The 57671-nt window shown below is 70.6% G+C and carries 54 protein-coding genes (2 of these 54 running past the window's edge); 40 read left to right on the forward strand and 14 right to left on the reverse strand.

Annotation, left to right across the window (positions count from 1 at the left end; translation table 11 throughout):
• Together EF387_RS36685 and EF387_RS36690 are read left to right on the forward strand one after the other, a co-directional pair.
• Window positions 1–3051, forward strand: partial view of an AAA family ATPase gene (locus EF387_RS36685; RefSeq protein ID WP_128380934.1) — the 3' portion only. It extends 723 nt beyond the left edge of the window; 3051 of the gene's 3774 nt are visible here — the last part of the coding sequence; its start codon lies beyond the left edge, outside the window; its stop codon occupies window positions 3049–3051.
• A 232-nt stretch (window positions 3052–3283) separates the two neighbouring features.
• Window positions 3284–4699, forward strand: a complete 1416-nt coding sequence (locus EF387_RS36690; protein ID WP_128380935.1) for a sugar porter family MFS transporter — start codon at window positions 3284–3286, stop codon at window positions 4697–4699.
• Window positions 4700–4992: 293 nt separating this feature from the next.
• Here the strand turns inward: EF387_RS36690 and EF387_RS36695 are convergent, their stop codons facing one another.
• Complete coding sequence (locus EF387_RS36695; RefSeq protein ID WP_128380936.1) at window positions 4993–5970, reverse strand: LLM class flavin-dependent oxidoreductase; 978 nt, start codon at window positions 5968–5970, stop codon at window positions 4993–4995.
• 252 nt (window positions 5971–6222) lie between these two features.
• Between EF387_RS36695 and ftsY the strand changes: the two genes are divergently transcribed.
• Complete coding sequence (gene ftsY / locus EF387_RS36700; RefSeq protein ID WP_128380937.1) at window positions 6223–7416, forward strand: signal recognition particle-docking protein FtsY; 1194 nt, start codon at window positions 6223–6225, stop codon at window positions 7414–7416.
• 93 nt (window positions 7417–7509) lie between these two features.
• Here the strand turns inward: ftsY and EF387_RS36705 are convergent, their stop codons facing one another.
• A complete protein-coding gene (locus EF387_RS36705; protein ID WP_128380938.1) occupies window positions 7510–8163 on the reverse strand; it encodes a bifunctional DNA primase/polymerase in 654 nt (217 codons plus the stop codon).
• Window positions 8164–8663: 500 nt separating this feature from the next.
• On the opposite strand from EF387_RS36705, the gene nsdA reads away from it, so the two are divergent.
• From nsdA to ffh, 5 genes are all read left to right on the forward strand, one after another.
• Entirely contained in the window at window positions 8664–10139 is a 1476-nt protein-coding gene (nsdA, locus tag EF387_RS36710) for a transcriptional repressor NsdA (RefSeq protein ID WP_128380939.1), read from the forward strand.
• A 314-nt stretch (window positions 10140–10453) separates the two neighbouring features.
• Window positions 10454–11794 (forward strand): ammonium transporter, encoded by a 1341-nt coding sequence (locus EF387_RS36715; RefSeq protein WP_128380940.1) that lies wholly within the window; start codon window positions 10454–10456, stop codon window positions 11792–11794.
• A complete protein-coding gene (locus EF387_RS36720; RefSeq protein ID WP_128380941.1) occupies window positions 11791–12129 on the forward strand; it encodes a P-II family nitrogen regulator in 339 nt (112 codons plus the stop codon). Before EF387_RS36715 ends, EF387_RS36720 begins: the two co-directional genes overlap by 4 nt.
• Before the next feature lie 27 nt (window positions 12130–12156).
• Window positions 12157–14628, forward strand: a complete 2472-nt coding sequence (locus EF387_RS36725) for a [protein-PII] uridylyltransferase (protein WP_128380942.1) — start codon at window positions 12157–12159, stop codon at window positions 14626–14628.
• Window positions 14629–14977: 349 nt separating this feature from the next.
• Window positions 14978–16549, forward strand: a complete 1572-nt coding sequence (ffh, locus tag EF387_RS36730) for a signal recognition particle protein (RefSeq protein ID WP_128380943.1) — start codon at window positions 14978–14980, stop codon at window positions 16547–16549.
• A gap of 142 nt (window positions 16550–16691) precedes the next feature.
• Here the strand turns inward: ffh and EF387_RS36735 are convergent, their stop codons facing one another.
• Window positions 16692–17696, reverse strand: a complete 1005-nt coding sequence (locus tag EF387_RS36735) for an SAM-dependent methyltransferase (protein WP_128380944.1) — start codon at window positions 17694–17696, stop codon at window positions 16692–16694.
• 576 nt (window positions 17697–18272) lie between these two features.
• Here EF387_RS36735 and EF387_RS36740 point away from each other — a divergent pair.
• From EF387_RS36740 to EF387_RS36820, 17 genes are all read left to right on the forward strand, one after another.
• A complete protein-coding gene (locus tag EF387_RS36740; RefSeq protein ID WP_128380945.1) occupies window positions 18273–18869 on the forward strand; it encodes a hypothetical protein in 597 nt (198 codons plus the stop codon).
• A gap of 509 nt (window positions 18870–19378) precedes the next feature.
• Complete coding sequence (gene rpsP, locus EF387_RS36745) at window positions 19379–19807, forward strand: 30S ribosomal protein S16 (RefSeq protein WP_128380946.1); 429 nt, start codon at window positions 19379–19381, stop codon at window positions 19805–19807.
• A 2-nt stretch (window positions 19808–19809) separates the two neighbouring features.
• Window positions 19810–20049: an RNA-binding protein gene (locus EF387_RS36750; protein WP_014176063.1), complete on the forward strand. Its 240-nt coding sequence runs from the start codon at window positions 19810–19812 to the stop codon at window positions 20047–20049.
• A 96-nt stretch (window positions 20050–20145) separates the two neighbouring features.
• A complete protein-coding gene (rimM, locus tag EF387_RS36755; protein ID WP_128380947.1) occupies window positions 20146–20730 on the forward strand; it encodes a ribosome maturation factor RimM in 585 nt (194 codons plus the stop codon).
• Window positions 20731–21564: a tRNA (guanosine(37)-N1)-methyltransferase TrmD gene (trmD, locus tag EF387_RS36760; protein ID WP_128380948.1), complete on the forward strand. Its 834-nt coding sequence runs from the start codon at window positions 20731–20733 to the stop codon at window positions 21562–21564.
• A gap of 137 nt (window positions 21565–21701) precedes the next feature.
• Entirely contained in the window at window positions 21702–22052 is a 351-nt protein-coding gene (gene rplS / locus EF387_RS36765) for a 50S ribosomal protein L19 (RefSeq protein WP_128380949.1), read from the forward strand.
• Window positions 22053–22157: 105 nt separating this feature from the next.
• Window positions 22158–22874: a signal peptidase I gene (gene lepB, locus EF387_RS36770; RefSeq protein WP_128380950.1), complete on the forward strand. Its 717-nt coding sequence runs from the start codon at window positions 22158–22160 to the stop codon at window positions 22872–22874.
• Window positions 22867–23961, forward strand: coding sequence for a signal peptidase I (gene lepB, locus EF387_RS36775; protein WP_162467266.1), 1095 nt, complete (start codon window positions 22867–22869; stop codon window positions 23959–23961). Before lepB (EF387_RS36770) ends, lepB (EF387_RS36775) begins: the two co-directional genes overlap by 8 nt.
• The gene (gene lepB, locus EF387_RS36780) at window positions 23843–24814 is read left to right on the forward strand and encodes a signal peptidase I (RefSeq protein ID WP_238431910.1); all 972 of its coding nucleotides are present in this window, start codon (window positions 23843–23845) and stop codon (window positions 24812–24814) included. The genes lepB (EF387_RS36775) and lepB (EF387_RS36780) overlap by 119 nt, the downstream gene beginning before the upstream one ends.
• An 82-nt stretch (window positions 24815–24896) precedes the next feature.
• On the forward strand, window positions 24897–25637 hold the full coding sequence (lepB, locus tag EF387_RS36785; RefSeq protein WP_128380952.1) for a signal peptidase I: 741 nt from the start codon (window positions 24897–24899) through the stop codon (window positions 25635–25637).
• Window positions 25627–26160: an NUDIX hydrolase gene (locus EF387_RS36790; protein ID WP_128380953.1), complete on the forward strand. Its 534-nt coding sequence runs from the start codon at window positions 25627–25629 to the stop codon at window positions 26158–26160. The genes lepB (EF387_RS36785) and EF387_RS36790 overlap by 11 nt, the downstream gene beginning before the upstream one ends.
• 55 nt (window positions 26161–26215) lie before the next feature.
• The gene (locus EF387_RS36795; protein ID WP_003965949.1) at window positions 26216–26524 is read left to right on the forward strand and encodes a DUF2469 domain-containing protein; all 309 of its coding nucleotides are present in this window, start codon (window positions 26216–26218) and stop codon (window positions 26522–26524) included.
• Window positions 26525–26637: 113 nt separating this feature from the next.
• Window positions 26638–27012: a YraN family protein gene (locus tag EF387_RS36800; protein ID WP_128380954.1), complete on the forward strand. Its 375-nt coding sequence runs from the start codon at window positions 26638–26640 to the stop codon at window positions 27010–27012.
• The gene (locus tag EF387_RS36805; RefSeq protein ID WP_128380955.1) at window positions 27012–28637 is read left to right on the forward strand and encodes a YifB family Mg chelatase-like AAA ATPase; all 1626 of its coding nucleotides are present in this window, start codon (window positions 27012–27014) and stop codon (window positions 28635–28637) included. Before EF387_RS36800 ends, EF387_RS36805 begins: the two co-directional genes overlap by 1 nt.
• Before the next feature lie 59 nt (window positions 28638–28696).
• Window positions 28697–29851, forward strand: a complete 1155-nt coding sequence (gene dprA, locus EF387_RS36810; RefSeq protein WP_202918483.1) for a DNA-processing protein DprA — start codon at window positions 28697–28699, stop codon at window positions 29849–29851.
• A 272-nt stretch (window positions 29852–30123) separates the two neighbouring features.
• Entirely contained in the window at window positions 30124–30960 is an 837-nt protein-coding gene (gene whiG, locus EF387_RS36815) for an RNA polymerase sigma factor WhiG (RefSeq protein WP_128380957.1), read from the forward strand.
• 360 nt (window positions 30961–31320) lie between these two features.
• The gene (locus EF387_RS36820) at window positions 31321–31878 is read left to right on the forward strand and encodes a TetR/AcrR family transcriptional regulator (RefSeq protein ID WP_128380984.1); all 558 of its coding nucleotides are present in this window, start codon (window positions 31321–31323) and stop codon (window positions 31876–31878) included.
• A gap of 82 nt (window positions 31879–31960) precedes the next feature.
• Here the strand turns inward: EF387_RS36820 and EF387_RS36825 are convergent, their stop codons facing one another.
• The gene (locus EF387_RS36825; protein WP_238431906.1) at window positions 31961–32656 is read right to left on the reverse strand and encodes a M23 family metallopeptidase; all 696 of its coding nucleotides are present in this window, start codon (window positions 32654–32656) and stop codon (window positions 31961–31963) included.
• 273 nt (window positions 32657–32929) lie between these two features.
• Here EF387_RS36825 and rpsB point away from each other — a divergent pair, with 273 nt between their 5' ends.
• The 11 genes from rpsB to EF387_RS36875 all read left to right on the forward strand — a co-directional run bounded on the left by rpsB (window position 32930) and on the right by EF387_RS36875 (window position 44281).
• Window positions 32930–33856: a 30S ribosomal protein S2 gene (rpsB, locus tag EF387_RS36830; protein ID WP_128380958.1), complete on the forward strand. Its 927-nt coding sequence runs from the start codon at window positions 32930–32932 to the stop codon at window positions 33854–33856.
• Window positions 33857–34050: 194 nt separating this feature from the next.
• Window positions 34051–34887 (forward strand): translation elongation factor Ts, encoded by an 837-nt coding sequence (tsf, locus tag EF387_RS36835; RefSeq protein ID WP_128380959.1) that lies wholly within the window; start codon window positions 34051–34053, stop codon window positions 34885–34887.
• A gap of 199 nt (window positions 34888–35086) precedes the next feature.
• Window positions 35087–35845 carry a UMP kinase gene (gene pyrH / locus EF387_RS36840; RefSeq protein ID WP_128380960.1) on the forward strand — a complete coding sequence of 253 codons (759 nt, stop codon included), beginning with the start codon at window positions 35087–35089 and terminating at the stop codon, window positions 35843–35845.
• A 249-nt stretch (window positions 35846–36094) separates the two neighbouring features.
• Window positions 36095–36652: a ribosome recycling factor gene (frr, locus tag EF387_RS36845; protein WP_128380961.1), complete on the forward strand. Its 558-nt coding sequence runs from the start codon at window positions 36095–36097 to the stop codon at window positions 36650–36652.
• Window positions 36652–37857: a phosphatidate cytidylyltransferase gene (locus EF387_RS36850; protein ID WP_128380962.1), complete on the forward strand. Its 1206-nt coding sequence runs from the start codon at window positions 36652–36654 to the stop codon at window positions 37855–37857. The genes frr and EF387_RS36850 overlap by 1 nt, the downstream gene beginning before the upstream one ends.
• Window positions 37858–37963: 106 nt before the next feature.
• Window positions 37964–38140 (forward strand): hypothetical protein, encoded by a 177-nt coding sequence (locus tag EF387_RS46835; RefSeq protein ID WP_155589803.1) that lies wholly within the window; start codon window positions 37964–37966, stop codon window positions 38138–38140.
• A gap of 76 nt (window positions 38141–38216) precedes the next feature.
• Window positions 38217–39323: a dual-specificity RNA methyltransferase RlmN gene (gene rlmN, locus EF387_RS36855; RefSeq protein WP_128380963.1), complete on the forward strand. Its 1107-nt coding sequence runs from the start codon at window positions 38217–38219 to the stop codon at window positions 39321–39323.
• Between the two features lie 288 nt (window positions 39324–39611).
• Complete coding sequence (locus EF387_RS36860) at window positions 39612–40697, forward strand: thiamine ABC transporter substrate-binding protein (protein WP_128380964.1); 1086 nt, start codon at window positions 39612–39614, stop codon at window positions 40695–40697.
• 62 nt (window positions 40698–40759) lie between these two features.
• On the forward strand, window positions 40760–42361 hold the full coding sequence (locus EF387_RS36865) for an ABC transporter permease (RefSeq protein WP_128380965.1): 1602 nt from the start codon (window positions 40760–40762) through the stop codon (window positions 42359–42361).
• An 80-nt stretch (window positions 42362–42441) separates the two neighbouring features.
• Window positions 42442–43473 carry an ABC transporter ATP-binding protein gene (locus EF387_RS36870; protein ID WP_420802660.1) on the forward strand — a complete coding sequence of 344 codons (1032 nt, stop codon included), beginning with the start codon at window positions 42442–42444 and terminating at the stop codon, window positions 43471–43473.
• A 10-nt stretch (window positions 43474–43483) separates the two neighbouring features.
• Entirely contained in the window at window positions 43484–44281 is a 798-nt protein-coding gene (locus EF387_RS36875) for a maleylpyruvate isomerase family mycothiol-dependent enzyme (protein ID WP_128380967.1), read from the forward strand.
• Window positions 44282–44299: 18 nt separating this feature from the next.
• Here the strand turns inward: EF387_RS36875 and EF387_RS36880 are convergent, their stop codons facing one another.
• The 7 genes from EF387_RS36880 to EF387_RS36910 all read right to left on the reverse strand — a co-directional run bounded on the left by EF387_RS36880 (window position 44300) and on the right by EF387_RS36910 (window position 51361).
• Complete coding sequence (locus EF387_RS36880; protein ID WP_128380968.1) at window positions 44300–44989, reverse strand: LAETG motif-containing sortase-dependent surface protein; 690 nt, start codon at window positions 44987–44989, stop codon at window positions 44300–44302.
• A gap of 191 nt (window positions 44990–45180) precedes the next feature.
• Window positions 45181–46320, reverse strand: a complete 1140-nt coding sequence (locus tag EF387_RS36885) for an LOG family protein (protein WP_128380969.1) — start codon at window positions 46318–46320, stop codon at window positions 45181–45183.
• 59 nt (window positions 46321–46379) lie between these two features.
• Window positions 46380–46787 (reverse strand): VOC family protein, encoded by a 408-nt coding sequence (locus tag EF387_RS36890; RefSeq protein ID WP_128380970.1) that lies wholly within the window; start codon window positions 46785–46787, stop codon window positions 46380–46382.
• 191 nt (window positions 46788–46978) lie between these two features.
• Entirely contained in the window at window positions 46979–48460 is a 1482-nt protein-coding gene (locus tag EF387_RS36895; RefSeq protein WP_128380971.1) for a hypothetical protein, read from the reverse strand.
• Entirely contained in the window at window positions 48442–49179 is a 738-nt protein-coding gene (locus EF387_RS36900; RefSeq protein WP_128380972.1) for an ABC transporter ATP-binding protein, read from the reverse strand. Before EF387_RS36900 ends, EF387_RS36895 begins: the two co-directional genes overlap by 19 nt.
• A gap of 248 nt (window positions 49180–49427) precedes the next feature.
• Window positions 49428–50858 carry an aspartate aminotransferase family protein gene (locus EF387_RS36905; protein WP_420802661.1) on the reverse strand — a complete coding sequence of 477 codons (1431 nt, stop codon included), beginning with the start codon at window positions 50856–50858 and terminating at the stop codon, window positions 49428–49430.
• Entirely contained in the window at window positions 50843–51361 is a 519-nt protein-coding gene (locus EF387_RS36910; RefSeq protein ID WP_128380973.1) for an Lrp/AsnC family transcriptional regulator, read from the reverse strand. The genes EF387_RS36905 and EF387_RS36910 overlap by 16 nt, the downstream gene beginning before the upstream one ends.
• Before the next feature lie 207 nt (window positions 51362–51568).
• Here EF387_RS36910 and EF387_RS36915 point away from each other — a divergent pair, with 207 nt between their 5' ends.
• Window positions 51569–53005, forward strand: a complete 1437-nt coding sequence (locus EF387_RS36915; protein WP_128380974.1) for a gamma-aminobutyraldehyde dehydrogenase — start codon at window positions 51569–51571, stop codon at window positions 53003–53005.
• A 205-nt stretch (window positions 53006–53210) separates the two neighbouring features.
• Here EF387_RS36915 and EF387_RS36920 read toward each other — a convergent pair whose 3' ends face one another.
• From EF387_RS36920 to EF387_RS36930, 3 genes are read right to left on the reverse strand one after another with little or no spacing between them, the layout of a single operon-like run.
• The gene (locus EF387_RS36920; protein WP_128380975.1) at window positions 53211–53537 is read right to left on the reverse strand and encodes a branched-chain amino acid transporter permease; all 327 of its coding nucleotides are present in this window, start codon (window positions 53535–53537) and stop codon (window positions 53211–53213) included.
• A complete protein-coding gene (locus tag EF387_RS36925; RefSeq protein WP_238431907.1) occupies window positions 53530–53916 on the reverse strand; it encodes a hypothetical protein in 387 nt (128 codons plus the stop codon). The genes EF387_RS36920 and EF387_RS36925 overlap by 8 nt, the downstream gene beginning before the upstream one ends.
• Before the next feature lie 57 nt (window positions 53917–53973).
• On the reverse strand, window positions 53974–54429 hold the full coding sequence (locus EF387_RS36930) for a MarR family winged helix-turn-helix transcriptional regulator (protein ID WP_128380976.1): 456 nt from the start codon (window positions 54427–54429) through the stop codon (window positions 53974–53976).
• Between the two features lie 190 nt (window positions 54430–54619).
• On the opposite strand from EF387_RS36930, the gene EF387_RS36935 reads away from it, so the two are divergent.
• From EF387_RS36935 to EF387_RS36945, 3 genes are all read left to right on the forward strand, one after another.
• Entirely contained in the window at window positions 54620–56083 is a 1464-nt protein-coding gene (locus EF387_RS36935; protein ID WP_128380977.1) for an MFS transporter, read from the forward strand.
• A gap of 107 nt (window positions 56084–56190) precedes the next feature.
• The gene (locus EF387_RS36940) at window positions 56191–56733 is read left to right on the forward strand and encodes an HXXEE domain-containing protein (protein ID WP_128380978.1); all 543 of its coding nucleotides are present in this window, start codon (window positions 56191–56193) and stop codon (window positions 56731–56733) included.
• Between the two features lie 278 nt (window positions 56734–57011).
• Window positions 57012–57671, forward strand: partial view of an RNA polymerase sigma factor gene (locus EF387_RS36945; protein ID WP_128380979.1) — the beginning only. Its footprint extends 1041 nt past the window's final position; the window shows 660 of its 1701 coding nt (coding positions 1–660); the start codon lies at window positions 57012–57014; its stop codon lies beyond the right edge, outside the window.

The raw sequence follows: 57671 nt of genomic DNA on the forward strand, positions 1-57671 counted from the left end.
AAGGCCGAGATCGCGGACGAGGCCGCCCTGAAGGAGCGCAAGGAGGCCGCCGAGACCGAACTGCGCCGGGCCCTTCAGCGCGAGGGTCTCCTGGAGGACGAGGTGCGGCGGCTCGCCCCCCGGCTGCAGCGCGCCCAGCAGACCTGGTACGAACTGTCGCAGCTGGCGGAACGGGTGCGCGGCACCATCTCCCTCGCGGACGCCCGGGTCAAGTCCGCCACCTCCCAGCCCGCCGAGGAGCGGCGCGGGCGCGACCCCGAGGACATGGAGCGCGAGGCCGCCCGGATCCGGGAGCAGGAGGCCGAACTGGAGGCGGCCCTGGAGGCGGCGGAACGTGCGCTGGAGGACACCGTCGCCCATCGAGCCGAACTGGAGCGCGAACTCGCTGTCGAGGAACGCCGGCTGAAGGACGTGGCCCGCGCGATCGCCGACCGTCGTGAAGGACTGGCCCGTCTGAGCGGCCAGGTGGGCGCGGCCCGCTCGCGGGCCGCCTCGGCGCAGTCGGAGATCGACCGCCTGGCAGCCTCCCGCGACGAGGCCCAGGAACGGGCGGTCGCCGCGCAGGAGGAGTACGAGCAGCTCAAGGCCGAGGTCGACGGGCTCGACGCGGGCGACGCCGAACTGGCCGAGCAGCACGAGGCGGCCAGACAAGCCCTCGGCGAGGCGGAGACCGCACTGGCGGAGGCCCGCGAGGCGGCCACGGCCGCCGAACGCAAGCGGGCGGCCGTGGCGGCCCGTCATGAGGCGCTGGCGCTGGGCCTCCGTAGGAAGGACGGCACCGGCGCCCTGCTGGAGGCGAAGGACCGGCTCACCGGTGTCCTCGGCCCGGCCGCCGAACTGCTCACGGTGACCCCCGGTCACGAGGTCGCGCTGGCCGCGGCGTTCGGCGCTGCCGCGGACGCCATCGCGGTCCGCACACCGTCGGCGGCGGCGAACGCGATCCGCCTGCTCCGCAAGCAGGACGCGGGACGCGCCACCCTGCTGCTGGCGGCACCGGGCCCCAGGGTCGACTCCGGGAAGGACTCCGGGAACGACGCGGCGGGTGGGGTACCGGCGGACGGAGCCGGGGCGGTGGGTTCTGCCTCCGGCATGGCGGGTCCCGTCACCGGGGCGGCTGTTCCGGCCTCCGGGGCGGCCGTTCCCGCCACTGGTACGGCGGCCGTTCCGGCCACCGGCACGGCTGTTTCGCCAACGGGGGCGGCGGTTCCCGCCGCCGGTACGGCGGCTGCCGCGCGGGCACCGTACGACGGGCCGACGTACGCCGCCGACCTCGTACGCGGTCCCCGTGAGCTCATGCCCGCCGTACGCCGGCTCCTCGAGGGGATCGTCGTCGTGGGCACCCTCGAGGACGCCGAGGACCTGGTGGCCGCCGAGCCCCACCTCACCGCCGTGACCGCCGAAGGCGACCTGCTCGGGGCGCACTTCGCGCAGGGCGGATCCGCCGGGGCGCCCAGTCTGCTCGAGGTGCAGGCCTCCGTCGACGAGGCCGCGGCCGAGCTGGAGCAGCTGGCTGTGCTCTGCGAGGAGTTGAGCGAGGCCCAGCGGGCCGCCACCGAGCAGCGGAAGGAACGTGCCGCCCTCGTGGACGAGTTGGGTGAGCGGCGACGCGCGGCCGACCGGGAGAAGTCCGCCGTCGCGCAGCAGCTCGGGCGGCTCGCCGGGCAGGCGCGTGGTGCCGCCGGGGAGGCCGAGCGCAGCCGGGCCGCCGCGGAACGGGCGCAGGACGCGCTCGACCGGGCGCTCGAAGAGGTCGAGGAACTGGCGGAACGTCTCGCCGTCGCCGAGGAGATGCCGGTCGAGGACGAGCCCGACACCTCGGTACGGGACCGGCTCGCCGCCGACGGTGCCAACGCCCGGCAGACCGAGATGGAGGCCCGGCTCCAGGTGCGTACGCACGAGGAACGGGTCAAGGGGCTCGCCGGGCGTGCGGACTCGCTGGACCGGGCCGCCCGCGCGGAACGCGAGGCACGCGCGCGTGCCGAGCAGCGCCGTGCCCGGCTGCGTCACGAGGCCGCCGTCGCCCAGGCGGTCGCGGACGGTGCCCGGCAACTCCTCGCCCACGTCGAGGTGTCCCTCGTCCGCGCGGCGGAGGAACGCTCCGCCGCCGAACGCGCGAAGGCGCACCAGGAGCAGGAACTCGCCCGGGCCCGCACGGAGGGACGCGACCTCAAGGCAGAACTGGACAAGTTGACGGATTCAGTTCACCGGGGCGAGGTACTCGGCGCCGAGAAGCGGCTGCGGATAGAGCAGTTGGAGACCAAGGCGCTGGAGGAACTCGGTGTGGAACCGGCGGGGCTCGTCGCCGAGTACGGGCCCGATCAGCTCGTACCGCCCTCGCCCCCCGCCGAGGGCGAGGAACTGCCCGAGGACCCGGAGCATCCGCGCAACCGGCCCCGGCCGTATCAGCGGGCCGAGCAGGAGAAACGTCTCAAGGCGGCCGAGCGGGCCTATCAGCAGCTCGGCAAGGTCAATCCGCTCGCACTGGAGGAGTTCGCCGCCCTGGAGGAGCGCCACAAGTTCCTCAGCGAGCAGCTGGAGGACCTCAAGAAGACGCGCGCCGATCTGCTGCAGGTCGTGAAGGAGGTCGACGAACGCGTCGAACAGGTCTTCACCGAGGCCTACCGGGACACCGCCCGGGAGTTCGAGGGCGTGTTCAGCCGGCTGTTCCCGGGCGGTGAGGGGCGGCTCGTGCTGACGGACCCCGACAACATGCTCACCACCGGTGTGGACGTCGAAGCCCGGCCGCCGGGCAAGAAGGTCAAGCGGCTGAGCCTGCTCTCCGGCGGTGAGCGCTCGCTGACGGCCGTGGCGATGCTGGTGTCGATCTTCAAGGCGCGCCCCAGCCCGTTCTACGTCATGGACGAGGTCGAGGCCGCGCTCGACGACACCAATCTGCAGCGGCTGATCCGGATCATGCAGGAGCTGCAGGAGGCCTCGCAGCTGATCGTGATCACGCATCAGAAGCGCACCATGGAGGTCGCCGACGCGCTCTACGGCGTCTCCATGCAGGGCGACGGAGTCTCGAAAGTCATCAGCCAGCGGCTTCGCTAGGTGCGCTTCGAAGCGTTTCCAAGTCTTCAAATCTTGAACACAACTCTCGCACCCCGGTGGGGCGATGCTGAGCAGTGGCGGCAATAGGCCGCTTGTTGACTTCGAAAGTTGAAGGCATAGTCTCTGCAACATTGCTTCAACCTTCAGGCGGTGAGCGGCACTTCGCCATTGCACCCCTGGAGGGCTCGTCCCCCACCCCCGGCAGCGAGGCCGGTGGCCTGAGGAGTTACACGTGACCACAGCGCAGGCATCCCAGTCCGGAGCCAGGACGGCTCATCCCGAGCATCTAGGCCATGTCATCTTCATCGCGGCGGCCGCCGCGATGGGCGGTTTCCTCTTCGGCTACGACAGTGCGGTGATCAACGGCGCCGTCGAGGCCATCCGCGGCCGGTATGACATCGGCTCCGCGGCCCTCGCGCAGGTCATCGCCATCGCACTGATCGGCTGTGCGGTCGGCGCCGCGACCGCGGGCCGGATAGCCGACCGCATCGGACGCATCCGGTGCATGCAGATCGCCGCGGTCCTCTTCACCGTCAGTGCCGTCGGCTCGGCGCTGCCCTTCTCCCTCTGGGACCTCGCCTTCTGGCGCGTCGTCGGCGGCTTCGCCATCGGCATGGCCTCCGTCATCGGCCCGGCTTACATCGCCGAGGTCGCCCCGGCCGCGTACCGCGGCCGGCTCGGTTCCTTCCAGCAGGCCGCGATCGTCGTCGGTATCGCCGTGTCGCAGCTGGTCAACTGGGGCGTACTGAACGCCGCCGACGGTGACCAGCGCGGCGAACTGATGGGCCTGGAGGCCTGGCAGGTCATGCTCGGCGTGATGGTGATCCCGGCCGTGCTGTACGGCCTGCTCTCGTTCGCCATCCCCGAGTCGCCGCGCTTCCTCATCGCGGCCGGCAAGGACGACCGGGCACGTGAGGTACTCGCCGAGGTGGAGGGTGGGGACGTCGACCTGGACGCCCGGGTCCGCGAGATCGAACAGGCCATGCGGCGCGAGCACAAGCCGACCTTCAAGGACCTGCTCGGCGGCAGCTTCCTCTTCAAGCCGATCGTCTGGGCCGGCATCGGACTGTCCGTCTTCCAGCAGTTCGTCGGCATCAACGTCGCCTTCTACTACTCCTCGACGCTGTGGCAGTCGGTCGGCGTCAACCCGACGGAGTCCTTCTTCTACTCGTTCACCACGTCGATCATCAACATCGTCGGCACAGTGATCGCGATGATCTTCGTCGACCGCATCGGCCGCCGGCCGCTGGCCCTGATCGGCTCCGTCGGCATGGTGATCGGCCTCGCGCTGGAGGCCTGGGCGTTCTCGTACGACCTGGTGGACGGCAAGCTGCCGAGCACGCAGGGCTGGATCGCCCTGGTCGCGGCCCATGTGTTCGTCCTCTTCTTCGCCCTCTCCTGGGGTGTGGTCGTCTGGGTCATGCTCGGCGAGATGTTCCCGAACCGGATGCGCGCCGCCGCCCTGGGCGTGGCCGCCTCCGCACAGTGGATCGCCAACTGGGCCATCACCGCGAGCTTCCCGTCCCTGGCCGACTGGAACCTCTCGGTGACCTACGTGCTCTACACGATCTTCGCCGCGCTCTCCATCCCGTTCGTGCTCAAGTTCGTTCCGGAGACGAAGGGCAAGTCGCTGGAGGAGATGGGGTAGCTGTCCGGTCCGCCGGACGGGCTGGACCGTCCGGCGATTCCCGGGCAGGCCCGAAGCGGATACGGAACCCGTGGGGATTAGGAACCCGTGGGGATTCGGCTCTGCCCCTGTGAACCACCGCTGCTCCGGCCCGGCCACTGCCCGGGCCGGAGCAGCGGTTCGGTGTTCCTGGGCAGCTCTGCCGGCTGCGCCGGGAGCGGCATGAGCGACGGACGACTCGTCGGGGACAAATGATGCTCGGCGGGTCGGCGGGTCGGCGGGTCGGCGGGTCGGCGGGTCAGCCGGTCAGCAGGTCAGGTGAGTCGGGGGACAACCTGCTCGGCGAAGAGGTGCAGGCTGCGCCAGCCTTCGTCGATGGGCATTCCACCGCACAGGGGGTGCAGGACGAGGTTCTCGGCGCCCTCCGCCGCGAACTTGACGCAGTCGTCGGGGGTGAGCACCCGGTAGACCCCCTCCGCCCGCAGTTCCGCCACGTTCGTCGCCGCCGACTTCACCGCGGAGCGGATCGTGTCGGACTGCCAGGACGCGTACATCCGGGCCTCGTGCAGGAAGCGCTCCCCGTGCTCCGCCCACACCCGGTCCGGGTCCTCGGCGATGTGCAGCAGCGGGGTCTCCGCGGCGGGCATCAGACAGAACCCCTCGGTGCCGTACTCGGCACAGCGCTCCCGGTAGTACGTCTCCAGTTCGGGCAGATGCGCGCTCGGGAAGAACGGCAGCCCGAGCCGGGCCGCACGCCGTGCCGCCGCCTTGGAGGAGCCGCCCACCAGCAGCAAGGGATGCGGTTCCGAGAACGGCCGCGGGGTGACCCGTACGGTACGGCCTCGGAAGGTGAAGGGCTCGCCGGTCCACGCCGCCAGCAGCGTCTCGAGCAGTTCGTCCTGGAGCCGGCCCCGGCGCTTCCACTCCACGTCGAACATCGCGTACTCGTCCGGCCGGTAGCCGATCCCCGCGACCGTCACCAGCCGGCCACCGCTGAGCAGATCCAGTACGGCGATCTCCTCCGCGAGCCGCAGCGGGTCGTGGAGCGGGCCGATCACGGCCGAGACCGTCACGGCTATGTGCCGGGTCGCCCCGAAGACCGCAGCTGCGAGGGCGAACGGCGAGGGGAGCCAGTTGTTGGCGACGCCGTGGTGTTCCTCGGTCTGCACGGTGGTGATACCGCGGTCGTCGGCGTACGCGGCCATCTCTACGGCGGCCCGGTAGCGGGCGCTGAGGGAGGCGCCGGTCGCGTCGGGCTCGATCAGGTTGAAACGTACGACGGTGACGGGCATGGAGCCGTCCCCCTTCGCGGGCGGAGATTGGCGGTGGTGCCGGTGGAGGGGGGACCCTAGCTGACGGAGCGTCAGATGACCATAGGTGCGGCACCGGTCTCCTGGCGCCTGCGACGGTGGCACACGGCCCACCTCCTGGTGGGCTTCCCGGCGGCGCGAGGCCGGCGGGCGGGCCGGCCGGGCCGGTGCGGCCTGCGGTGCTCCGCGTCCAACGAACGGTCGAGGGCGAGGCCACGCCATACTGGCTGTGTTATGGAATTCGTCATCCTTGCTGTAGTCATCGCCGTGGTCGTGATCGTCGCGCTCGGCGGGCTCGTCGTCGGCAGCCGCAGAAGGAAGCAGCTGCCGCCCGCGCCCCCCACAACGCCCGACATCACCGCCCCTCCGGCCGAGCCGCACGTCGGCGACGAGGCCGAGACCCCGCGTGAAGAACCACGCAGAACGATCGAGGAGGTGGACCTCCCGGGCCCGGCCGCACCGGTCGTCGTCGAGGAACCGCCCGCCCCCGCGATCGAAGTCCCCGAGCCGACCGCCGGCCGTCTGGTACGGCTGCGCTCCCGGCTCTCCCGCTCCCAGAACGCGCTCGGCAAGGGGCTGCTCACGCTGCTGTCCCGCGAGCACCTCGACGACGACACCTGGGAGGAGGTCGAGGACACGCTCCTCACCGCGGACGTCGGCGTCGCTCCCACCCAGGAACTGGTCGAGCGGCTGCGCGAGCGGGTCAAGGTGCTCGGCACGCGCACCCCCGACGAACTGCGCGGGTTGCTGCGTGACGAGCTGATCAAGCTGGTCGGGCCCGACATGGACCGCACCGTGCACACCGAGTCACCGCGCGATACCCCGGGGATCGTGATGGTCGTCGGCGTCAACGGGACCGGCAAGACCACCACCACCGGCAAGCTCGCGCGTGTGCTCGTCGCGGACGGCAAGTCCGTGGTCCTGGGTGCTGCCGACACCTTCCGCGCCGCCGCCGCCGACCAGCTGCAGACCTGGGGCGAGCGCGTCGGGGCACGCACCGTGCGCGGACCCGAGGGCGGCGACCCCGCCTCGATCGCCTTCGACGCCGTCAAGGAGGGCATCGCCGAGGGAGCCGACGCCGTGCTCATCGACACCGCCGGCCGACTGCACACCAAGACCGGTCTGATGGACGAGCTGGGCAAGGTCAAGCGGGTGGTGGAGAAGCACGCGCCGCTGGACGAGATCCTGCTCGTGCTCGATGCCACCACCGGTCAGAACGGTCTGGTGCAGGCCCGGGTCTTCGCCGAGGTCGTCGACATCACCGGCATCGTGCTGACCAAGCTGGACGGCACGGCGAAGGGCGGCATCGTGGTCGCCGTCCAGCGTGAGCTGGGGGTCCCGGTGAAGCTGATCGGGCTGGGCGAGGGGCCCGACCACCTCGCGCCGTTCGAGCCGGAAGCGTTCGTGGATGCCCTTATCGGAGAGTGAGCGCACGAGGCCGAGGCGCCCGCTCCGTGAGAAGAGCCCTACCCCATGGTGCAGATGGGGTGGGGCTCTTCGCTTGTGCCCGACCGGCACTAGCTAGGCGCGGGAACGATGCGCCACGTACGCCAGCGTGCCGAGCAGCAGCCTCGCCTGCGGTGGCCTGGTCGCGGAGTCGAGGTCGGGGGAGCGCAGCCAGTCGACCGGTCCGAGACCGCCGCGGTCCGAGGGCGGAGCCGTGACATACGCGCCCGGGCCGAGGCCGTGCAGGTCGAGCGAGGCGTCGTCCCAGCCCATGCGGTAGAGCAGCTCGGGCAGCTGGGCCGTACTGCCGGGGGCGACGAAGAAGTGCGCGCGGCCGTCCGGCGTAGCCGTCACCGGGCCCAGGGGGAGCCCCATCCGCTCCAGCCGGATCAACGCGCGGCGGCCGGCGGACTCGGCGACCTCGATCACGTCGAAGGCGCGTCCCACCGGCAGCATCACCGCCGCCCCGGGGAATTCGGCCCAGGCGGCGGATACCTCGTCGAGGGTGGCTCCGGCGGGTACCACCGGGGCGAAGCCGAGTGGATGGGCGCCCGGAGCGGCGCAGTCGGCCCGGCCGCACGAACACGCGCCCGCCTCGGCCCTGGCCCCGGGTACCACGTCCCAGCCCCAGAGTCCGGTGAACTCGGCCACGGCGGTGCACTCTGAGGTGCGGCCGCGGCGACGTGAGCCGGACCGCAGGTCGCGGATGCCGCCGATCGTGAAGCCCATGCCCCCTCCAACGGGTTCAGCTCGCCGGTGGTTACGAAACGGATAGGGAATGTAACTCTCTGTTCCCTGACGTCGTTCCGATCCCCTCAGCGCTCGGAAGCGGCGAAGGTGGTGCAGTCGGTGATACGCGCCCCCGCTGGGTGGCGCACGCTCCAGAGTGCACCGTTCCGCCTGCCCCGAGCGTCCTGTGTCAAGTGAATCGCGTCGAGTGGCGCGCGAGTTCATTCGAAGGGGTGGCGAATGGTGGCGTTTCCGGACCCTCCCTCGCCGGATGAGTGATCACAGGACTACGCTGAGTGCGCGAGTCCTGAGCGTGTGCGCTCGTGGGTATGCCGGAGGCAAGTCGGCTTTCCGTTCGGTGGGTGAGAAGTGGCGTACGACGGTTGCGGCGAACGGCATCCTGGTAGGGCTTGGCGCACACGGTGCGACGGCACGGAAGCAGAAGCACACGGTGCGGGCGCGCACAGGGCATGAGGGTTTCAGGGAATGGGGGCGTTCCAGTGGGCGGCAACGGCGGAAGCGGTACGAACGCTGACAAGCGCCCGAACGAACTGCTGACGTCGTGGTTCGTCCGCAGTGGCTGGTCCAAGGGCGAGCTCGCCCGACAAGTGAACCGCCGTGCCCGCCAGTTGGGTGCCAACCACATCTCCACGGACACCTCCCGGGTGCGCCGCTGGCTGGACGGCGAGAACCCCCGCGAACCGATCCCGCGGATCCTGTCCGAGCTGTTCTCCGAGCGTTTCGGCTGTGTCGTCGCCGTCGAGGATCTGGGACTGCGCGCCGCCCACCAGTCACCCTCCGTGTCCGGGGTCGACCTGCCGTGGACCGCTCCGCAGACGGTCGCCCTGATCGGTGAGTTCTCCCGCAGCGATCTGATGCTCGCCCGGCGCGGGTTCCTCGGCACCTCGCTGGGCCTCTCCGCGGGCCCCTCGCTGATCGAGCCGATGCAACGCTGGCTCGTGCCCACCCCGGCCACTCCGCTGGAGCGCCCCGAACCCACCGCGGCGTCCCGCCGGCCCGGGCGCCTGTCCCAGCCGGAGCTGGACCTGCTGGAGTCCACCACCGTGATGTTCCGCCAGTGGGACGCCCAGTGCGGTGGCGGCCTGCGCCGCAAGGCCGTCGTCGGGCAACTGCACGAGGTGACGGACTTACTCCAGGAGCCGCAGTCCGGCCCCACCACCAGGCGGCTGTTCAAGGTCGCCGCCGAGCTCGCCGAACTCGCGGGCTGGATGAGCTACGACGTGGGGCTCCAGCCCACCGCGCAGAAGTACTTCGTCCTCGCTCTGCACGCAGCGAAGGAAGCGGGCGACAAGCCGCTGGGCTCGTACATCCTCTCCAGCATGAGCCGCCAGATGATCCACCTCGGCCGCCCCGACGACGCGCTGGAACTGATCCACCTCGCACAGTACGGAAGCCGCGACTGCGCGGGCCCGCGCACCCAGGCAATGCTGTATGCGATGGAGGCCCGCGCCTACGCCAACATGGGACAGCCCGGAAAGTGCAAGAGGGCCGTCCGGATGGCCGAGGACACCTTCGCCGACGCCCTCGAATTCGACGAGCCCGAGCCCGACTGGATCCGCTTCTTTTCCGAGGCCGAACTCAACGGCGAGAACGCCCACTCCTTCCGGGATCTCGCCTATGTCGCGGGCCGCAGTCCCACGTACGCCTCGCTCGCCGAGCCCGTGATGCGGCGCGCCGTCGAACTCTTCGAAAAGGACGCCGAGCACCAGCGTTCGTACGCACTGAACCTCATCGGCATGGCCACCGTGCACCTCCTGCAACGCGAGCCCGAGCAGAGCGCGCAGCTGGCCGGGCAGGCGCTGGCCGTCGCCAAGAAGGTGCGCTCCGAGCGGGTCAACACCAGGATCCGCAAGACCGTCGACACCGCCGCACGGGACTTCGGAGACCTCCGTGAAGTCGTCGACTTGACCGACCAATTGGCTCTGGAGCTGCCCGAGACCGCCGAAGCGGTCTGACCCCCGGACCCCGGCCGCGGCCGGCCATCCCGAACTGCCCGACTCGGCTCCCCCATGCCAGGTCAACGGATGGCCCGCCGCGGTCGGCCTGCTTTCACATTCGGAAGGTTGCGCCACGATAACGATCGTGCCGCGGGACATCCGGCAGTTCATCGACGCGTAACACGCAGGACCTCTTCGTCACGGCGGCGAAACATCGAGGGGCGCCCACCGAAACGGCGCTGCGCCAATCTCGGTCGGCATAACCGGCCCACCCCTCATAACCGCTCAGGCTTCGCCCGCACGGGGCCGTACCAAACGACGAGGAGACGCCGATGGCACCAGCCATCACTCTTGCCGCAGAGGCGCCCACGCTGTCTGCCGCAAACACCGGATTCATGCTCATCTGTTCCGCCCTGGTGCTGATCATGACTCCCGGTCTCGCCTTCTTCTACGGAGGCATGGTCCGGGTCAAGAGCACCCTGAACATGCTGATGATGAGCTTCATCAGCATGGGGATCGTCACCATCCTCTGGGTGATCTACGGCTTCTCGCTCGCCTTCGGCACCGACTCGGGAAGCATCATCGGCTGGTCCTCGGACTATGTCGGCCTCAGCGGCATCGGCCTGACGGAGCTGTGGGACGGTTACACCATCCCGATCTATGTCTTCGCCGTCTTCCAGCTGATGTTCGCGATCATCACGCCCGCCCTGATCAGCGGTGCCGTCGCGGACCGCGTGAAGTTCTCGGCGTGGGCACTGTTCGTAGCCCTGTGGGCCACGGTCGTGTACTTCCCGGTCGCCCACTGGGTCTGGGGCGCGGGCGGCTGGGCCTTCGAGCTGGGCGTGATCGACTTCGCCGGTGGTACGGCGGTCCACATCAACGCCGGTGCCGCGGCACTCGGCGTGATCCTGGTCATCGGCAAGCGCGTCGGCTTCAAGAAGGACCCGATGCGCCCGCACAGCCTGCCGCTGGTCATGCTCGGCGCCGGTCTGCTGTGGTTCGGCTGGTTCGGCTTCAACGCCGGCTCCTGGCTGGGCAACGACGACGGTGTCGGCGCGCTGATGTTCTTCAACACGCAGATCGCCACCGCGGCCGCGATGCTCGCCTGGCTGATCTACGAGAAGATCCGCCACGGTGCGTTCACCACCCTGGGTGCCGCTTCCGGTGCGGTCGCCGGTCTGGTCGCCATCACCCCGTCGGGTGGTGCGGTCTCACCGCTCGGCGCGATCGCCGTCGGCGCCATCGCCGGTGTGCTCTGCGCCATGGCGGTCGGCCTGAAGTACAAGTTCGGCTACGACGACTCGCTCGACGTCGTCGGCGTCCACCTGGTCGGCGGTGTCGTCGGCTCGCTGCTCATCGGCTTCTTCGCCACCGGTGGCGGCCAGTCCGACGTGGCCGGCCTCTTCTACGGCGGCGGCCTGGACCAGTTCTGGAAGCAGTGCGCCGGTGTCTTCGCGGTCCTCGCCTACTCCCTGGTGGCCTCCGCGGTCCTTGCCTTCCTCATCGACAAGACCCTCGGCATGCGGGTCAGCGAGGACGATGAGGTCGCCGGCATCGACCAGGCCGAGCACGCCGAGACCGCATACGACTTCAGTGGTGCCGGTGGTGGCGCCCGCAGTGCCGTAACCGCCCCGGTCGCCGAGGCCGCGCAGAGCAAGAAGGTGGACGCATGAAGCTCATCACCGCCGTCGTCAAGCCGCACCGGCTCGACGAGATCAAGGAAGCCCTCCAGGCCTTCGGCGTCCACGGGCTGACGGTCACCGAAGCGAGCGGCTACGGTCGGCAGCGGGGGCACACCGAGGTCTACCGCGGCGCCGAGTACACGGTCGACCTGGTCCCGAAGATCCGTATCGAGGTCCTCGCCGAGGACGACGACGCCGAACAGCTGATCGACGTCATCGTCAAGGCGGCCCGCACCGGCAAGATCGGTGACGGCAAGGTCTGGGCCGTACCGGTCGAGACGGCGGTCCGGGTCCGGACCGGCGAGCGCGGACCCGACGCGCTGTAAGGGACGAAACAGAACAGGAGTCGCTGGGTGACGAGTACCGACGTGCGAACCGATGCAGAAGACTCGGGACCCAGCGGCTATGCGGCGGCCCGGCTGCGCCTCCTCCAGGGGGAGGCGCAGTCCGGGCCGCCGCGCCGTGCGGCTCTCGCGGAACTGACCGACGACTGGCTGAGCGGACTCTTCGACGCCGGAGCCGACGGGCTCAAGGGCGTCTCGCTGATCGCCGTCGGCGGCTACGGCCGCGGGGAACTCTCCCCGCGCAGCGACCTCGACCTGCTGTTGCTCCACGACGGCAGTGACGCGGATGCGGTCGCCGCCCTCGCCGACCGCATCTGGTATCCCGTCTGGGACCTGGGCCTCGCCCTCGACCACTCCGTCCGTACGCCCGCCGAGGCCCGCAAGACGGCCGGCGAGGATCTCAAGGTGCAGCTCGGCCTGCTGGACGCCCGGCACCTCGCGGGCGACCTCGGCCTCACCGCCGGACTGCGCTCGGCCGTACTGGCCGACTGGCGCAACCAGGCGCCCAAGCGTCTGCCCGAACTCCAGGAGCTGTGCGCCGAACGCGCCGAGCGGCAGGGCGAGTTGCAGTACCTGCTGGAACCTGATCTGAAGGAGGCCCGCGGGGGCCTCAGGGACGCCACCGCCCTGCGCGCGGTGGCCGCGTCCTGGCTCGCGGACGCCCCACGCGAGGGTCTCGCCGACGCCCGCCGGGGACTCCTCGACGTACGCGACGCCCTGCACCTGACCACCGGACGCGCCACCGACCGGCTCGCCCTGCAGGAGCAGGACCAGGTCGCCGCCGAACTGGACCTGCTGGACGCGGACACGCTGCTGCGACAGGTCTACGAAGCCGCCCGCGTCATTTCCTACGCGAGCGATGTGACCTGGCGCGAGGTCGGGCGCGTGCTGCGTTCGCGCGCCGTACGGCCACGGCTGCGTGCCATGCTCGGCGGCGGGAAACCCGTCCCCGAACGGTCCCCTCTCGCCGAAGGCGTGGTCGAGCAGGACGGCGAGGTGGTGCTCGCCCGCGCCGCGCGCCCCGAACGCGACCCCGCACTGCCGCTGCGCGCCGCCGCTGCGGCGGCCCAGGCCGGACTCCCGCTCTCTCTGCACGCCGTACGGCGCCTGGCCGCCACCACCCGCCCGCTGCCCACGCCCTGGCCCGCCGAGGCCCGCGAACAACTCGTCACACTGCTCGGCTCCGGACGCCCGACGGTGGAGGTCTGGGAGGCCCTGGAGGCGGAAGGCCTGATCACCCGCCTCCTGCCCGACTGGGAGCGGGTGCGCTGCCGTCCCCAGCGCAACGCCGTGCACATCTGGACCGTCGACCGCCATCTGATCGAGACCGCGGTTCAGGCCTCCGAGTTCACCCGCCGCGTCGGCCGCCCCGACCTGCTGCTCGTCGCCGCCCTGCTGCACGACATCGGCAAGGGCTGGCCCGGTGACCACTCCGTGGCGGGCGAGATCATCGCGCGCGACGTGGCCGCCCGGATCGGCTTCGACCGCGACGACGTCGCCGTCCTCGCCTCCCTGGTACGCCATCACCTGCTGCTCGTCGAGACCGCCACCCGGCGCGATCTGGAGGACCCTGCGACCGTGCGCGCGGTCGCCGACGCGGTCGGCTCACAGAGCACACTCGAACTGCTGCACGCCCTCACTGAGGCGGACGCGCTCGCCACCGGCCCCGCCGCCTGGTCGTCCTGGCGCGGCTCGCTCGTGACCGACTTGGTCAAGCGGGTCGCGGCGGCACTCGCCGGGGACGCCCCCGAGGAACCCGAGGAGGCGGCGCCCACCGCCGAGCAGGAGCGCCTCGCGATAGAGGCGTTCCGTACCGGGGGACCGGTGCTCGCCCTGCGCGCACAGACCGAACCGCCCGGCGAGGACGCGGCGGCGGGCTCCGGCCCCGAGGATCCGGAGCCGCTCGGCGTGGAACTCCTCATCGCGGTGCCCGACCAGCCGGGGGTGCTGCCCGCGGTGGCCGGCGTACTCGCCATGCACCGGCTGACCGTCCGCACCGCCGAGCTGCGCGCCGTTGAGCTGCCCTTCCAGGACACCGACCAGACCGGTGAAACGGTCCTGCTGCTCGACTGGCGAGTCGCCGCCGAGTACGGCTCCCTGCCCCAGGCCGCCCGGCTCCGCGCCGACCTCGTGCGCGCCCTGGACGGCTCCCTCGACATCGCCCGACGACTGGCCGAGCGGGACGCGGCGTATCCGCGCCGCAGGGGCATCGTGGCCCCGCCGCCACGCGTCACGGTCGCCGCGGCGGCCTCCCGCCTCGCCACGGTCATCGAGGTCCGCGCCCAGGACGCCCCCGGCCTGCTGCACCGCATCGGGCGCGCCTTGGAGGAGGCGGACGTCCGGGTGCGCAGCGCCCACGTCTCCACCCTGGGCGCCAACGCGGTGGACGCCTTCTACGTGACCGGTCCCGAGGGGGCGCCCCTGCCGGGCGAGGAGGCTGCGGCAGTGGCACGGAAGCTGGAAGAGGCGTTGCGGGGCTGAGCGGCTGCCGCGCGGTGGGCGGCTGCTGCGCTGCTGTGGGGCGGGCGGCTGCTGCGGGGCGGGCGGCTCGTTTCCGCCGAGTGGGAAGAACCCCGTGACGGGCTGAGACCACTCGGTTCCGGTGCGAGGTGGTCGGCCACTCCGGGCCGGGAAACCGGGACCGGCCACCCGCCCCGCGCCGCCCGGGACCCCGCTTCTCGCCCGGAAACCTGCCCGGTAGCGCGGGAATCCTGCCCGCCGGCGCGGGAATCCAGCGCTCAGCGGACCGTGGGCGGGGACGATTGTTCGCAGGGCCCGATACTCTGGAGGGCAACCCAGACTGTCGCCTACTCCGAGGACCGACGCCGCCGTGTTCGATACTCTCTCCGACCGCCTCTCAGCCACTTTCAAGTCCCTCCGGGGCAAGGGGCGCCTCAGCGAGGCGGACATCGACGCCACGGCACGGGAAATCCGGATCGCGCTCCTCGAAGCGGACGTGGCCCTGCCGGTGGTGCGGGCGTTCATCAAGAACGTCAAGGAGCGCGCCCTCGGGGCCGAGGTCTCCAAGGCGCTCAACCCCGCCCAGCAGGTCCTCAAGATCGTCAACGACGAACTGGTCACGATCCTCGGCGGCGAGACCCGGCGGCTGCGCTTCGCCAAGCAGCCGCCGACCGTGATCATGCTCGCGGGTCTGCAGGGTGCCGGTAAGACCACCCTCGCGGGCAAGCTCGGCAGGTGGCTGAAGGAGCAGGGCCACTCGCCGCTGCTCGTGGCGGCCGACCTCCAGCGGCCCAACGCGGTCAACCAGCTCAGCGTCGTCGCCGAGCGCGCGGGTGTCGCGGTCTACGCGCCGGAGCCGGGCAACGGCGTCGGTGACCCGGTCAAGGTGGCCAAGGACTCCATCGAGTTCGCGAAGTCGAAGGTTCACGACATCGTGGTCGTGGACACCGCCGGCCGCCTGGGCATCGACCAGGAGATGATGCAGCAGGCCGCGGACATCAGGGACGCGGTCTCGCCGGACGAGATCCTGTTCGTCGTCGACGCGATGATCGGACAGGACGCGGTCAACACCGCGGAGGCCTTCCGCGACGGCGTCGGCTTCGACGGCGTCGTGCTGTCGAAGCTCGACGGCGACGCCCGTGGTGGTGCGGCGCTCTCCATCGCCTCGGTCACCGGCAAGCCGATCATGTTCGCGTCGAACGGCGAGAAGCTCGACGACTTCGACGCCTTCCACCCCGACCGGATGGCCTCCCGCATCCTCGACATGGGTGACCTGCTCACCCTGATCGAGCAGGCGGAGCGGACGTTCAGCCAGGAAGAGGCCGAGAAGATGGCCTCCAAGCTGGCGTCCAAGAAGGGGCAGGACTTCACGCTCGACGACTTCCTGGCCCAGATGGAACAGGTCAGGAAGATGGGGTCGATCTCGAAGCTGCTCGGCATGCTGCCGGGCATGGGCCAGATCAAGGACCAGATCAACAACCTGGACGAGCGCGACGTCGACCGGACGGCCGCGATCATCAAGTCGATGACCCCCGGCGAGCGCCAGGACCCGACGATCATCAACGGCTCGCGCCGCGCCCGTATCGCCCGCGGTTCGGGCGTCGAGGTGAGCGCGGTGAAGAACCTGGTCGAGCGGTTCTTCGAGGCGCGCAAGATGATGTCCCGCATGGCCCAGGGCGGCGGCATGCCGGGGATGCCCGGGATGCCGGGCATGGGCGGCGGACCCGGCCGGCAGCGCAAGCAGCAGAAGAAGGCCAAGGGCAAGCAGCGCTCCGGCAACCCGATGAAGCGCAAGCAGCAGGAGCAGGAAGCCGCGGCGCGGCGTGCGGCGGCGGCGCAGGGTGGAGCGCCGGGTGCGCCGGGCGGCGCGTTCGGGCTGCCGGGGCAGCAGGGTGCGCAGGACTTCGAACTGCCCGACGAGTTCAAGAAGTTCATGGGCTGATCGCCTGGACGGACCGGGCCGGGGGACATCGTCCGAACGGACCGGGGCGAGGGGCCGCCGAGTACGCGCTGAGGGGCTGAGTCAGCTCAGCCCCTCCGGCACATCAGCCCTCCGGCCCATGAGTACCGGCCCGCCCCGTACCTCAGACCGTGCGGGCGATCAGGTAACGGAAGACGTTGGGCATCCACACGGCCCCATCGGGCCGCCGATACGGATGCACCGCCTCCCGCACCTCCTTGTCGACCTGCATCCGGTCCGTGGCCTCCACGGCGGCATCGAAGAACCCGGTGGACAACAGCCCACGCACCGCGCTGTCCACATCTGCGTACCCGAAGGGGCACGCGACCCGTCCCGAGCCGTCGGGACGGAGCCCGGCGCGCTGGGCCACCTCCTCGAGGTCGTCCCGTCGAGCCGGCCGCCAGCTCGCGGTGCAGGTCCCGGGGCGGGCTCCGGCGCCGGTGCCTGCTCCACGTCCCGTTCTGCCGGTCCCGCTGCCGCTGCCGCTGCTGCTGCTACTGCCGCTGCCGCTGCCGCTCCCGGGACCGCTCCCGGGCAGGGGATCCGCCAGCCGTGAGGCCACCCGCAGCACCTTCGAGGTGACACACCGCTCCGGCGGTCCCCACCCCACGAGCACGACCGGCGCACCGCGCCGAGCGAGCGGAGTCGCCTCCGACAGCAGTTCGCCGAGCCCTTCCGTGTCCCCCGCCGCACCGCCGATCGGCTCGAAGGCGGTGATCAGTGTGTACGAGGGGGTCCGGGTGTCGACCACCGCGTCGCCGGGGGCGCCGGCCACGAGCCGGGTGTCCGTGTGCGCGGGCGTTCCCCGGCCCGCGCCACCGGTACCGTTTCCGCCGCCTTCACCCAGCAACCGCTCCCGCGCCAACGCCAGCCGTTCCGGCGCGCCGGATTCCACGCCGGTGACCGCGGCTCCGCGCGAGGCGGCCATCAGCAGGGCGAGCCCCGTACCGCAGCCGAGCCCGAGCAGCCGGGTGCCGGGTCCCACGTCAAGTCGCTCGTAGACGGCCTCGTAGAGCGGGACCAGCATCCTTTCCTGGATCTCCGCCCAGTCGCGTGCGCGTGCAGACGGGTCCACCCGGGGCACCGGCCCCGTAGAAGACAGCTGCTGCCGCACGAGCGTAGGTGTCATATGTAAGCGCCCCATTCCGCCGAGAGTTGCCCTGATACCCCGTTTCGACCGGCCCCCGTGCAGTGCGCGCGCACTCCCCCGTATGCCAGGAAACTGCGCACGGCTCGCCGCGTCCAGGGGTGGTGACGCCCGGTTTGTGAACCCCCTGCGCAGGGCGCCGGACAGGCGCAGAATTCACATTCCCGCAACGTGGACCCGTAGCATTCCTCGCGGTCGGGCCGGCCGAGCACGCCGTGACCGTACGGTGTCTGGTCGCGGAGGACGTGTCCGTACCGGGCGTGGACGACGCTCCGGGTAACGTCGCGGTCGGCGCGCACGCTGACGGAAGTACGGAAGCACGGCCGAAAACGCCCCTTGCGCATCCCGCGACCACAGAGGTCCCGGCGCTCGGGCCTCGCCTACGCGCCGGGGCGTACGTGTGGCTACGTACCGCCTTGGTATGAGCTGTGACACTTCTCCGCACATCTGCGCACCCGCCCTCGTCAGGACGCATCAGCGGCAACTGACGGGTACGTGCAAATTATTTGGGATGCCCCGGAATAGGAACACAGGGGCACTCCGGCTCGTTGTCACGACGTGAGCACGACACCACCTGTTCTCGCCGCAGAGCTGGCAGGGGCGTGGGCCGATATTCAGCGGCACCACCCCGAGCTGCCAGATCTTGCCGCGCCCGAATCCCTGATCGGGGAGTCGTCGTCCGCTTGCGGGCACGAACTCTCCTTCGAGCGACTGCTCCATGAGGCAGTCCACGGCATCGCCGCCGCGCGTGGAGTCCGCGACACCTCGCGCGCCGGCCGGTACCACAACCGCAGATTCCTGGCGATCGCCGAGGAGTTGGGCCTGGACCACCCCGATGAGCCGCACCCCAGCAGCGGCTTCTCGCTGGTCACGCTCAACCCCGAGGCGAAGCGCCGTTACCGCCCGACGATCGAGCGCCTGCAGCGCGCCCTCAAGGCGCACTCCGCCGCGACGTCCGCCGACACCGCGCGCACCTTCCGGGGCCCGGCCGCCCGGCACGGCTCCTCCGGGGGCGGCGTCCGGGTGAAGGCGGTCTGCGACTGTGGCCGCAACGTACGGGTCGTCCCGTCGGTGCTGGCCCAGGCGCCGATCGTGTGCGGGGGGTGCGGCAAACCCTTCCGGATCCCGGAGCCGGTGGGCGCCGCGGCGAGCTGACGGACACGGCCGGCCGTGGCCAAGCGGACCGACGGGCTGGATGCGGGGAGCGCACCCACCCGGGGCCGCCCGGCGCATGTGCATGGCTTCGTGTGGCGTCAAGTCGCATGACGGTGTCCCTGGGCGAGCCGCCCGGCCCCGCGCCGGGCGGCGCGTCGTCGCGTTCCGCGCCGTTACTCAATGCGTCCATTCTGCCGCTCAACGTGACAATTGGTCCGTGTGTCGCGGCTCGCGGTTTCCGCGGCCGTGGGTCGGCCGCGGGACGTGAGTGTCCGGCGGTGGCGGCCGGTTCCACGATCCCGGCACCGGGTGCGCAGTGGCCCCTGCCCGGGGGCGCCCCGCCCGGCATGAGGCATGCCCGCGATGTGGCACAATGGCTAGCTGTACTCGACAGCCGTACAGGACCCCTCTCTCCTCCGGCTGACGCGTCCATCGGGCACTCGGGTACCGCAACCCCACGCGGCCATCTCGCCGTGCCCAACCACGTCAATCCAGGAGAACCCACTCCCGTGGCAGTCAAGATCAAGCTGAAGCGTCTGGGCAAGATCCGTTCGCCTCACTACCGCATCGTCATCGCCGACTCCCGCACCCGCCGCGACGGCCGGGCCATCGAGGAGATCGGCCTGTACCACCCGGTGCAGAACCCCTCGCGCATCGAGGTCGACGCCGAGCGTGTCGCGTACTGGCTGGGTGTCGGCGCCCAGCCGACCGAGCCCGTGCTCGCCATCCTCAAGAAGACCGGCGACTGGCAGAAGTTCAAGGGCGAGCCCGCCCCGGCTCCGCTGCTGCAGCCGGCCGAGAAGGCGACGCGTCCGTCCTTCGACGCCCTGAGCGGTGAGGACGAGGGCAAGGGTGAGGCCATCACCCAGAAGAAGAAGGCCGAGAAGAAGGACGACGCCACCGCCGAGTCCTCCTCGTCTGAGTCGACCGAGGCCTGAGCATGCTCGAGGAGGCGCTCGAGCACCTCGTGAAGGGCATCGTCGACAACCCCGACGATGTGCAGGTCGCCTCGCGCAACCTGCGCCGCGGGCGCGTCCTCGAGGTCCGGGTGCACCCCGACGACCTCGGCAAGGTGATCGGCCGCAACGGCCGCACCGCACGCGCGCTGCGCACCGTCGTGGGCGCCATCGGCGGCCGCGGTGTCCGCGTCGACCTAGTCGACGTCGACCAGGTTCGCTGAACAACGCAGCACCGGCTCGGGCCGGGGAGGGCCTACGGGCCGTCCCCGGCCCGCAGTCGTTCGACAGGCCCGTCGTATGACAGGAGAGCAAGCACAGTGCAGCTGGTAGTCGCACGGATCGGCCGCGCCCATGGCATCAAGGGCGAGGTCACCGTCGAGGTACGCACCGACGAGCCGGAGCTGAGGCTCGCCCCCGGCGCCGTCCTGGCCACCGACCCGGCCTCCACCGGACCGCTGACCATCGAGACCGGCCGGGTGCACAGCGGCCGGCTCCTGCTGCGCTTCGAGGGCGTGCGCGACCGGAACGCCGCCGAGGCGCTGCGCAACACCCTCCTGATCGCCGAGGTCGACCCGGACGAGCGCCCCGAGGAACCCGACGAGTACTACGACCACCAGCTGATGGACCTCGACGTCGTCACGGTGGACGGGGTCGCCGTCGGCCGCATCACCGAGATCTCGCACCTGCCCTCGCAGGACCTGTTCGTGGTCGAACGCCCGGACGGGACCGAAGTGCTCGTCCCGTTCGTCGAGGAGATCGTCACCGAGGTCGACCTCGAGGCACAGCGGGCCGTCATCGACCCCCCGCCGGGCCTCATCGACGACCACGCCGAGATCGCCTCTTCGCGGGACGAGGGCGCCGAGCGCGGGGAAGACGCCACCGCGTCCGGGGAAGAGGCGTAGATGCGGCTCGACGTCGTCACCATCTTCCCCGAGTACCTGGAGCCCCTGAACGTCTCCCTGGTCGGCAAGGCACGCGCGCGTGGACAGCTCGACGTCCAGGTGCACGACCTGCGCCGGTGGACGTACGACCGGCACAACACGGTCGACGACACCCCCTACGGCGGCGGCCCCGGCATGGTCATGAAGACCGACCCCTGGGGGGACGCCCTGGACGCCGTGCTCGCGGACGGCTATGAGACCGGCGCCCACGGGCCCGCCCTCATCGTGCCCACACCCAGCGGGCGCCCGTTCACCCAGGAACTCGCCGTCGAGCTCTGCGAGCGTCCCTGGCTGATCTTCACGCCGGCCCGCTACGAGGGCATCGACCGCCGCGTCGTCGACGAGTACGCAACCCGCATGCCCGTCCACGAGGTGTCCATCGGCGACTACGTCCTCGCCGGCGGCGAAGCGGCCGTCCTGGTCATCACGGAGGCCGTGGCCCGGCTCCTGCCCGGTGTGCTGGGCAACGCCGAGTCCCACCAGGACGACTCCTTCGCGCCCGGAGCCATGGCCAACCTCCTGGAAGGGCCCGTCTACACCAAGCCGCCCCAGTGGCGCGGCCGCGGTATCCCGGACGTCCTGCTCAGCGGCCACCACGGCAAGATCGCGCGCTGGCGGCGGGACGAGGCCCTGCGCCGCACCACCCTCAACCGGCCGGACCTGATAGAGCGGTGCGATCCCGCGGCCTTCGACAAGAAGGACCGCGAAATGCTCTCCATCCTGGGCTGGGCGCCGGACCCGGAGGGCGAACAGCACGGCCGATTTTGGCGCAGGCTGGGGCCCGTGGAAGAATAGGCCGCTGTTGTCCGCCGTCCGGCGTGCGCCCCTGCCACAGGGGGAGACGACGCCCGCCCCGACGAGTACGGCAGCTGATGGAATCCACCACACGTTCCGTCGATGACCTGTGGCATCGGCGAAGAAAGCAGACGATCATGTCTCACCTGCTCGACTCCGTCGACAGCGCGTCGCTGCGCAGCGACGTTCCGGCCTTCCGCCCGGGCGACACCGTCAACGTCCACGTGCGCGTCATCGAGGGCAACCGCTCCCGTGTGCAGCAGTTCAAGGGCGTCGTGATCCGCCGCCAGGGTTCGGGCGTCCGTGAGACCTTCACGGTCCGCAAGGTCTCCTTCTCCGTGGGCGTCGAGCGCACCTTCCCGGTGCACACCCCGATCGTCGAGAAGATCGAGCTCGTCACCCGCGGTGACGTGCGTCGCGCCAAGCTCTACTACCTGCGCGACCTGCGCGGCAAGGCCGCGAAGATCAAGGAGAAGCGCGAGAACTGAGCTCTCACCGCCGCGAACGGGGTCTGGGGAGGGCGTTGCCGCGCCCCCGGAGACCTCACTCGATGGCAGCGGCGAGACAGGAGCGCCGGTTACCATCGGTTTCCGATGGACACCGAAGCACAGCACGAGGAGCGCGACCGCGCCTCCCAATCCGTACCTTCCGGACAGCTTCCGGATCCCGCGGAGCCGGAGGGTCGGTCGCGTTTCTCGTTGGTCGGGTACCTCGCCGAATGGGTGCCCGGCGGCCGGATCACCCTCAGTGCACTGCTGTGCCTGGTGCTTTTGCTGGTTATCAGCACCTTTGTGCTGCAGCCCTTCCAGATCCCGAGCAGCTCCATGGAGCCCGGATTGAGGATCGGGGACCGCGTTCTCGTAAATAAGTTGGCGTACCGTTTCGGTTCGGAGCCACAGCGCGGAGATGTTGTGGTCTTCGACGGATCCGGGTACTTCGGTGATGCTGACTACATCAAGCGTGTCGTGGGCGTGGGGGGAGACCGGGTGGTCTGCTGCGACAAGCAGGGGAGGATCGAGGTGAACGGCCGGTCTGTGGACGAGAGCTCCTTCCTGTACGCGGGCGACAGACCGTCACAGGTGCCTTTCGACGTCGTCGTACCCGGCGGCAGGCTGTTCCTCCTCGGAGACAACCGCGTCGAATCCCGCGACTCCCGCGACCGTCTCGGCTCGCCGGGCGGCGGCATGGTCCCGGTGGGGTCCGTGATCGGCAGGGCAGAGTGGATCGCCTGGCCTACGGACCACTGGATCCATCTGAACCGGTCGGACGCCTACGCGCGCGTGCCCGCCGCGGACGGTGCCCATGGGTAACCGCGGAAAACCTCGGGGCTCGGGAAGCGTCGCCGACAACCTGCTCCCCACCGGATCCCGCCGCACGTCGAGCGCCATGCAGTACCACGGCCGGGCAGAGCGCCGGAAACTGCAGCGCAAGGTCAAACGCAAACGCCGCCGTTCGGCGCTGCGGGAGATACCCATCCTCGTCGGGGTCGCGGTGGTCATCGCCCTGGTCCTGAAAACGTTCCTCGTCCAGGCCTTCGTGATCCCCTCGGGGTCCATGGAGGCGACGATCCAGATCGGCGACCGCGTACTCGTCGACAAGCTCACGCCCTGGTTCGGCTCGAAGCCGCAGCGGGGCGACGTCGTCGTCTTCCAAGACCCCGGCAACTGGCTGGAACAGGAACAGGGCGCGCCCAAGGACGATCCCATCGTCGTCAAGCAGATCAAGCAGGGCCTCATCGCCATCGGTCTGCTGCCCTCCGACAACGACCGCGACCTCATCAAGCGTGTGGTGGCGGTCGGCGGCGACACCGTCAAGTGCTGTGACACCCAGGGCCGCGTCACGGTCAACGGCATGCCGCTGAACGAGCCGTACGTCAAGTCCGGCAACAAGCCCTCCGACATCGCCTTCGAGATCAAGGTCCCCGCCGGCCGACTCTGGGTGATGGGCGACCACCGTGCCAATTCCGCCGATTCGCGCTACCACCGCACCGAGGCGTACAACGGAACTGTCTCCGAGGAGTCCGTGGTCGGCCGCGCCATGGTGATCGCCTGGCCCATCGGCCACATGACCCGCCTGGAGGAACCGGACACGTACGCGTCCGTGCCCGCCGGGTCGACCACCGCACTCGGCCCGTCGCATAGGGTGGCAGCCGCGGATCTCAACGGAATGATCCCGCTCCCGACCCCTGCGGAACTCCCGCTCGTTATGGGAGTGGTGGGCCTGCGCCTCCTCCGGCGTAGGCAGCGGCATGGAGTGAGGAGTGGATGTGGGGGATTTGGTGGTCGGCGCACGGTCCGGACACGACGGCCCGGAGGAGCACCGAGAGGGACCCGATGCGCGACCCGATACGGATTCGTCTCCCGCAGAGGACGCCGTGCCCACCCCCGCAGAGAGTGACGGTGGCGGGGGCGGAGGAGGCGACGACCATGACCGAGGTACGGACGCCGACCAGCAACCGCCCGCGCCGAAGAAGAAGCAGCGCTCCTTCTGGAAGGAACTGCCGATCCTCATCGGCATCGCCCTCGTACTGGCGCTGCTGATCAAGACCTTCCTGGTGCAGGCGTTCTCCATCCCCTCGGACTCGATGCAGAACACCCTCCAGCAGGGTGACCGGGTGCTGGTCGACAAGCTGACCCCGTGGTTCGGCTCGGATCCCGAGCGCGGCGAGGTGGTCGTCTTCCACGACCCGGACGAATGGCTGGCGGGCGAGCCCACGCCCAACCCGAACGCGGTGCAGGAGATCCTCAGCAAGATCGGCCTGATGCCGTCCGCCGACGAGAAAGACCTCATCAAGCGGGTCATCGGCGTCGCGGGCGACACGGTCGAGTGCAAGGGCACCGGTCCGCTGAAGGTCAACGGCAAGGCCCTGAACGAGCCCTACGTCTACCCGGACAACACCCCGTGCAGCATGGACGACCAGGGTGGCCAGTTCAAGGTGAAGGTCCCCGAAGGCAAAATCTGGGTCATGGGTGACCACCGGCAGAACTCGCTGGACTCCCGCTACCACCAGGACGACGAGAACAAGGGCTTCGTGCCGGTGGGCAACGTCGTCGGCCGCGCCATCGTGGTCGCCTGGCCGCCCACTCGCTGGGACACGCTGCCGGTTCCCGACACCTTCGACCAGAACCTGAGCGCCGCTGCGGCGCCCGGCGCGCTGAGCCTGCTGGGCGCGGTGCCGCTCGTGCTGTGGCGGCGCCGCCGGATTACCGGCGGAAACTCCGGGCTTTCTGGGCGCGGTACCGCCGGGTAGGGTGCCGTCCCAGACCGCCGATCTTCCGCGGGCCCGGCATCGGGCGGCGAAAGGCGATTCTTCGGAGTGGGGGCGCACTGGGATGAGCGGAACCGTTCGTACGGACGAGGGCTCACGACTGGGCAACGCGTTGTCGGGGCTCGCCGTGGCCCTCGGCTGTGTGCTCTTCCTCGGCGGGTTCGCCTGGGGCGCCGTCGTCTACAAGCCCTACACCGTGCCCACCGACTCCATGTCACCCACGATCGTGGCCGGTGACCGGGTCCTCGCGGAGCGTATCGACGGCTCCGAGGTCGAGCGGGGCGACGTCGTCGTCTTCCGGCAGGAGAGCTGGGGCGACATGCCGCTGGTCAAGCGGGTCGTGGCGATCGGCGGGGACAAGGTGGGCTGCTGCACCGACGGCAAGCTGACCGTCAACGGCAAGCAGGTCGACGAATCCTACATCCCCGAGGGCCAGGCGGCCGAGTCCAAGGCGATCCCGACCATCACGGTCCCCGAGGGCCGGCTGTTCCTGCTCGGCGACGAGCGCAGCGGCTCACTCGACTCCACGGCCCACCTCACGGAGGCCTTCAGCGGCACGGTGGCGCGCAGCGCGGTGGACTCCCGGGTCGACGCGGTGGCCTGGCCCATGGACGGCATGCTGGCCCGCCCGACGGGCTTCGAGGAACTGGGCCCCATCTCGTCGCCCGGCCCGCTGCGGCTGATCATGCTGGCGGTCGTGGCGGGCGCGGTGCTGGTCCTCGGCGGCGGGGCGTACGGGCCGGTCGCCAAGCGGCTGGCCGAACGGCGCAGCCGGCAGCGGGCGGAGCCGGTCGGTGTCGGCTGAGCCGGCCGGCCCTCCCGGGCCGGATCCCCTCGGCGGCGAGCTGCGCAAGGTCGCACGGGTGGTGCTGCTCGACGCTCAGGACCGGATCCTGCTGCTGCACGGGCACGAGCCGGACGACACCGCCGACGACTGGTGGTTCACACCGGGCGGTGGAGTGGAAGGCGACGAGACCCGTGAGGAAGCCGCTCTGCGGGAACTCGCCGAGGAGACCGGCATCACCGACGTCGAGCTCGGACCGGTGCTGTGGCAGCGGAAGTGCTCCTTCCCGTTCGCGGGTCGACGCTGGGACCAGGACGAGTGGTACTACCTGGCCCGCACGACCGGTACGCGGACGGTGCTCGCCGCGGCAGGGCTGACCGAGCTGGAACGGCGCAGTGTCGCCGGAGCGCGTTGGTGGACGTGCCGGGAACTGACCGAGGCACATGAGACGGTGTATCCGACCAGACTCGCCGAGCTGCTGCGCACGCTGCTCGACGAGGGTCCCCCGGCCAGGCCGAAAGTCCTTGACACGGAAATTGTCTAGGGGCTCGCGGGGCTGGCGCACAATAGGGGGACGCACGGCTGAAGGGGAACATGCCATGAGCGCCGAGGACCTCGAGAAGTACGAGACCGAGATGGAGCTCAAGCTCTACCGGGAGTACCGCGATGTCGTCGGTCTGTTCAAATACGTGATCGAGACCGAACGGCGTTTCTACCTCACCAACGACTACGAGATGCAGGTGCACTCCGTCCAGGGTGAGGTGTTCTTCGAGGTGTCCATGGCGGACGCCTGGGTCTGGGACATGTACCGGCCGGCCCGGTTCGTGAAGCAGGTGCGCGTCCTGACGTTCAAGGACGTGAACATCGAGGAGTTGAACAAGAGCGACCTCGAACTGCCGGGTGGCTGATTCGCTACTTCGCTCGTGTGGGTGACGGAGTTATCCACATTCGTCGGCCTGTCCACCAAGATCCACAAGGGATGGGCTGAGGCCGCAGTGTTGGCGCCGGAGGTGGTGCCGACATGACCACGGGCAACGCACGCAGTGCACTCGGCAGGTACGGCGAGGATCTGGCCGCGCGGCGGCTGACCGAGGCCGGGATGACGGTCCTGGAGCGCAACTGGCGCGGAGGCAGGACCGGAGAGATCGACATCGTGGCGCGGGACGGGGACGCGCTGGTCTTCTGCGAGGTCAAGACCCGCAGGGGCGGCGGTGGCTTCCAGCATCCGATGGCGGCGGTCACGCAGGTCAAGGCGGACCGCTTGCGGGGCCTCGCGGAACGCTGGCTGCACCAGCACGGAGGAGCACCGCCCGGCGGGGTGCGCATCGACGTCATCGGGGTCCTCCTGCCCGACCGCGGAGCACCCGTGGTGCAGCACGTGCGGGGTGTGGCCTGATGGGATTCGCCCGTACGTGTTCGGTGGCGCTGGTCGGTGTCGAGGGTGTGGTGGTGGAGGTCCAGGCGGACCTCGAACCGGGCCTCGCCGCCTTCAGTCTGGTGGGCCTTCCGGACAAGAGCCTGAGTGAGAGCCGGGACCGGGTCCGGGCCGCGGTGGTCAACTCCGGCGGCGAATGGCCGCAGAAGAAGCTCACCGTCGGGCTGAGCCCGGCCTCGGTGCCCAAGGCGGGATCCGGTTTCGACCTCGCCGTCGCCTGTGCGGTGCTCGGGGCCGCCGAGCGGATCGACCCCCGTGTGCTCGCGGACATCGTCATGATCGGCGAGCTCGGGCTGGACGGCCGGGTCCGCCCCGTGCGGGGCGTGCTGCCCGCGGTGCTGGCGGCGGCGGACGCCGGGTACGAGCAGGTGGTCGTCCCGGAGTGCGCGGCCACCGAGGCCTCGTTGGTTCCGGGGGTCTCGGTGCTCGGAGTGCGCAGTCTGCGCCAGCTGATCGCCGTGCTCACGGACGAACCCGTGCCCGAGGAGGAGCCGGAGGAACACGGCCGCCCGGACCCGCTCATGGCGGGCCTGCGCCTGCCCGGGACGGGCGAGGCCACGGGCCTCGCCGGCTTCTCCGCCACGGAACCGGACCACGGGCACGACTTCGCCGATGTCGTGGGGCAGCACGCGGCACGCACCGCGATGGAGGTGGCCGCCGCCGGGGGCCACCACGTCTTCCTGGAAGGACCCCCCGGCGCCGGCAAGACGATGCTCGCCGAACGCCTTCCGTCGATCATGCCACCGCTCACCCGGGAGTCGTCCCTGGAGGTCACGGCGGTCCATTCGGTCGCCGGACTGCTGCCGCCGGGCAAGCCGCTGGTGGACACCCCGCCGTTCTGCGCGCCCCATCACTCGGCTACGATGCAGGCGCTGGTGGGCGGCGGCCACGGCATCGCACGGCCCGGGGCCGCCTCGATCGCCCACCGCGGGGTGCTCTTCCTCGACGAGGCGCCCGAGTTCCGCAGCCAGGCCCTGGACGCGCTTCGACAGCCCCTGGAGGCGGGCTATGTCGTGATCGCGCGCAGTGCCGGTGTCGTCCGGTTCCCCGCGAAGTTCCTGATGGTGCTCGCGGCCAACCCCTGCCCCTGCGGGCGCTTCAGTCTGCAGGCGGAGACCTGCGACTGCCCTCCCTCCATCGTGCGCCGTTACCAGGCCCGGCTCTCCGGACCGTTGCTCGACCGGGTCGACCTGCGCGTCGAGGTGGACCGGGTCACCAGAACCGAGCTGACCGCGCAGGGCGCCCGTGGTGAGTCCACACAGGCGGTCGCCGCGCGGGTCCGTGCCGCCAGGGAACGGTCGGCCGCGCGTCTCGCCGGAACCTCCTGGCGGACCAACAGCGAGGTGCCGGGGCGTGAGCTGCGCAGCCGTTGGCGACCGGTGCCCGGGGCGATGGACGGGGCCGAGCGGGCGCTCGAAGGCGGATTCCTGACGGCCCGCGGCCTGGAGCGGGTGCTCCGCGTCGCCTGGACCGTGGCCGACCTGATGGGCCACGACCGTCCGGACGCCGGGGATGTCGACCTGGCCCTCCAACTGCGCACCGGGGTTCCCCGCGGTGTGCCCATGATGATCGGCGCCATGCCGTGAACGGGGGCCGTGGGGGAAACGGGGGCTGCGGTGGCCATCCGCCCGATGGGGAAGCGGGCGTGGCGGGCGACGAACGGCTCGCCCGGGTCGCGCTCACGCGGGTCCTCGAGCCCGGTGACGAGGCCGGAGGGCGGTGGCTGCGGGAATACGGGGCCGTGGAGGTGCTGCGGCGGGTGGTCGCGGGCGGTGCGGTGCTGCCGGGGGCGAGCGAGAAACGGTGGGAAGGGCTGCGGGCCCGGGGAGCGAAGGTGTGTCCCGAGCGGGATCTCGCCGAGGCCGCACAGGCGGGGGCGCGCTTCATCTGCCCCGGGGAACCGGAATGGCCGGCCCAGCTCGACGACCTCGGCGACGTGCGACCCATTGGGCTGTGGGTCCGCGGGCGCCCCAGTCTGCGCACCTGGGCACTGCGCTCCGTCGCCGTGGTGGGCGCCCGCGCCTGCACCGAGTACGGCGCCCATATGGCGGCCACGCTCGGCGCCGGGCTCGCCGAACTGGGCTGGGTCGTCGTCTCCGGCGGAGCGTACGGCGTCGACGGCGCCGTCCACCGCGGAGCGCTCGGCGCCGGTGGTGCGACCGTCGCTGTCCTCGCCTGCGGCGTCGACCGCCCCTATCCGCGCGGCCACACCGAGCTGATCAGCAGGATCGCCGCACAGGGGCTGGTCGTGGGGGAGCTCCCGCCCGGCGACCACCCCACACCCAGCAGATTCATCCTCCGCAACCGGGTCATCGCGGCGCTCACCCGCGGCACGGTCGTCGTCGAGGCCGCCTACCGCAGCGGCGCCCTCGTCACCGCACGCTCCGCGCAGCGGCTCGGCCGCTTCACCATGGGCGTGCCGGGCCCGGCGACCAGCGGGCTCTCCGCGGGGGTGCACGAACTCCTGCGGGGGGAGGCGGTCCTGGTCACCGACGCCGCGGAGGTCGCCGAACTGGTCGGAGACATCGGCGACCTGGCCCCCGACCGCCGTGGCCCGGTCCTCCCGCGTGACCTCCTCGAACCGGGCGCCGCACGGGTACTGGCCGCCCTGCCCGGTCGCGGAACGGCCCGGGTCGCGGAGATCGCCCGTGACGCGAGCACATCCCAGGACGACGCGATCGGGAGACTCTACGAACTCCAGTCCCTCGGCTTCGTCGAACGACACGACGACGGCTGGAAGTTGACACGCCAGGCGACGCGCCCCGGTCGGCCCGTGTTCGGGGAGGGGGATGAGCGCTGACAGAGCGTGTTCGGCCGTCCGGACGACCCGTCGTGACCTCGGTCATTCCCGCGGTTGACACCACCGGGTGATCACGGAACGCAACCCTGGTGGCCCGGAGGAGAGCTGTACGGAACGTATCTGCGCAAGGGCCATCGGCCGTCCTTCGCACACCGCAACACTCCAGTCACGCTACGCTCACGAGGATTACGGCTCAGACCGGCAATCTCGGAACGAGAGCGACAGCTCACCCAGGCACAGTCAGTCCACGGCAGAACGGCACAAGGCGACGAATGCCCCAGCACACCTCCGGGCCTGACCGGACGGCGGTTCCCCCCGCCGCCCGCGACAGCGCCCGGCCGCCCACTCCCTCGTCGCTCGAGGAGCTGTGGCGGTCGTACAAGTCGACGGGCGACGAACGGCTGCGCGAGCAGCTGATCCTGCACTACTCACCGCTGGTGAAGTACGTGGCGGGGCGCGTGAGCGTGGGGCTGCCGCCCAATGTGGAGCAGGCCGACTTCGTCTCCTCCGGGGTGTTCGGACTCATCGACGCGATCGAGAAGTTCGACATCGAGAGGGAGATCAAGTTCGAGACGTACGCGATCACCCGGATTCGGGGCGCGATGATCGACGAACTGCGCGCCCTCGACTGGATCCCGCGCTCCGTGCGCCAGAAGGCGCGCAGTGTGGAACGGGCCTACGCCACCCTGGAGGCGAAGCTGCGGCGCACCCCCTCGGAGAGTGAGGTCGCCGCCGAGATGGGGATCGGCCTGGAGGAACTGCACGCAGTCTTCGGCCAGCTGTCCCTGGCGAACGTGGTGGCGCTGGAGGAACTGCTGCACGTCGGCGGCGAGGGCGGCGAGCGGCTCAGCCTCATGGACACCCTGGAGGACACCGCGGCCGACGACCCCGTGGAGGTGGCCGAGGACCGGGAGCTGCGCCGGTTCCTGGCGCGGGCGATCAACACGCTGCCCGAACGGGAGAAGACGGTGGTGACCCTGTACTACTACGAGGGCCTCACGCTCGCCGAGATCGGCAATGTGCTCGGGGTGACCGAGAGCCGGGTAAGCCAGATCCACACCAAGTCGGTACTCCAACTACGCGCCAAGCTTGCCGGGTTCGGACGCTGAGGTGAGGGCTTCGGCGGGTCGCGGGTGGTCTGGCCGGGGTGGGTGGTCTGGTTGGGCTCCGGCTGAGGGTTGGCCGGGTTGGTGGTCTGCTCCGGTTCCGGCAGGGGTCTGGTCGGGTGGGCGGTGGTCTGGTCGGGTTTCCGATGGAGCTTGGCCGGGGGTGCAGGGTTCTGCAGGCGGGACGGGATGGTGCCTTGGCCGGGCCGGGCCTTGGCCGGGCCGGGCCGGATCAGGTATGGCTGGGGTTTTGTGGTTGTGTGGCCGGATCCTTTTGTTGTCCGTGTGCGGCGGACACGGTGCCTCCCGCGGTGGGAGGTTCGTCCGTAAAGTAGACGCGTGCCAAGGATTCGAGCGGCCTCCGTGGCCGAGCACCGGTCGATGCAGCGCAGCGCCCTGCTGGACGCCGCGCGCTCCCTCCTCTCCGAAGGCGGCACGGAAGCGCTGACATTCCCCGCGCTCGCCGAGCGCACAGGGCTCGCGCGGTCCTCCGTCTACGAGTACTTCCGCTCCCGGGCCGCCGTGGTCGAGGAGCTGTGCGAGGTCGACTTCCCCGTCTGGGCGGCCGAGGTCTCGGCGGCGATGGAACAGGCGGACACCCCCGAGGGCAAGGTCGAGGCCTATGTGCGCCGGCAGCTGACCCTCGTGGGCGACCGGCGGCACCGGGCCGTCGTGGCCATCTCCGCCAGCGAGCTCGACGCCGGGGCCCGTGAGAAGATCCGGGCCGCGCACGGCGGGCTCGTCGCGATGGTGGTCGAGGCGCTGAGCGCCATGGGGCACGCCGAGCCGCGCCTCGCCGCGATGCTGCTGCAGGGGGTAGTGGACGCCGCGGTGCGGCGGATCGAGCTCGGCGCCGCGGAGGAACCCACGGCGATCGCCGAGGCCGCCGTGGCCATGGCACTGCGGGGCGTTCAGGGCTGAGCCGCGCACAGCGACCCTCGCCACCGTGCCCCGCCGTCCCCGGGCGTCTGGGGCAGCTGAGCCGCCCACGGCGCCCCGCGGCTCACCACCGTGCCCTGCCGTCTCCGGGCGCCTGGGGCAATGGCAGCAGGCGCGACGGGCCCCTGGTCAGCAGCCACGGCGGGAGCAACGAGAGCGGGTTCAGATAGGCCCTCGTCCTGCGCAGGCCCCAGTGCAGACAGGTGGTTTCGCAGTGGGCCGTGAGGGGCTCCAGCGTGCCCAGGACGGTGCCGGCCATGACCTCCTCGCCCTTACGCACGGAGGCTCGCACCGGCTCGTACGTCGTGCGAAGGGGAGGCTCTCCGGTGCTCGCCAGTTCCACCGACACCACGCCCCGGCCCGCCACCCGTCCCGCGAACAGGACCCGGCCGGGGGCCACGGCGCGAACCGGAGCACCGGCCGGCGCCGCCAGGTCCACACCCCGGTGACCGGGTCCGTAGACGGTCGCCGGGGGATTCCAGCCCCGTAGGACCGAGGGCCGTGGCACGAGCGGCCAGGAGCGGCCCACCACCGGGACCCCCGCCCCCGCTTCGGACGGCTGCCCCGCTTCGGACGGCTGCCCCGCCTCGGACGGCGGCCCCGTTGCGGACGGCGCGTCAGTTTCCGGTGGCGTGTCCGCCGACGGAGCCGGGGCCGGCGGATCAGCGCCCACCTCCGCGAGGGCGGTCGGAGTCAGCACCCCCGGCACGGCCGCGGTCAGCAACAGCAGCCGGATCCCCACGCATCGAATCGTTCGCACGGGAGAAGCGTCCCGTATCTGCGCTGCAAGGGGGCGGGGCCTGTGGACGACCGCCCGGTTGTGGATATCGGCGTCACCCACCCCCTCGCGGGTCCCGTACACTTCTCGTGGCGATCCGGGTCACCGGGTCGACTTCGCACGCCCCGACACCGGACCCTCACCAGGCCGGAGTCAGCGCCCCTCGGTCCTTCGCGGCACGGCGCATCAGCGGGCGTCAGGCGCAGGTGCCGTCCGGTACCCGCGGCACAACCGAGAAACTCAAGGAGAACGGCCATGGCCGTCGTCACGATGCGGGAGCTGCTGGAGAGCGGCGTCCACTTCGGTCACCAGACCCGTCGTTGGAACCCGAAGATGAAGCGCTTCATCTTCACCGAGCGCAACGGCATCTACATCATCGACCTGCTCCAGTCGCTGTCGTACATCGACCGCGCCTACGAGTTCGTCAAGGAGACCGTCGCCCACGGCGGCACGGTCATGTTCGTCGGTACGAAGAAGCAGGCGCAGGAGGCCATCGCCGAGCAGGCCACCCGCGTCGGCATGCCCTACGTCAACCAGCGCTGGCTGGGCGGCATGCTCACCAACTTCTCCACCGTCTACAAGCGTCTGCAGCGCCTCAAGGAGCTCGAGCAGATCGACTTCGAGGACGTGGCCGCCTCCGGCCTCACCAAGAAGGAACTGCTGGTCCTCTCCCGCGAGAAGGCCAAGCTGGAGAAGACCCTCGGTGGTATCCGCGAGATGCAGAAGGTGCCCAGCGCCGTCTGGATCGTGGACACCAAGAAGGAGCACATCGCCGTTGGTGAGGCCCGGAAGCTGAACATCCCGGTCGTCGCCATCCTCGACACCAACTGCGACCCCGACGAGGTCGACTACAAGATCCCGGGCAACGACGACGCGATCCGCTCCGTCACCCTGCTCACCCGCGTGATCGCCGACGCCGTCGCCGAGGGCCTCATCGCCCGCTCCGGCGCCGCCGCCGAGGCCAAGGGCGAGAAGGCCGCGGGCGAGCCCCTCGCCGAGTGGGAGCGCGACCTGCTCGAGGGCGAGAAGAAGGCCGACTCCGAGGACGCAGCCCCCGCCGCTCCGGCTGCCGAGGCCCCCGCTGCCGAGGCTCCGGCCGCCGAGGCTCCGGCCGCCGAGGCTCCGGCCGCCGAGGCTCCGGCCGCCGAGGCCGAGAAGCCGGCCGACGCCGAGCAGGCCTGAGACCGGCACCCCGGTTCGTAGCTCCACGGCCTGAGTCAGGCCTTGGGGCCGTACGGTCGAAGTGACGGCGGGCGGTGCCGAAAGCGCCGCCCGCCGTTCACCCGCAGCCCGTAGATCTTCGGTGGCCGCCCGCCAGGTCAACGGCGGACGCCGACTTCGAGACTTCGAACTTTCGAGAAGAGATTTCACAGATCATGGCGAACTACACCGCCGCCGACGTCAAGAAGCTCCGTGAGCTCACCGGCGCCGGCATGATGGACTGCAAGAAGGCCCTGGACGAGGCCGACGGCAACGTCGAGAAGGCCGTCGAGGAACTGCGCATCAAGGGCCAGAAGGGCGTCGCCAAGCGTGAGGGCCGCTCCGCCGAGAACGGCGCCGTGGTCTCCATCATCGCCGACGACAACTCCTCCGGCGTCCTCGTCGAGCTGAAGTGCGAGACGGACTTCGTCGCCAAGGGCGAGAAGTTCCAGGGCGTCGCCACCGCCATCGCCGAGCACGTCGTCAAGACCTCCCCGGCCGACATCGAGGCGCTGCTCGCCTCCGAGATCGAGCCCGGCAAGACCGTCCAGGCGTACGTGGACGAGGCCAACGCCAACCTGGGCGAGAAGATCGTCCTGGACCGCTTCGCGCAGTTCGCCGACGGCTACGTGACGGCGTACATGCACCGCACGATGCCCGACCTGCCGCCGCAGATCGGTGTCCTCGTGGAGCTCGACAAGCCGAACGCCGAGGTGGCCAAGGGCGTGGCCCAGCACATCGCCGCCTTCGCGCCGAAGTACCTCTCCAAGGACGACGTCCCGGCCGAGGTCGTCGAGTCCGAGCGCCGCATCGCCGAGGAGACCACGCGCGCCGAGGGCAAGCCCGAGGCCGCCATCGCGAAGATCGTCGAGGGTCGCCTCAACGGCTTCTTCAAGGACGCCACGCTGCTCGGCCAGCCGTACGCGCTCGACAACAAGAAGTCGGTCCAGAAGGTCCTGGACGAGGCCGGTGTCACCCTGAAGCGCTTCACGCGGATCAAGGTCGGCATCTGAGTCCGTACGGCGATCGACGCGCGACCCGGATAGGGTCGACAACAAGTCGTCTGCGTCGTTCGCGTATGCCGTCACGCAGACGCGCGTGACGGACGACAGCAGATCTGACGAGGAGGCCATTGCCGCGCATGGGATGCCAACAACACCCACCGGCAATGGCCTTCTTCGTATGTGCGACACGTAAAGAGGCGAGATCTCCATGACCACCAAGGCCGACAAGAGCGACGCCGGCAAAGTACGCGGCCGATTTCTGCTGAAGCTCTCCGGAGAGGCGTTCTCCGGGGGCGGGGGACTGGGCGTCGACCCCGATGTGGTGCACAAGATCGCCCGTGAGGTGGCCGCCGTGGTACGCGACGGCGCCCAGATCGCGGTCGTCATCGGCGGCGGCAACTTCTTCCGCGGCGCTGAACTGCAGGTACGCGGCATGGACCGGGCCCGCTCCGACTACATGGGCATGCTCGGCACGGTGATGAACTGCCTCGCCCTCCAGGACTTCCTGGAGAAGGAGGGCATCCAATCGCGTGTGCAGACCGCCATCACGATGGGGCAGGTCGCCGAGCCCTACATCCCGCTGCGCGCCGTACGGCACCTGGAGAAGGGCCGCGTGGTCATCTTCGGCGCCGGTATGGGCATGCCGTACTTCTCCACCGACACCACCGCGGCCCAGCGCGCCCTGGAGATCGACGCCGAAGCCCTGCTGATGGGGAAGAACGGCGTGGACGGGGTCTACGACTCCGACCCCAAGACCAACCCCGAGGCCGTCAAGTTCGACTCGCTGAGCTACGGCGAGGTCATCACCCGCGACCTCAAGGTCGCCGACATGACCGCCATCACGCTGTGCCGCGACAACAAGCTTCCGATCCTCGTCTTCGAGCTCCTGTCGGAGGGCAATATCGCTCGGGCCGTCAAGGGTGAGAAGATCGGCACACTCGTGGGTGACCAAGGCAGCCGGTCCTGACGGGAAGCGAGCCCGTGCGGGCCGACCTAGGACGGGAACGACCGTGAACGGGAAGGACCGTGGACGGGATCACCCGGTCCCGGACGACCGTGACCGGGGACCGCCCCCTGTCGGGGGACGGACCTGACCGGGGGATGGACAATGTCCTGCCGGTCGGGAACCGTGCAGAAAGAAGACGCGACGCAGCCGGCCGCCGACCCCGACCAGGAACAGCTGCCGGGCCTTACTCAAGACACGCAGGAGCAAGTGGTGATCGAAGAGACCCTCCTCGAGGCCGAGGAGAAGATGGAGAAGGCCGTCGTGGTCGCCAAGGAGGACTTCGCCGCGATCCGCACCGGTCGTGCGCACCCGGCGATGTTCAACAAGATCGTGGCCGACTACTACGGTGCACTGACGCCGATCAACCAGCTGGCCTCGTTCTCCGTGCCGGAGCCGCGCATGGCCGTGGTGACCCCGTTCGACAAGAGCGCCCTGCGCAACATCGAGCAGGCCATCCGCGACAGCGACCTGGGCGTCAACCCCAGCAACGACGGCAACATCATCCGAGTGGTGTTCCCGGAGCTCACCGAGGAACGCCGCCGCGAGTACATCAAGGTCGCCAAGACCAAGGGCGAGGACGCCAAGGTCTCGATCCGCTCCGTCCGCCGCAAGGCCAAGGACGCCATCGACAAGCTGGTCAAGGACGGCGAGGTCGGCGAGGACGAGGGACGCCGCGCCGAGAAGGAGCTCGACGACACCACCGCGAAGTACGTCGCCCAGGTGGACGAGCTGCTCAAGCACAAGGAAGCCGAGCTGCTCGAGGTCTGATGAACGACTCTTCCTGGGGGGCGCCGCAAGCCGGGTACTGGGTGCCGTCCGACCAGGGACCTGTCCGGGGGGCTGCCCCGGCGGGTCCCGCGTACGATGCGCAGGAGGTGCTGCGTCCTTCGGAGACCCAGCCCATGCCCGCCGTACCCGACGTACCCGCCGGTGGAGACCAGGATGACCACCAGGGGGCCGCACGGCACGGCGGTGGCCCCCTGTACCGCGACGAGACGCCGCCGACAGCCCCCTACGGGGACGCGACCTACGGGGACGCGGCCCCGCCGACGCCCTACGGGGACGGCTCCCAGCCGCACCCGCAGCCCTACGGGAACGCCTCGCAGAAGCCGGAGCCCATGCCGAGCGCACCACAGCCCGCCCCCGCACCGCAGAAGAAGAGCGCGGGCCGTGACCTGGGCGCGGCGATAGGAGTCGGCGTCGGGCTCGGCGCGGTGATCGTCGCCTCGCTCTTCGTCGTCAAGGCGGTCTTCGTCGGCGTCGTGGCGGTCGCCGTGGTCGTGGGGCTGTGGGAGCTGACCTCACGGCTGCAGGAACGCAAGGACATCAAGGCGCCCCTGGTCCCGCTGGCGCTCGGCGGGGCGGCCATGGTCGTCGCCGGGTACGTGCGGGGCGCCGAGGGCGCCTGGGTGGCGATGGCGCTCACCGCGCTGGCGGTGCTGGTCTGGCGGATGACGGAACCGCCGGAGAACTATCTCAGGGACGTCACGGCCGGGGTGTTCGCCGCCTTCTACGTGCCGTTCCTGGCCACGTTCGTGGCGATGATGCTGACCGCGGACGACGGCCCGTGGCGGGTGCTCACCTTCTTCGTACTGACGGTGCTCAGCGACACCGGTGCCTACGCCGTCGGCTGGCGCTTCGGCAAGCACAAGCTCGCCCCGCGCATCAGCCCCGGAAAGACCTGGGAGGGCTTGCTCGGCGCGATCACCTTCGCGATGGTGGCGGGAGCCGTCTGCCTGGAGTTCCTGATCGACGACGGATCGTGGTGGCAGGGCCTCGTCCTCGGTCTCGCGGTGGCGGCCACCGCCACCCTGGGCGACCTCGGCGAATCCATGATCAAGCGTGACCTGGGCATCAAGGACATGGGCACGTTGCTGCCCGGCCACGGCGGGATCATGGACCGCCTGGACTCCCTGCTGCCGACTGCGCCGGTGGTCTGGTCGCTGATGGTGCTGTTCGTGGGAACCGGTTGACCTGGCCGCGCCCGGCCTGACCTGGGTGTCTGTACAGAGGGGCTCGCTGTCCCACAGGACGGCGGGCCCCTTCTGCGCGCGTCGGCCGGCAGGTATGGTCCCGCCCATGAGTCGGGCACGCCTGGGCCAGGACGGGAGATACCACGGCGAACTGCCGTGCCGATGGTGCGACGCGCTCATCGACCAGGCCGGACGGCGAAAACCACGCCTCTACTGCCGCCCCTCCCACCGCTGGAAGACCTACGGAGGGTGGGTCGTCGGAGTGGTCGGCGGTCTGTTCTGAGCCGTGGCCGGACGTCCGGCCACGGGAAAGCCGCGGGCGTGGGTCACCGGAATCGATCTGAGACACTTGACGGGCCATGCCTAAGCCCGGAGAACTCACATTCGTCGCGCCGCGCGGAGCCAAGAAGCCGCCGCGGCATCTCGCCGACCTTTCGCCCGCCGAGCGGAAGGAGGCCGTTGCCGCGATCGGTGAGAAGCCGTTTCGTGCCAAGCAGCTCTCGCAGCACTACTTCGCGCGGTACGCGCACGACCCGGCGGAGTGGACGGACATCCCGGCCGCCGCGCGCGGCAAGCTCCAGGAGGCGTTGCTGCCGGAGCTGATGACCGTCGTACGGCATCTGTCGACCGACCAGGACACCACCCGCAAGACGCTGTGGCGGCTGTTCGACGGCACGCTCGTCGAGTCCGTGCTCATGCGGTACCCGGACCGGGTGACCATGTGCATCAGCTCGCAGGCGGGCTGTGGGATGAACTGCCCGTTCTGTGCCACCGGGCAGGCCGGGCTCGACCGGAACCTGTCCACCGCCGAGATCGTGCACCAGATCGTCGACGGGATGCGCGCCCTCAGGGACGGCGAGATCCCGGGCGGACCGGCGCGGCTGAGCAACATCGTGTTCATGGGCATGGGGGAGCCGCTCGCCAACTACAAGCGGGTGGTCGGCGCCATCCGGGCGCTCACCGACCCCGAGCCGGACGGGCTGGGGCTCTCCCAGCGCGGGATCACCGTGTCCACGGTCGGTCTCGTGCCCGCCATCCACCGGTTCGCCGACGAGGGCTTCAAATGCCGGCTCGCCGTCTCCCTGCACGCGCCGGACGACGAACTGCGCGACACCCTGGTGCCCGTCAACACGCGGTGGAAGGTGCGCGAGGTGCTCGACGCGGGGTTCGAGTACGTCGCCAAGTCGGGGCGGCGGCTGTCCATCGAGTACGCGCTGATCCGCGACATCAACGACCAGGCCTGGCGGGGCGACCGTCTCGGGCGGCTGCTCAAGGGCAGGCCGGTGCACGTGAATCTGATCCCGCTGAACCCGACACCGGGCTCCAAGTGGACGGCCTCGCGCCCCGAGGACGAGAAGGCGTTCGTCGACGCGATCGCCGCACATGGTGTGCCGGTCACCATTCGGGACACCCGTGGTCAGGAGATCGACGGGGCGTGCGGACAGCTCGCCGCCACCGAGCGGTGAGGTGCGATAGGGCACGGGCAGGTCACGAGCGTGACCACGGCCTCGGCCCGCACGGATCACGGGGTACCCTGACCTCCGTACACACCTTCATACCTGCATATTCCGACAGGGGAGCGCCACAGCGCTGAGAGTGCGGCACGGGCCGCAGACCCTCTGAACCTCGCCCAGGTCATTCTGGGTAGGAAGTTCGGTCTTCACTCAAGCTGTTGCGCCCTGCCCGGAGCCTCGGATCCCTCCGAGAGCGCCGGGCAGGGCCGCGTCTCTTCTGGTCATCCCAGGAGGGATCCAGTGAGCACCACCAAGAAGTTCGTGGCCGTGGCCGTCGGGCTCGGTCTGGTCACGCTGTCCGCGTGCACGTCGTCCGACTCCGACTCCGGGGACGGGGCCGCGGAGTCCAGGACTGTCACCCTCGTCAGCCATGACTCGTGGGCGGCGTCCAAGACCGTGATCGACGACTTCGAGAAGCAGTCGGGCTACCAGGTGAAGGTCCTCAAGGACGGTGACGCCGGGCAGGCCCTCAACAAGGCGATCCTCACCAAGGACAACCCCCAGGGCGACGTCTTCTTCGGCGTCGACAACACGCTGCTGTCCCGGGCGCTCGACAACAAGCTGTTCCAGTCGTACCAGGCCAAGGAATCCGACCTGATCCCGCCGGAGTACCTGGTCGACCCGCTGAAGCACCGGGTCACGCCCATCGACTTCGGTGACATCTGCGTCAACTACGACAAGGCCTACTTCGAGGAGCGCGGGCTGACGCCTCCGGAGTCCTTCGACGACCTGGTCAAGCCCGAGTACAAGGACCTCCTCGTCACCGAGAACGCCTCCACGTCGTCCCCCGGTCTCGGCTTCCTGCTCGGCACGGCCGCCAAGTACGGGGACGACGGCTGGCAGGACTACTGGACCAAGCTCAAGGCCAATGGCGTGAAGGTGGTCGACGGCTGGGAGCAGGCCTACAACGAGGAGTTCTCCGGGTCCGCCGCCGGCAAGAAGGCGAAGGGCGACCGGCCGCTCGTCGTCTCGTACGCGTCCTCGCCGCCCGCCGAGGTCGTCTTCGCCGATCCCAAGCCGAAGACCGCGCCGACCGGTGTCGCCTACGGCACCTGCTTCCGGCAGGTCGAGTACGCCGGACTGCTGACCAACGCCGAGAACGCCAAGGGCGGCAAGGCCCTCATCGACTTCCTCATCTCCAAGAAGTTCCAGGCCGACCTGCCGCTCAACATGTTCGTGTACCCGATGCGGGAGGACGCTCAGGTACCGGAGGAGTTCACCAAGTACGGCAAGGCAGCCGAGGATTCCGAGACCATGGCGCCCAACAAGATCGCCAAGAACCGTGACCAGTGGGTCAAGTCATGGACGTCACTGGTACTGAAGTAGCGCGGAAGAGCCCTGGGACAGCGGCTCCGGCTCTGCGGAGGAGCGCGGCGCGGTTCGCCCTCATGGCCGTGCCCGTCGCGTTCTTCGGGCTCTTCTTCGCCTACCCCGTCGCCGCGATCCTCGCGCGCGGACTGCGGGCCGACGGGGTATGGCACTTCGGCCGGATCGCGGACGTCGTCGCCCAGCCCGACATCCGGCACGTGCTGTGGTTCACCACCTGGCAGGCGCTCGTCTCCACGGCGCTCACGCTGCTGATCGCGCTCCCCGGCGCCTATGTCCTCGCGCGCTTCGATTTCCCGGGCAAGCAGGTCCTGCGGGCCGTCGTCACCGTCCCGTTCGTCCTGCCGACCGTCGTCGTCGGCACCGCGTTCCTGGCCCTGGTCGGCCGCGGCGGGCTGCTGGACGAGCTGTGGGGCGTACGCCTGGACACCACCGTGTGGGCGATCCTGCTCGCGCACGTCTTCTTCAACTACGCCGTGGTCGTACGCACCGTCGGCGGGCTCTGGTCGCAGCTCGACCCGCGGCAGGAGGAGGCGGCCCGGATGCTCGGCGCCTCCCGGTTCGCGGCCTGGCGCACAGTGACGCTCCCGGCGCTCGCCCCCGCGGTCGCCGCCGCCGCGCTCATGGTCTTCCTGTTCACCTTCACCTCATTCGGCGTGGTGCAGATCCTCGGCGGCCCGACCTTCTCCACCCTCGAGGTCGAGATCTACCGCCAGACCTCGGAGATCTTCGACCTGTCGACGGCCGCGGTGCTGACGATCATCCAGTTCCTGGCGGTCGGGGCCATCCTGGGCGTGCACGCGTGGACCGTACGGCGGCGGGAGACCGCGCTGCGGCTCGTGGACGCGTCCGGCACTGCCCGGCGGCCCTGCGGGGCGGGGCAGTGGGGGCTGCTCGCGGGTGTCCTCACCACGATCGCCGTGCTGCTCGTAATGCCGCTCGCCGTGCTGGTCCAACGCTCGCTGGACGCCCCGGGGTTCGCCTACTTCAAGGAGCTGACCAGCGACGACAGTGGTGTGTTCCTGGTGGCGCCGGTCGAGGCGATCGGCAATTCCCTCCAGTACGCGCTCGCGGCCACCGCCATCGCGGTGGTGATCGGCGGCCTGGCCGCCGCGGCCCTCGCCCGGCGCGACGCGGGGCGTCTCGTACGGGGCTTCGACGCGCTGCTCATGCTCCCGCTCGGGGTGTCCGCCGTCACGGTCGGCTTCGGGTTCCTGATCGCGCTGGACGAACCGCCCCTGGACCTCAGGAGTTCCTGGATCCTGGTACCGCTGGCGCAGGCGTTGGTGGGCGTTCCCTTCGTGGTACGCACCATGCTGCCGGTGCTGCGCGCGGTGGACACCCGGCTGCGGGAGGCGGCTGCGGTGCTGGGGGCCTCGCCGTGGCGGGTGTGGCGCGAGGTCGACCTGCCGATGGTGCGGCGGGCGCTGCTGGTCGCGGCCGGGTTCGCCTTCGCGGTGTCACTGGGCGAGTTCGGGGCAACCGTCTTCATCGCCAGGCCGGACAACCCAACGCTGCCGGTCGCCGTGGCCCGGCTGCTCGGACGGCCCGGCGACCTCAACTACGGGCAGGCCATGGCCCTATCGACGATCTTGATGGTGGTGTGCGCGGTGGCGTTGCTGCTGCTGGAACGTATTCGGACCGATCGGGCGGGGGAGCTGTGATGGGACCGGGAGAGGGACAGGGACCGGGATCGGGATCGGGTGACGGGCCGGAAGCCGGTGCCGCGGCGATGCCTCGGCCGATGCTGCGACTCGACGGTGCGACCGTACGGTTCGGGGCCCGGGCCGCGCTCGACGACGTCCGACTGGAGGTCGCCGAGCACGAGACGGTGTGTGTGCTCGGGCCGAGCGGCAGCGGCAAGTCGACGCTGCTGCGGGCGGTGGCGGGGCTCCAGCCGCTGGACGCGGGGCGGGTGTCGCTGGACGGCCGGGACCTCGGCGGGGTGCCTGCGCACCGGCGCGGTGTGGGGCTGATGTTCCAGGACCACCAGCTCTTCCCGCAGCGCGACGTGGGCGGCAATGTGGCCTTCGGGCTGCGTATGCGCGGCGCCTCCAAAGCCGAACAGAGCGCCCGCGTACGGGAGTTGCTGGAGCTGGTGGGTCTGCCCGGTGCCGCGGAGCGGAATGTCGCGTCGCTCTCCGGCGGTGAGCAGCAGCGCGTCGCGCTGGCCCGGGCACTGGCGCCGCGCCCCCGCCTGCTGATGCTCGACGAGCCTCTCGGCCAGCTCGACCGCTCGCTGCGCGAACGCCTCGTCGTCGAACTCCGCGAGCTCTTCCACACGTTGGGGACGACCGTGCTCGCCGTCACCCACGACCAGGGTGAGGCCTTCGCGCTCGCCGACCGGGTCGTGGTGATGCGCGACGGGCGGATCGCGCAGTCCGGCACGCCGCTCCAGGTGTGGCAGCGGCCGGCCGACGAGTTCGTGGCACGTTTCCTCGGCTTCGACAACGTGGTTCCGGCGACGGTGAGCGGGGAGGCGGCGGACACGCCGTGGGGCAAGGTGCCCGTGCCGGAGGGATCGCCGCAGGGGCCCGGCACCCTGCTGGTACGGCCCGCGGGTGTACGGCTCACCGACCCGGCGGAGGGGCTGCGCTGCACGGTGACCGGGCGGACGTTCCGCGGCACCCATGTGGCCGTGCAACTGCAGCCGGAGGGCGCACCGCGCCTGGAGGCGGCGTGCGCGCTGCGGGACGCGCCGGAGATCGGGACGGAGGCCGGGGTCCTGTTCGACGCCGCCGAAATCTCGGTGCTGGAAGGTGCCGAGGACGCATAGGGTCCCGGTCATGACGTTGCTCGGACATGACCGGTACTGCAAAGAAATTGGCCGCCAGATCGAGCAGTTGAGGGCCGTGGTGACCTCCGGCGCGGAACTGTCCGCGACCGTGCCCACCTGCCCGGAGTGGTCGCTGGAGGACCTTGTCCGGCACACCGGCGGCGCGCTGCGCTGGGCCGAGTACATGGTGCGCACCCGGGCGCGGGAGGAGGTGCCCGAGGAACGGGTCCCGGGCGGGGCCGGTCCCGGCGGGGAGGGCGATCCGGCGGCCCTCGACGCCTGGCTCGCCGAGACCGGGCGGATGCTGGACGCCACGCTGCGCGCGGCGGGGCCCGACACGGGTGTGTGGACCTGGTCGTGGGCGCACACCTCCGGGTTCTGGGCGCGGCGGATGACGCACGAGCTGGTGGTGCACCGTGCGGATGCGACGCTTGCGGCGGGGCTGCCGTACCAGGTCACGCCCGAGGTGGCGGTCGACGCGGTCGACGAGTGGCTGGAGATCGTGGAGTTCGTGCAGCGGACCGAGCCGGACGACCAGGTGAACGAGTTGCGCGGTACTGGGCGCAGCATTCACCTCCACGCCACCGACGCCCCGGACGCGTTGAACGCCGAGTGGCTCGTCGAGCTCACGGGGGACGGGGTGCGGTGGCGGAGGGGGCATGAGAAGGCCGGTGTCGCGCTGCGCGGTCCGCTGACCGAGGTGTTGCTCGCCTTCTACCGGCGACTGCCGCCGGACGGCGGTCGGTTGGAGGTGCTCGGCGATCGGGAACTGCTGGACTTCTGGCTGGAGCGGGCTTCGTTCGGGTGAGTTCGACGGCCCTCGGCCTCAGCGTGTGTTCGACGTTCTCGACGTCCCGCGCTTGCGCAGCGCGAACACGACCCCGCCGCCGGCCGCGACCAGTGTGACCGCGATGCCGGCGACCGCGCCGGTGTTGACTCCGGCGCCGGTCGCGGCGAGGTCCGAGGTACCGCCGGCCTGCGGGGCGGGCGCGCTTCTCTCGGAGGGTCCGGCTGCCGGGGAGGCCACCACGGTGCCGGCGCCGGGGGACGTGGACCCGGACGGCGACTGAGCGGGGTTCTCCGGCGGCTGTGGCGGGGCCGACGCCGGGGGAGTCGTCGCGGTGGAGGATCCGCAGGCCTTCGACGGCGTGATCAGGTCCGGTTCGATGTAGTCGTCGACGACCTTGCCCTTGGTGAGGACGTGGACGCGGTAGATGGTGTTCGGGGCCCACTCCTCGGAGAAGGTGATCGTCTCGCCCTTGCGGGAGCCCTTGACGTCGTTGGTGCCGATCAGCTCGTCGCCGAGGTAGAGGGTGATGGTCGCCGGGGTGCCCGAGGCGTCCTTGTCGGTGACGCTGATGACGCCCTCGCCGTTCTCGTCGCACAGGGCGGCGGCGGAGAAGTCACGGATGTCGTTGGCGAGGGCGCTGCCCGCGGTGGTGAGCGCGAGCGCTGCCGCCGCGGACGCGACGCCGAGGATGCGCACCGAACGGGCGGTGCGGGAGGAAATGGACACGGTTGCCCTTCAAGGGTTCAGCGACTGAGGGGGGTTGACGGGGTTCCACGCATGCGCAGGAACCCAGGAGGCTCACAGGTTTATTAGCGTCCCGTGAGCGCCGTCAACGCATATGCCGCATCCGACCGTTGCCTTTCCGAATGTCTTTGCGCTTGTCTCTTTCTGCTCGCTTCATTCGGCTCGGGGGCACATCACCGTGCAGAGGGCGTGGAGTCCTGGCGCGCCAGCCGGGCCAGTGCCTCGGGCGCCTCCTCGACGCGGTCCACCAGAGCTATGCGGGACTCCATGGAGCGTTCCCGGGCCAGTGCCGTGAGCAGGGGCCAGACCGGCAGCCTCTCCGTCCAGTGGGCACGGTCGACCAGGACCATCGGAGTCGGCTCGCCACGCGACTCGTAGTAGTTGGGGGTCGTGTTGTCGAACACCTCCTGCACGGTGCCGGCCGCGCCCGGCAGGAACACGACGCCTGCGTTGCACCGGGCCAACAGGCCGTCCTCGCGGGTGGCGTTGGCGAAGTACTTGGCGATGTGCTCGGCGAACGGGTTCGGCGGCTCATGACCGTAGAACCAGGTCGGGATGCCGACCGAGGGGCCGCCGGAGGGCCACCGCTCCCGCACCTCGAAGGCCGCGCCGGCCCAGTCGGTCACCGACGGGGTGAACTTCGGTGCCTTGGCGAGCAGTCGCAGCGCCTCGGTGAGCATCCCGTCGTCGAAGGGTGCCGCGTAAGCGCCCAGGTTGGCCGCCTCCATCGCACCCGGTCCGCCTCCGGTCGCCACGGTGAAGCCGGCCCGGGCCAGCTCACGGCCGAGCCGTGCCGCGCCCTCGTACGACTCCGTGCCGCGCGCCATTGCGTGACCGCCCATGACACCCACCACCCGGGCGCCCACGAGGAGTTCGTCGAGCGCGTCCGAGACGGAGTCGTCGTGGACCGCGCGCAGCATGGACGAGAAGACGTCTCCGTCGCCCATCGTCGCCTGGAACCAGTTGTACGTCCGGGCGTCCGGAGTCGCCTCGTACCCCGCGTCGAGCGAGGCGTACAACTCGTCGGGCGTGTAGAGGAGACCGCGGTACGGGTCGAAGGGCACGTCCGCGACCGGCGGGAAGACCAGTGCGCCCGTGGCGCGCACGCTCGCGGCGGTGTCCGGGTCCATCGGGCAGCCGAGGAACACGGCGCCCTCGGTGTCGACGGACAGCAGTGCGTCGGTCCGTTCCGTCAGGTCGACCGCCTGGACGCGGTAGTGGGCGAGGGTGCCGAGGTCCGAGACGACCTGGTCGAATTCGTCCAGGGTCTCGATCTCACGGTCATGGGATACGTGGGGAGTGGTCGACTGCACCCGCCCATGCTAGGCACGCTCGCCCGGCCGGGTGTTCCGAATGCCGGTTCCGCGCTCGTTCAGCCCTGAACGGCCGCCGGGTCCATCCACATGACCTCCCAGGTGTGACCGTCCGGGTCGTCGAACGCGCGGCCGTACATGAAGCCGTGGTCCTGGGTCTCGCCGCTCGCCGAACCGCCCGCCGCGAGTGCCTTGTCGACCAGTTCGTCGACCTTCTCTCGGCTCTCGGCGCTCAGACAGAGCAGCACCTCGCTGGTCCTGGTGGAGTCGGCGATCTCCTTCTTGGTGAAGTCCGCGTAGCGCTGCTTGCTCAGCAGCATCGCGACGATCGTGTCGCTGATGACGACGCAGGCGCAGTCCTCCGTGGTGAACTGCGGGTTGATCGTGTAGCCCAGTTCGGTGAAGAACTTCTTCGAGGCGTCCACGTCGTTCACCGCGAGGTTCACGAAGATCATCTGCTGGTACATGCGAGGTCTCTCCCGTCGGTCCCGTTCGGTGTGATGCCGTTCGCAGGGGTAGACGCGGGGTGCGGGCGGAACTCATCGCCGAGCGCCGAAGTTTTTTCTGAATTCCTCTGCGACTCCTCTGCGTCCTCCTCCGCGGATTCCTCTGTGGCCTCCTCTACGGGTATTCCTCCGCGGCACCCTCGGCGCGCTTCTCAGCCGCGTAGCGGGACCGCCGCCAGTTCGGCGACCGCCCAGGTCAGCGGGGCGCAGACGGCGAGCAGGAAGACCGCGCGCAGGGCGGCGGCACGGCGCAGCATCGACGGCTTCGCGCCGAGCCGGAGCAGAGCCGCCGTGGTGTGCGCCCGGGCCTGTCGGGCCTCGACGGCGGCCGTCAGCAGCGTGGCGACGGGGCAGCCGATGACCAGCACCGCGCCGAGGGCGCTGAGCGGGCCGGGCCGTGGCCCGCTGTGCAGCACGGCGGCGCCGGCGTACGCGCCGGAGGCCACCGCGCACACGACGCCGAGCGGGCGCCCGATACGCCGGGCCTCCTCCTGGAGGACCCGCCCGGCGAGCAGTCGCAGCGCTCCCGGCCGTACGGCCTGCAGCAGCCGGCCGCAGACATGTGCGAGTGCGGGCCCGGCGATCGCGAGCCCCACCGCGGTGAGCGCCCAACCGATGAGCACACCGCCGGGGCTGCCCGCGAAACCGCCCGGGAGTTCGAGCCCAGAAACGGCGCCCGGCCGCTCGCGCCAGGCGTACGTCTCCGCGGCGAGCCCTGCCGCGAGCAGCGCCATGCCCCAGGGGAGGCCGGAGGGAGCGGGCAGGGGCGGCCGGGGCTCGTGGGCGTCGTAGGGGTCGTCGGGGCCGAACGGGACGAGCGCCGGGAGCCCGGGCGGTGGCGACGGTGCTTCCGGTGCTTGCAGTGCAGGTGGTGCCGGTTGTGTCTCCGGTGCCTCCGCGGTCTCCGGAGCGTCAGGGGCACCGGGCACGGACGCGTCGTAGAACTCGGTCGCGGGGGCGCCCGCGTCGGCTGCCACGGCGCCTCTCGCGCGCGGTGCACCGACCGCTCCGCTCACGGTCCTGGCCCCAGTCGTAGGCCCAGCCCCAGCACCAGCACCAGCACTAGTACCAGTCGTGGTCCCGGTCCCGGTCCCGGTCCCGATCCCGGATCTCGGGCGCCCCGCGGCCCGCGCGGTCCGAGGGTGGAGGGACAGTGCGGTGGCCGCCGAGGCCGTCGCCGGTACCAGGGCGAGCAGGGTCAGGGCCGCCGGCACGGGCAGGCGGCGGTCCGCGGCCAGTGGTCCGGCCGCGGCGCCGCCGAAGGGCAGGCCCGGCAGGTCACCGCGCAGATACAGGAAGAGCACCAGCGCGACCACCGAGCCCGCCGCGCACGCCGCCGCGATGGAGAGCACCGCGAGCCGGGACGGGCCCAGACCGATCGCGGACAGTCCGGTGCGGGGGCGCGTCGTCGGATCCGTACGGGCCACCGCGACCGCGAAGTACACCGTGGTCGCCAGCGGCGGGAGGCACCACGTCAGGCGCAGTGCCGCGGCGCCGGGGTACTGCGGATGCCCGAGCGCGTATCCCAGCGCGCACAGCAGCAGGAAGCCGGTGCCCGCCGAGGCCGCCGCCACCAGCAGCCGGCGCAGCTTGACGACGGGCCGCGCGCCGCGGGCTAGACGGAGAGCGAGCACGCGGTCCGGCCTTCCGTCTCGGCAGCCGGCGGCAGTTGGACCGTGTCGACGCACCGCCCGTCGAGCAGGGACACCGTACGGTCGCCGAGCGCGGCCGTGTCCGGATCGGCCGTCGCCAGCACCACGGTGATCCCGTGCGAGCGTGCCGCCGTGGTGAGCGTCCGCAGGACGTGGGTCCGGTCGGCGCGGTGCAGTGGTGCGGTCGGCTCGTCCGCGAAGAGCACGGCCGGCGAGGGGGCCAGCGCCCGCGCGATCGCCACCCGCTGGCGGTCGGCCTGGCACAGCGCGAAGGGGCGCTTGCGGGCGCAGCCGCCGATGTCGAGCCGCTCCAGCCATTCCACGGCGGCGCCCTTGGCGGACCGGCGGGCGACCCCGCGCAGCAGCAGCGGGAGCGCGGCGTTCTCCCAGACGGTCAGCTCCGGAACGAGTACGGGTACGGGGTCGATCCAGCCGAAGCGTTCCCGCCGCAGTCGCTCGCGGGCCGCCGGGCGCAGGGTGTGCACGGGCAGGCTGTTGAACCACACCTCGCCGTCCTCGGGAGCCAACTGCCCCGACAGACAGCGCAGCAGCGTGGTCTTGCCGCTCCCGCGCGGCCCCGCGACGGAGACGATCTCGCCCTCGCGGACCTCGAGCGAGACGCCGGTGAGCGCGGGAGAGCCGTTGTACTGGAAGTGCAGGGCGCGTGCCCAGAGGACGGCGTCGTCCGGCGGGGCCTCCATGGGCGTACACCTCGATTCAGATCGAATGCCACGCGGAACACCGTCCGGTTCCGCGCGATCCCCCGTCCGGGGGAACGAAGGCAGGAGCTGTCGGTCACGGCCAGGGCCGCGGGTGGGTCACGAGGGGGAGGAGTCCCTGGGCACGCTAGGCAGTCCACTCCGGGAGGCCGGACAGCACGCGGCCCCGGGACGCCGTTTCTCACTCGAACGGGCGGTACCGGGGCCGGTGTTGACTGCCGTCGGGAAGGTCAGAGCTTCGTCCACGCCTCCGTCAGGACCTGGCGGACGATTCCCTCGATCTCGTCGAACGTGGACTGGTCCGAGATCAGCGGCGGCGCGAGTTGCACCACCGGGTCGCCCCGGTCGTCGGCGCGGCAGTACAGGCCGTACTCGAACAGCTTCTTCGAGACGAAGCCGTAGAGAACGCGCTCCGACTCCTCGTCCGTGAAGGTTTCCTTGGTGGCCTTGTCCTTGACCAGCTCGATCCCGTAGAAGAAGCCGTTGCCGCGGACGTCGCCGACGATCGGCAGGTCGTGCAGCTTGCGCAGGGTCGAGAAGAAGGCCGCCTCGTTGTCCAGCACGTGCTGGTTGAGGCCCTCGCGTTCGAACAGGTCGAGGTTGGCCAGGCCCACGGCGGCGGAGACCGGGTGGCCGCCGAAGGTGTAGCCGTGCAGGAAGGTGTTGTCGCCCTTGTAGAAGGGCTCGGCGACACGGTCGGAGACGATGCACGCGCCTATGGGGGAGTAGCCCGAGGTCATGCCCTTGGCGCAGGTGATCATGTCCGGTACGTAGCCGAACTTGTCGCAGGCGAACATCGTGCCGAGGCGGCCGAAGGCGCAGATGACCTCGTCCGAGACGAGCAGCACGTCGTACTGGTCGCATATCTCGCGGACCCGCTGGAAGTAGCCGGGCGGCGGCGGGAAGCAGCCGCCCGCGTTCTGGACCGGCTCCAGGAAGACCGCCGCGACGGTGTCCGGGCCCTCGAACAGGATCTGCTGCTCGATCTGGTCGGCGGCCCAGCGGCCGAAGGCCTCGGGGTCGTCGCCGTGGATCGGCGCGCGGTAGATGTTGGTGTTCGGCACCTTGTGCGCGCCGGGGACCAGCGGCTCGAAGGGTGCCTTCAGGGCGGGCAGTCCGGTGATGGACAGGGCACCCTGCGGGGTGCCGTGATAGGCGACCGCGCGGGATATGACCTTGTGCTTGGTGGGCTTGCCCGTGAGCTTGAAGTACTGCTTGGCGAGCTTCCAGGCGGTCTCCACCGCCTCGCCGCCGCCGGTGGTGAAGAAGACCTTGTTCAGGTCGCCCGGCGCGTAGCCCGCGAGGCGCTCGGCGAGCTCGATCGCCTTGGGGTGGGCGTACGACCACACCGGGAAGAACGCCAGTTCCCGTGCCTGCCTGGCGGCGGTCTCGGCCAGCTCCGCCCGGCCGTGACCGGCCTGCACCACGAACAGACCGGCGAGACCGTCGACGTAGCGCTTGCCCTGGTCGTCGAAGATGTAGGTGCCCTCACCCCGGACGATGGTCGGGACGGGCGCGTTCTCGTACGACGACATGCGGGTGAAGTGCATCCACAGGTGGTCGTACGCGGACCTGTCGGACCCGCCGGGTCGGCCGCGGTCGGTGGTGGACGGGCTGCTCGGGTTGCTGGACGGGCTGCTCACGGCTATCGGCTTCCCCACATGTAGGTCTGCTTCTTCAGCTTCAGGTAGACGAAGCTCTCGGTGGAGCGCACTCCGGGGAGAGACCGGATGCGTTTGTTGATGACCTCCAGCAGGTGGTCGTCGTCCTCGCAGACGATCTCCACGAGGAGGTCGAACGAGCCGGCTGTCATCACGACGTACTCGACTTCGGACATGGCCGTCAGCGCGTCCGCGACGGGATCGAGGTCACCCTCGACGTTGATGCCGAGCATCGCCTGCCGCCGGAAGCCCACCGTGAGGGGGTCGGTGACGGCGACGATCTGCATCACGCCCTGGTCGAGCAGCTTCTGGACGCGCTGGCGCACCGCCGCCTCGGACAGGCCGACGGCCTTGCCGATGGCGGCGTACGGGCGGCGTCCGTCCTCCTGGAGCTGCTCGATGATGGCGAGGGAGACGTCGTCCAGTGCGGGACGTCCGTTCTTGGGATCCCGGGAGCCCCGGGGCTCCCGGGGGTCCTTGGGATCTGTGCTTCGGCTGGCCACGCTGCTCACTCTGCACGAGGACTCGACAGTTCCGCAAGGTGTGATCGATGAAATCCGTTGTCTACGGGCGTAATCTTTGCGGATTTCGTATCAAGGGGGCGGTTGGGCCTGTTGAAAACGTCGGGATACGGACTAGGCTGGGGTTGTCTCAGAGAGTGGACACCCCAGACATCATCAGGATCCCGGACAGCATCAGGAGGGCCGGCAGTGAGCACCGACCTGCGTCGTCTGCGCAACTACATCGACGGAGAATTCCGCGACGCCGCCGACGGGCGGACCACTGAGGTGGTCAACCCCGTGACCGGCGAGGCGTACGCGACCGCACCGCTCTCGGGGCAGGCGGACGTCGACGCCGCGATGGCGGCGGCGGCCGCGGCCTTCCCCGGCTGGCGCGACCAGACCCCCGCCGAGCGCCAGAAGGCCCTCCTGAAGATCGCCGACGCCTTCGAGGAGCGTGCCGAGGACCTGATCGCGGCCGAGGTGGAGAACACGGGCAAGCCCATCGGGCTCACCCGCTCCGAGGAGATCCCGCCCATGGTCGACCAGATCCGCTTCTTCGCCGGTGCGGCGCGGATGCTGGAGGGCCGCTCGGCCGGTGAGTACATGGAAGGCATGACCTCGATCGTCCGCCGCGAACCGGTCGGCGTCTGCGCGCAGGTCGCGCCGTGGAACTACCCGATGATGATGGCGGTGTGGAAGTTCGCCCCGGCGATCGCGGCGGGCAACACGGTGGTGCTCAAGCCGTCCGACACCACCCCGGCCTCCACCGTCCTGATCGCGGACATCGTCGGTTCGATCCTGCCCAAGGGCGTCTTCAACGTCATCTGCGGCGACCGCGAGACCGGCCGCCTGATGGTCGAGCACGACACCCCGGCGATGGCCTCGATCACCGGCTCCGTACGGGCGGGCATGCAGGTCGCCGAGTCCGCCTCCAAGGACCTCAAGCGGGTCCACCTGGAGCTGGGCGGCAAGGCGCCGGTGGTCGTCTTCGAGGACACCGACATCCCCAAGGCGGTCGAGGACATCTCGGTGGCGGGCTTCTTCAACGCCGGCCAGGACTGCACCGCCGCGACCCGGGTCCTCGTCCACGAGGCCATCCACGACGAGTTCGTCGCCGCGCTCGCCAAGGCCGCCGCCGACACGAAGACCGGCCAGCCGGATGACGAGGACGTGCTGTACGGCCCGCTGAACAACCCCAATCAGCTCAAGCAGGTCAGCGGTTTCATCGAGCGCCTGCCCGCGCACGCAAAGGTCGAGGCGGGCGGTCACCGGGTCGGCGAGAAGGGCTTCTTCTACGCCCCGACCGTGGTCTCCGGGCTGAAGCAGGACGACGAGATCATCCAGAAGGAGGTCTTCGGACCGGTCATCACGGTCCAGTCCTTCACCAACGAGGCCCAGGCCGTGGAGTGGGCCAACGGCGTCGAGTACGCGCTCGCGTCTTCGGTCTGGACGAAGGACCACGGGCGGGCGATGCGCATGTCCAAGGCACTGGACTTCGGCTGTGTGTGGATCAACACCCACATCCCGCTCGTCGCGGAAATGCCCCACGGTGGCTTCAAGAAGTCCGGCTACGGCAAGGACCTGTCGGCGTACGGCTTCGACGACTACACGCGGATCAAGCATGTGATGACGTCGCTGGACTGAGGCTGTTCCCCGGCTGATTTCCCCGGCTGATCTCCTCGGCGACGCGCCCACTCACCGCGAGGTCGACGCGGCCCCGGACCGGAGTCCCTCCGTCCGGGGCCGCGGCGTCTCCCGGGTGCAGCAGGCCATCGGGCACGTGGCCCTCGCCGCCCCCGATGCCTCCGTTGGGCGAGAGCTGGGACACAGCTCCCGTGGGGTGCGGGCGTCAGAAGGCGTTGACGAGCGCGACGTAGACAGCGGTGCCGATGCCGACGGAGAGGATCGTGCGCCGGCCTGCGGCGAGATGGACCCCGGCGGTGACGGCGACCGCGAGCAGCGCACGGGGAGTGCTGCGCGGGGCGGCGATGACGGTGCCGTGCAGGGCCGTTACGGCGAGGATCGCGAGGATGCCCACCGGCATCCACACCGACAGCCGGCGCACCACCGCCGAGCCGCGCAGCCTGCCGAGCACCGCGAAGGGGACCGCGCGAAGGGCCAGCGTGATGGCGAAGACGATCGCGAGGACGGCGAGGAGGTAGGAGGTGCTATGCATCGGCGGCCTCCGTGGCGGGGCGGCGGGCGGTGAGGGCATGCCGTGCCAGGAGCAGGGCGACGAACAGTAGCGCGGTGAACATGGCGACGCCGGGGGTCAGTACGAGTGCGACGGTCACGCTCGCTCCGGCGAGCAGGACCGAGGGGACTTCGCCGCGGGAGCGGAACGCGTCCAGGGTGAGCACGGTGAACAACGCGCACAGCGCGAACTCCAGGCCCTCGATCGGGGCGGGCAGGGCCGCGCCCAGGGCGACGCCGATCAGTCCGCCGCCGACCCAGTAGATCTCGCAGGCGATCTGCATCGCCAGCAGCCGGGCAGCCGAGCGCTCTGCCTCGGGCAGGGAGGCGCTGACCGCGTACGCCTCGTCGAACGCGCGCATGGGGAGGCGACCGGCGTCACGCGACCGCCGGGCAAGCCGCACGGGCCCGGGGGAGGCTCAGGGGCGCGGCCAGGGGCGGCCGTGGAAGCGCTCGATGTCCGTGTTGAAGCGCTGGAGACAGTTCGCGAAGACGGCGATCTCCTCGTCGGACCAGTCGGCCATGATCCGTTCGAGGATCTGGACATTGCGCTCGCGCTCCTCGTCGAGCCGGCGTTCGCCCTCCTCCGTGATGCGGAACTTGCGGGCGATGCCGCCTTCCGGGTCCGGGATGCGCTCCACGAGGCCGGTCCGCAGGACGGCGGCGGTCTGCCGGTTGAGGGTGGAGGCGTCCAGTCCGAAGGCGTCGCTCAGCTCACCGATGGACATCGGCCCCTGGACGCGGATGCGGCTGAGCAGGATGTAGGCGCTGCGTTCCAGGGTGGAGTCCTTGGGCCGTCCGTTGGACTTGCTCAGGTGTTGGTAACGGCCGAGCAGCATGTTCTCGTACTCGACCCGGCGCGTGGGCTCGTCCACGGTGGCCCGCCTCCTTCGCTCCTCGTCGCGGCTGCCGCCGGGCGGCAGGAGTCGTCCGCGCACCTCACCACCCGTTACCGCGCAGCTTACCGGCAGTGTGCATGATGCATGCAATATGCATGGAGCAGGCGATGTGTATGCTGCATGTCCTGTGCATCATGCATTCCGATCCTTCACACAGGAGTCATTCATGGCCAACCCGCCGCCGACCGTCCGCCCGGGCGGCGTCATCGCGACCCTGGCGCTCGCCGGCATCGTCGCATCGATCATGCAGACACTGGTCGTGCCGCTGCTCACCGAACTGCCCGCGATCCTCGGCACCAGCTCGTCGAACGCCTCCTGGGTGGTGACGGCGACGCTGCTGACGGGAGCGGTCTTCGGGCCGGTCGGCGGGCGACTCGGCGATCTGTACGGCAAGCGGCGGCTGCTGCTCGTGTGCTGTGTCCCGCTGGTAGCCGGATCGGTGGTGTGCGCGCTGTCCTCGTCCGTGGTGCCGATGATCGTGGGCCGCGGTCTGCAGGGCATCGGCATGGGGGTGGTGCCGCTCGGCATCAGCCTGCTGCGTGATGTGATACCGCCGCAGCAGCTCAGCTCCTCGATCGCCCTGGTCAGCGCGTCCCTGGGGATCGGGGCCGGGCTCGGGCTGCCGATCGCGGCCGCGGTCGCGCAGTACGCCAGCTGGCGGGCGCTGTTCTGGGGTGCCACCGCCCTGGCGGTGGTGGTCACGGCCATGATCTGGTTCCTCGTCCCGGACACCCCCGCGGGTGCGCGGGGTCAGCGCTTCGACTACATCGGCGCCCTCGGACTCGGCGGGGGAGTGGTGTGCCTCCTGCTCGCGGTCTCCAAGGGTGCGGACTGGGGCTGGGGCTCGGGGACCACGCTGGCGATGTTCGGTGCCGCGGCGGCGTTGCTGCTCTCGTGGGGGCTGTGGGAACTGCGGACCCGCGACCCACTGGTTGACCTGCGCACCACCGCACACCCGCGCGTGCTGCTGACCAACGTCGCTTCGGTCCTCGTCGGGTTCGGCATGTACGCGCAGTCGCTGATCTCTCCGCAGCTCCTGCAGTTGCCTGAGGCGACCGGCTATGGACTGGGGCAGTCGATGCTCGCCATGGGCCTGTGGATGGCCCCGGCGGGACTGATGATGATGGTGATCTCGCCGATCGGCGGCAGGCTCACCAACGCTCGCGGCCCCAAGCTCACGCTGATCCTGGGTGCTCTGGTGATCGCGGCCGGCTACGGCCTGTCGCTGGTCCTGATGGGCTCCACCTGGGGCCTGCTGGCCGTCGCCCTCGTGGTCAGCTCCGGGGTGGGCCTGGCGTACGGCGCGATGCCCGCGCTGATCATGAGCGCGGTGCCGCTGTCCGAGACCGCGTCCGCCAACAGCTTCAACACGCTGATGCGTGCGCTCGGCACCTCCGCCGCCGCCGCTGTGATCGGTGTGGTGCTCGCGCAGATGACCACCACGATGGGCGGCCAGGCGCTGCCGTCGGAGAACGGCTTCCGCACCGGTCTGCTGATCGGAGGCGGGGTGGCGCTGGTGGCCGCCGCGGTCGCCGCCTGCATCCCCGCCGCCGCCCGCGGTGCCGCCGCCGGATCAGACGCGGCGGAGCAGAAGCCGACCACTGCCGGGGCGCCCGCGTCCGCGTCGTGAACTCCGCACACATCGCGGGAGTAGCCCGTAAGTTGGCGTGACATGGCCGACATACGCATGTCCAAGTCAGTCACGGACGGACGGGTGGATGTGGAGGAACGGTAGGCATGGACGAACGGTTGGGCGTGGACGAACGCGTGGACGCGGCGGTCACGTTGGGACTGCTGGCGGCGTGGGCGCTGCACGACGCCGAGGAGTTGCTGACGACGCCGCGCTGGCTGCGCAGGAACGTGCCGGGCCCGCGCGAACGGTTCCCGGCGGTGCCCGAGGCGGTGTGGCGCAGGGTCTCGGCGATCGACGGACGTGAATTCGCCGTCGCGGTCGGGGCGATGGCCACGATCGTCGCGACCGCGTCGGCCGCCGGACGGCTCACGGGCGGGCGGTCCGGCTTCTACCAGGTCGCGCTGAACGGTTTCGGGCTGCACGGCGTCGTCCATCTCGCCCAGGCGGCCGCGGTACGCGGATACACGCCCGGTGCCGCCACCTCGCCCTTCCTGGTGATCCCGTTCAGCCTGTGGGCGCGCGGGAGGTTGCGCCGCGCCGGCGTACTGCGCCCCACGCGCCCGCGTGACCTGGCGACCGGGCTGGCGGCGGCGGGCGCGGCCGTCGTCGCGTCGCATGCCGTGGCACGGCGGGTGCTCTCCCGCTGAGCCCGCCCCGCCGTGCCGGTGCGGCGAAGAACGTCCCTGCCGTGCCGGTGCGGCGCCTGCACACCTGCCGTGCCGGTGCGGCGAAAAAGTGTTATCCGCGGCCCCGTCCGGTCGTCTCCCCCTGCGTGCCCCGTTACCCCCACGCACCGGAGCAGCCGTATGTGCCGAGCCGAGAGACGTCGTTCACCGCTGGGACAGCAGAGACAGCTGTTTATTACTGAGGTGGCTGAGAAAGTACGGTGACATCTCAGCGACGGCCGGCATCGGAGGGTACTGACGTGGACGGGCGACAGTGGCGCTCCACCATCGCGGCGGCACAGTCGGGCGACCGGCGGGCCCTTGACGAGCTGGTCGAGGGGTGGTTGCCGCTCGTCTACAACATCGTCGGGCGGGCCCTCAACGGTCATGCGGATGTCGACGACGTCGTCCAGGAGACGATGATGCGGGCCGTCGACAACCTCGGCACGCTGCGTGATCCGGACAGTTTCCGCTCCTGGCTGGTGGTCATCGCGATGCGTCAGATACGGGACCGCGCCCGCCGCCGCACCTCCGAGTCCCTGGCCGACGACGCGGCCCGTGACGCCGCCGACTTCGCCGACCTCACCGTCCTGCGACTGCAGTTGGAGGGCCAGCGGCGGGAGGTCGCGGAGGCGGTGCGCTGGCTCGACGACGAGGACCGGCAGCTTCTGTCCCTGTGGTGGCTGGAGGTCGCGGGTGAACTGTCGCGGCGCGAACTCGCCGCGGCCGCCGGGATCAGCCGCCAGCACGCGGCCGTGAAGGTGCAGCGGATGAAGGCCCGGCTGGAGGCCGCCCGCGGCATCGTCCGTGCCCTCGACGCGTCCTGCCCCCGGCTGCGGGAGGTGACCGCACGCTGGGACGGACGCACCGACTCGGTGTGGCGCAAGCGCCTGGCCCGGCACGTCAGGGACTGCGCGCGC

The organism is Streptomyces cavernae, from assembly GCF_004023625.1.
Taxonomy (GTDB): domain Bacteria; phylum Actinomycetota; class Actinomycetes; order Streptomycetales; family Streptomycetaceae; genus Streptomyces; species Streptomyces cavernae.

Bases quoted from the DNA above. Each gene is read 5' to 3' on its own strand.
- EF387_RS36695 (WP_128380936.1), bottom strand. From the start codon at position 5,970: ATGCCCGTCACCGTCGTACGTTTCAACCTGATCGAGCCCGACGCGACC.
- ftsY (WP_128380937.1), top strand. From the start codon at position 6,223: ATGGAATTCGTCATCCTTGCTGTAGTCATCGCCGTGGTCGTGATCGTC.
- EF387_RS36705 (WP_128380938.1), bottom strand. From the start codon at position 8,163: ATGGGCTTCACGATCGGCGGCATCCGCGACCTGCGGTCCGGCTCACGT.
- EF387_RS36715 (WP_128380940.1), top strand. From the start codon at position 10,454: ATGGCACCAGCCATCACTCTTGCCGCAGAGGCGCCCACGCTGTCTGCC.
- EF387_RS36720 (WP_128380941.1), top strand. From the start codon at position 11,791: ATGAAGCTCATCACCGCCGTCGTCAAGCCGCACCGGCTCGACGAGATC.
- EF387_RS36735 (WP_128380944.1), bottom strand. From the start codon at position 17,696: ATGACACCTACGCTCGTGCGGCAGCAGCTGTCTTCTACGGGGCCGGTG.
- EF387_RS36750 (WP_014176063.1), top strand. From the start codon at position 19,810: ATGCTCGAGGAGGCGCTCGAGCACCTCGTGAAGGGCATCGTCGACAAC.
- trmD (WP_128380948.1), top strand. From the start codon at position 20,731: ATGCGGCTCGACGTCGTCACCATCTTCCCCGAGTACCTGGAGCCCCTG.
- rplS (WP_128380949.1), top strand. From the start codon at position 21,702: ATGTCTCACCTGCTCGACTCCGTCGACAGCGCGTCGCTGCGCAGCGAC.
- lepB (WP_128380950.1), top strand. From the start codon at position 22,158: ATGGACACCGAAGCACAGCACGAGGAGCGCGACCGCGCCTCCCAATCC.
- lepB (WP_162467266.1), top strand. From the start codon at position 22,867: ATGGGTAACCGCGGAAAACCTCGGGGCTCGGGAAGCGTCGCCGACAAC.
- lepB (WP_128380952.1), top strand. From the start codon at position 24,897: ATGAGCGGAACCGTTCGTACGGACGAGGGCTCACGACTGGGCAACGCG.
- EF387_RS36795 (WP_003965949.1), top strand. From the start codon at position 26,216: ATGAGCGCCGAGGACCTCGAGAAGTACGAGACCGAGATGGAGCTCAAG.
- EF387_RS36800 (WP_128380954.1), top strand. From the start codon at position 26,638: ATGACCACGGGCAACGCACGCAGTGCACTCGGCAGGTACGGCGAGGAT.
- EF387_RS36805 (WP_128380955.1), top strand. From the start codon at position 27,012: ATGGGATTCGCCCGTACGTGTTCGGTGGCGCTGGTCGGTGTCGAGGGT.
- whiG (WP_128380957.1), top strand. From the start codon at position 30,124: ATGCCCCAGCACACCTCCGGGCCTGACCGGACGGCGGTTCCCCCCGCC.
- rpsB (WP_128380958.1), top strand. From the start codon at position 32,930: ATGGCCGTCGTCACGATGCGGGAGCTGCTGGAGAGCGGCGTCCACTTC.
- tsf (WP_128380959.1), top strand. From the start codon at position 34,051: ATGGCGAACTACACCGCCGCCGACGTCAAGAAGCTCCGTGAGCTCACC.
- pyrH (WP_128380960.1), top strand. From the start codon at position 35,087: ATGACCACCAAGGCCGACAAGAGCGACGCCGGCAAAGTACGCGGCCGA.
- EF387_RS36850 (WP_128380962.1), top strand. From the start codon at position 36,652: ATGAACGACTCTTCCTGGGGGGCGCCGCAAGCCGGGTACTGGGTGCCG.
- EF387_RS46835 (WP_155589803.1), top strand. From the start codon at position 37,964: ATGAGTCGGGCACGCCTGGGCCAGGACGGGAGATACCACGGCGAACTG.
- rlmN (WP_128380963.1), top strand. From the start codon at position 38,217: ATGCCTAAGCCCGGAGAACTCACATTCGTCGCGCCGCGCGGAGCCAAG.
- EF387_RS36865 (WP_128380965.1), top strand. From the start codon at position 40,760: ATGGCCGTGCCCGTCGCGTTCTTCGGGCTCTTCTTCGCCTACCCCGTC.
- EF387_RS36870 (WP_420802660.1), top strand. From the start codon at position 42,442: ATGCTGCGACTCGACGGTGCGACCGTACGGTTCGGGGCCCGGGCCGCG.
- EF387_RS36875 (WP_128380967.1), top strand. From the start codon at position 43,484: ATGACGTTGCTCGGACATGACCGGTACTGCAAAGAAATTGGCCGCCAG.
- EF387_RS36890 (WP_128380970.1), bottom strand. From the start codon at position 46,787: ATGTACCAGCAGATGATCTTCGTGAACCTCGCGGTGAACGACGTGGAC.
- EF387_RS36900 (WP_128380972.1), bottom strand. From the start codon at position 49,179: ATGGAGGCCCCGCCGGACGACGCCGTCCTCTGGGCACGCGCCCTGCAC.
- EF387_RS36920 (WP_128380975.1), bottom strand. From the start codon at position 53,537: ATGCATAGCACCTCCTACCTCCTCGCCGTCCTCGCGATCGTCTTCGCC.
- EF387_RS36925 (WP_238431907.1), bottom strand. From the start codon at position 53,916: ATGCGCGCGTTCGACGAGGCGTACGCGGTCAGCGCCTCCCTGCCCGAG.
- EF387_RS36935 (WP_128380977.1), top strand. From the start codon at position 54,620: ATGGCCAACCCGCCGCCGACCGTCCGCCCGGGCGGCGTCATCGCGACC.
- EF387_RS36940 (WP_128380978.1), top strand. From the start codon at position 56,191: ATGGACGAACGGTTGGGCGTGGACGAACGCGTGGACGCGGCGGTCACG.